This window comes from Sphingomonas faeni (assembly GCF_023195535.1).
Taxonomy (GTDB): domain Bacteria; phylum Pseudomonadota; class Alphaproteobacteria; order Sphingomonadales; family Sphingomonadaceae; genus Sphingomonas; species Sphingomonas faeni_B.
On the sequence record NZ_JALPNF010000012.1, the window covers coordinates 1 to 56,627 of the forward strand.

The following is a 56,627-nucleotide window of genomic DNA, read 5'->3' on the forward strand; positions in this document are numbered from 1 at the left end:
CCTTCGCCGCAGAACTCGAAAAGCAACGGTCGGGTTTAAACCTGACCGTTGCTTCACCCGCGCTCCTGCGCGACAACAACGGTCGGTCTCTGGTCGCAGCTGGATGAAAGGCGGGGGTCACGTCACGGCCGATCAGCTTGCCTCGCACTTCGAAAACGTCGTTAATCTTGACTAGAAACACCTTTCATTTGCAAAACTGCAAAATCCGATGCGCATCACAGTTGCTCGAAGCTATCGCGCTTGTTGGGTCGACCACTTTGACGAAGTCAACAAGCCAAGATGGCTGCATGTCCCCGCAACCAACCCACAACGACAATCGCCGCCCTCACGGGCGGCGTCGTCGTGTCTGGCCCGGGCCAGCAGGTCCGATACCTTCGCGACTACCTCCGCCGCCGGGTTCGTCGTCAGTGCCGGATAAGATCGTTAAGATCTCAATCAGCTTCGACAGGATTTCTGCGGCCTCGTCTCGGACAATCTCGGCACGCGGCGTATCGTGCAACGGTCCGATCTTCTTCCCGAACGATCGGATAAGAGGGATGGGCAGAATAACCATTAAGGCCGCGACCACCGTCAGCGCGATAGTTATGTCGCTAATCGTCTTCAAGCAGCGCCAGTGGCCTACCCACGCGGACTAATGTGTTTTTGGGATTTTCTGTGACGGGCGGACATCGCAGTCGCGCGTGCACCGGACCAACGGCGCCGACGTCCGGAGCCTGTCCGTGCCACAAACGCTGCAAGGATCGGCGTGACATTCTTCTTCATTGCGCCGACAACCACCATCGCGCTTGCTGCGGTGATCGGCCGACGGTCTCGACGACGCGCTATGCCGCTGGCAGTCTTGGTGAAAAGCGAGATCGTCCATACGCTCAACAGCGATGCGTTCGCGGAAGCACCATCAGCGTAACCAGTGCTTAGTTATCGGCGCTGGTCGGCAAGATTAACGGAACCAACGCCGACGAGCAGAAAACCTTGATCTGCGCGGACAGAGCACGGTTTTCGATGTGCTCGATCGATGATCATCTACCCAACAAGGAAAGGGCATGATGCATACACGTCGGATGCGCACGTTATACGCGTTCTGCGAGCGTCAGATTGAACGTATGATCCCACGTGTGGCCCCATTCTGACCGCACGGCGAACGCTAGGGCAAGCAGTTGCGCGATGCGGCCTACGGTTCGATCACGGCCGCGTCCGGGAGAGCGATCCCGTCAAAATAGCGTCGAATATAATCGAGCTTGGGATCGATGCAGCGTCAGCAGAACGGCCGGTTCGGGTTAATCCGATAATAATTCCGATAGCGTTCGTCCGACTCCCTGAAGTCGAGAACTCGGACGACAAACGTTCGCGCCGCCTCGCCCAATTGCTGTGCATGCTGTTCGATGGTTTGTGCGGCCGCGCCCCGCCGGTCCGGCACGAAGATGTAGGTCGCACTCCGGTACCTACCGGCAGGGGAGTGGCCTGCCTTCGCCGAATGTCTTCTCACATCAAAAGGCTGATGGCCATAGGGTGAAAATGCACGATGACGCCTTCCGGACCACGCGTTCGAGGGCTGTATAGACCGGATGAAGCCCTGATCGATGCCCCGCAATGCCGTGAAACTGCCGTGGGCACACCAGTGGGACCTACCATCAAGACTGATCCTTTCCACCGCCGATCTCCCACCGGCAGCCGCCGTCGGATACCGCACCCTTTGTCGTAATCCTTCGGCGCTGTCGCCATTCCTAGCCATGTCGAGACCGGCGCGCCCATGGGGCCGAAATGCATAGGAGGAAGTAACACGGGGAAATCGGTCGCCGGTCCGCCGACGTCGTTGACGATCAACAAGAAGGACGCGTGAACTGTGCTCGGGAGGCGTCAGCCGGTGACGCCCTAATTCGCTTCCTCGTTGGCCGAAGTTCCGATTCCCGTTTACCTCGCGATTCCCGTGCAAGGCCTGACGCTTTCAGCGGAATCCGGCGGTGGCAAGGGCGGCGTAAAGGACGACGGTGGAGGCGGACGGCGGCGGACAAGGCAGCGCAATAGGCGGGTCGCGCTTGGGTGCCGGCATAAGTGGTAACGGCGGCGGCAGTGCGCAGGCGATCCCCATGATCCGCGTCGCGCGCGGCGTGACGCGCGTGGGGACCATGACCGCGTTCGCTAACGTCAGGGTGGTAGCGGTGGGCGCGGCGCCCTGCGACGGCGTCGTGCCTGCAACGACGGCTTCGGCAGGGAGAGGGTCTGGCCGTTTGGGTCGCATCGGGACGCAACCGCGTACCGGGCTTGGATTTACATCGCTGATATACGATCATAAAGCCGTCCGAACATGCGGGCGCCGTCCCGGTTTTTGGGGAGTAAGCAATGGCGCGCGTCGACGTGGTGATGCCCGTGCGAAACGGGGAAGCATTTGTCGAGGATGCCATCCGATCGGTCATTGCGCAGACCGATCGCGATTGGCGACTGATCGTGCTCAACCACGCATCGACCGACGGAACCGGCGATATCATTGATCGCCTTCACCTCGAGGATCGGCGCGTCGAGCGCCATGATTGCGACGCCTCGCTGTCATTGTCGGATGTCCGCAACGCAGGGTTCGACCGCAGCGATGCGCCGTTCATCATGCTTCATGACGCCGACGACCTATCGGTGCCCGAACGGATTGCCGTGCTGGTCGCCGAAATGGAACGACAGCCGCAACTGGCACTGGTTGGCAGCAATTATGTCACGGTGGATGCGGCTCTCAAGCCGTTAGGGACCCGGACCCTGCCGGGCGATCCCGACCGTCTGGCGGTCGCCGCGATTTTCAGCAATCCGATCGCTCAACCGACGGTGATGCTGCGCCGGGCTGCGCTCGATGCGGCGCAGGGGCGTTACGGGAAGACGTTTTTGCAACCGTCCGACGGGCCGCCGCCGATGACAGTGGCGACGCTCGTCGAGGATTATCTGATGTTCGGTCAACTCGCGATCGAGGGGCGGTGCGCGACGGTGCCCGACCAGCTCGTGCTGTATCGCTGGCATGGCGGTAATACGAGTTCGGTCAACTTCCAGCGACAGATGGAGCTTTCACTGGAAATCTCGCGGCACCTGATGGCGCTGGTCGCGGCGAGCCGCGGCGTCGAGTATCGAGATCCGGCACCATTTTGCAACCACGGCGCACGCCTCGAACCCACTCCGGCAGGCGGCTTCCGCGGACAGTGGCTACCGCTGCGCCGGGCGATCCTGGCGGCTTTTGGCGACACGCCGGGGGTCCGCCGCGAACTGGCATTCCGGCAAGTGCTCGGGACACGCAGTCTTCCAGCGATGCTCGTCCGGTTCGCTCGATTCTGTCTGTCGCACCGCCCCGACAGCGACGAGCTTGCGACGATCCGATCGTTCGTCGCCAAGACGGTGCGGCGTCGATGACCGCTGTGACATTCGCCAGCGGCGACCGGCGCGGGACAGCGTGGATCGATTATCTCGAGACGCTGCGAGGGTTCGCCTGCTGCTCGTCGCCATACATTTGAAGGCTGTCGCAATGTGATAGCGGGTCTTGGATATCGATCCCGTATTCACACCGCTACGCTGGCCGCCCGCCGCTATGGGCGCGAGGCTAGGCGTGATACTGGGGAATGCGGATGGTTGCGGGGTTGCCGACCGCGCGTGCGCCGGCCGGCACGTCGCTCAGTACCACCGCATTGGCGCCAATGACGGCATCATCGCCGATCGTGATTGCGCCAAGAAGAATGGCACCGGCGCCGACCTGCACGCGGTTACCCAGCGTCGGCGCGTCGAGCGGACGGCGTTCGCTGCGATTGCCGAGCGTCACATTTTGTCGAAGCAGACAGTCGTCGCCGATCACGCTCGAGCCGTGCACGACGATCCCACCGAAATGCTCGATCCGAAGTCGCCGGCCGATCCGCGCGGTCTCGGGCAGCGAAATCCCGCATCGCACCTCGACCCACTTGCCCGCAAGCTTGGCCCATACGCCCCACAGCGTGCGGACGATGCCGTGCGGTCGTGCGAGGCGGGGTGCCGACAACCGATACACGGCTAGCGCCCAGAAACCCTGTGCAAGCCAACCCTCGCGGTGGTTTCGTCGATCTTCGCGGATCAGTGCGAACGGTCCGGGCATCGTCATTCCTGCGGCGAGATGGGGTCAATGAAGATCGCCCGGTACCGCCGATACGTTCGCGCGGCGAACAGGATTACGAACCCGGCTGCCATGATCGACACGGCCAGAAGGTGGGATAGCCCGGTCTGTGCCAGGATATTGCCAAGCGGGATGACTAACGTGTGGCCCACATAGGCACTCAGCGACAACGTGCCGAAAACACATAGCATCTTGTAGGCTTTACGCATGATCGATGCTTCGCCGAGCGTCTCGTTGGCGCGGGCGGCAAGCGTGATCAGCAAGAAGAACACGCCGACATAGGTGACGAGCATGGGATGGGCGGGATCGTCAGCGCGGTTGGTAAACCACCGCGCGGCTATCCCCGTAGACATGCTCATCGTGATGCCCGCGATGAACAGGCCGGCACCGGCAAATCGCATCATACGCAACGAGTCGTAGAGTTTTGCGCTCTTCTCGAGCCAGATGCCTGTCGCGAACCCGACCAGAACATACGACATCATTTCGAAGAAGCCGTATTTATCCAACGTCAGCGATTGTACCAGATGAAGCCAGCCGGTCGTCGGCGAATGCCACGCAAAGCGCAACAGGGTCGATGTCAACAGCGAGAGCGCCGCGAATATCAGCGACGCACCGATCGCATTCTTGCTGCGCATCAACGCGGGGAATATTTCGGGTCCGACGAGAGCGGCGATGAAATAGAAGGACAGCACGGTGTAGAACGCCCGCTGCGGCCAGTCTCCGGCGGGTACTCCTTCCGCAGATAGAGCGAAATACTGAACGATCGCAAATGCGATGATGCCTTGACCCAGAAGTCGCACTGACCGCTTCATCTGCGATGCGATATAGCCCTTGCTCTTGGCTTCGCGCGAGGTGAGGTTGAAACCGATCCGCAAGCCGAATATCAAAGCAAAACCGGGCGTTCCCAACCGGAATACCGGATTGGTAAGCTGGTTGAGCAGCCCTGCGATTGACCCGCTATGATCGATGAAGAACGGGCCCCAATGCGCGGCGATCACGAGCAGAACCATTAGTCCACGAACCGCCTTGATGGCTTGGCGGGTGTTGCTCGACCAGTCCGCGACCCTCGTTGCTTGCTGGGCGTCGTGGATAGCAGGCGCAGACTCGGCGTGCATCTGGTCAAGGAGGTGCGTCATGCTAATTTCTTTAATACCCAAAGACTTGATAACTGACTACCGGATATCGCCCATGAGCAATTGGGGGCGTCTGTGCTCTACTGAAATCCGCCGAGAATTTTGCTGGAACGATCCCATAAGTGCGCAGACGACGAACATCAGCGTCATGTTGACGACGAGATACCCGAGCATGTTGTCGCTCGCGGATACTGCTGCATAGCAGATCACGATCAACCCGATGAAAAGGCGCTCGCCGGGATACGTCAACCTGAAGAAAGGAATGACGATTAGGGCGATCAAGAGATATAGAAACGAGAAAAGCAGTAAGATTCCGCCCTCGAATATCGTCTGGACATACACGTTGTGGGCGCCGCTGCCCGAGGCACTGGACAGTTCGAAAAACTCTCGGGACAATGGTTTGAAGGACGCCAAGCCATAGCCGAACGCCATCTTGTTCTCGATCCAAGGCCACGCAGCCTGCCACATATAGCGTCGCCAGGTTCCAGAATCTACTTCGACGAATTGAGATCCGTCAACATTGCCATGGGCGACGCTGACCAAATAGGCGTAGCTCATCTCGGGAGCGCCCGCCGCCGCATCCATCACACGCTCTGTCACGCCCGGGACAAGCATGGCCAAGGGCGGCACGAGCAGCATGGGCAGCAAGTAGAGCGGACGTCTGAAGGTGCTGTAGATCACCAGGAAGACCGCGGTCGCGCCGAAGGCAGAGCGCGTTCCGGTCAGCAGCAGTTCGACACCGGCAACCACCAACAACGCCCAGATCACGGATCGCTGCCATCCGCTGCGAACATAGTCACTGATCTGCGCGTGATAGAGAAACGCGATGTAGATCATCAGATAGAATGCGAGGATGTTGGGGTGCGAAAAACTCGCCGTCAATCGTCCATTCGTATCGCCGATTGCGAACTGTATCAGGCCCGTGACGAGTGGAATCACGCCGGACGAGGCGATGCCCAGCGTCAGCGTTCGGCGCCCGATATAGGGCGCATAATACAGGGCTAACAGCGAGACGGACGCGAAGGTCAGATAATTGAACAAGGCCTGCACTGCCTCGGATAGGGCAGGCGTGTGCGCGGCAGCGATGAACCCAGCGAGCAGAAACGGGGTCCAAAGGACCGCCCAGGTTCGAAACACAGCCTGAGAGCGCCGATCTACCAGAAAGGCGTGAAGGATCATCATCCCGGCAAGCGAGACGAAAGCCACATTGAACACAAAGCCGGGAGTCAGACTGATCGGTCCGACCTCGATCCGCCCCATGCCGAATAGCAGGTCAAGCGAAGGGCGTGCGACCAGCATCGGCAGCACGACGGTGACGAACGGCGGGGTTCGTGGTTGCGGCACTGCGATCATGGAATGACATTTCCCCAGATGCGGACCGAGCTCTCACTCCGATACGGTTTTGATATCCCTGGCATCCTTCGGTGCATCCCATGGCCTGCTGGCGACGGCGATACACCTCTCCATTGTGGCGCGTCTTGCATTATCGTCGCGACGTTTCAAGCGTCCTGTAAACCATTCGCCGCCCTGCGCTTTCGGTTGGTGGCTAATCGGGTTTGCTCTTTCCAACGCGCTGAGTCGTCCGCGCCCACGCCGCGGATCGAGAACAGGACGAAAAACAGCGAGAGATTGATCGACAGGTAATACAGGACGTTGTCGCTCGCGAGAGTCAGCGCATAGGCGACGATCAGCAGCACCGCGAAGATCAGTTCGCCACGCCCGAACGGTAGGTTGGCCGCATTCTGCAGCGCCGACGCGAGATACGTCCATAGGAATCCGATCAGCAGCACGCCGCCGCCCTCGAAGACGAGTTGCAGATAGGTGTTGTGCGCGAAGACCTCGCTCTCGCCGTCGGGCAGCAGCGGGAAGAACTGGTTCGAATAATGCGGGAACGAGGCAAGCCCGTTGCCGAGCAGCGGGTGACTCGTCACCGAAGGCCAGGCCGCTTGCCAGAGATATCGCCGCCACGTGCCCGAGTCGACCGCGATATAGCCCGCGTCGATGACGTCGCCGCGGGCGACGCTGACGAGATAGTCGTAGGTGAAGACTGGGCCGCCGCTCGCGACGTCGTTGATGCGATCAAGCACGCCTGGCACCAGCAATGCGAGGGGCGGCAGGATGATCAGCGTCACTAGGTAGATCGGGCGACGCAGCGCTGAATACAGGAACAGAAAGGCGAACATTGCAGCATAGCCGGCCCGCGTGCCGGTCAGCAGCAGCGCCAGCAGTCCCAGCGCGATCGGCAGCCACAAGAGAAGGCGGACCCCGGCATCGCGCATATAAAGGCTGATCTGCGCATGAAACAGGAACGCCACATAGATGAGGATAAAGAAGGCGAGGATGTTCGGATGCGGGAACGTGCCCATCACGCGAGCGCCCGTGCCGCCAGTGGCAGCCTGGAACAGCGCGGTGCAGATCGGCACGATGCCGGATGCGGCGATCAGCATCGTCAGTCGCTCCCGACCGATATGCGGCGCCCAGGTCAGCGCCAGCAGGGAGATGGCGGCATAGGCCATATAATTGAACAGCACCTGTAGCGCCTGCGCGGGAACCGGTGTGCGCACTGCCGCGATCACCGCCGCGGCCAGCATGGGGCCCCAGATGATCAGGATGGTGACGACGGCACGATCAGGCGCACGACTGACCAGCAAGGCGTTGATCGCCAGCACTGCTGCGACTCCGACGAGCATCAGGTTGAACAGGAAGCCGATCGACAGGTTCAGCCCACCCACCGGCATCGTGACGCTGGCAAAGACGACATCCAACGACGGCCGCAACGCAATCAGCACGAGAATCACCCATGCATAGACCGGCAATCCCGCCGCAACGGCAGGAGGGGTAGTGGTGACTGTTTCCGAAGCTGGCCGATCCATATCCATCCTTTGCCGTATCGGCACACTCCCACGGACGCTCTCGCCCGACACCACTTGCGAGCGACCTAAGGGGTTGATAGCGCGTGACAGCGGCCGCGGGCCAGAACTTGGGGGCTGCACATGAACGTCGGGTATTTTACTAATCAATATCCTAAGATTAGCCATACTTTCATTAGGCGCGAGATCGCGGCGGTGGAAAATCGTGGTATTGCCGTGCAGCGCTGGGCGATCCGGGGCTGGGATGCCGAGGTGGCGGATCCGCTCGATGCGACCGAGCAGCAGCGCACCCGGTATCTGTTGCGTGGCGGTGTTTCGGGTCTGCTTGCGGCGGGGCTTTTCGAACTCCTCCGGGCTCCGCGGGCATGGTTCGCCGCGATGCGCCTGACGTTCAAAATGATGAAGCGATCCGATCGCAGCCCGCTGCTTCACCTTGTGACGTTTCTCGAGGGCGCGGTGCTGGCGCGCGAGATGCGGACGTCCGCGATCGATCATCTCCACACGCATTTCGGGACGAATGCCGCAGAAATCGCGATGATCGCATCGCGCCTGACCGATATTCCCTACAGTGTGACGGTGCACGGACCGGGCGAGTTCGACGCGCCGGTCGCATTGAAACTGAACTTGAAAGTCGCGCGTGCGGCGTTCGTCGTGGCGATCACGGATTATTGTGCGAGCCAGCTCTATCGTTGGATCGAAATTGCCGACTGGGCAAAGATTCACGTCGTGCATTGCGGGCTGTCGCAGGCGTTTCTCGAGCAGGTGCCGACTCCCGTTCCCGCGGTGCCGCATTTCGTGAACGTCGGTCGATTCGATCAGCAAAAGGGACATCTGATCCTGATCGAGGCGGTGGCGCGGTTACGGGCTGCGGGAACGCCGGTTCACGTGACGCTGGTCGGTGACGGTGAGTTACGAGGGCAGGTCGAGGCGGCGATCGCGCGTCTCGGGGTCACGCAGGATGTCACGATCGCCGGTTGGGCGAACGAGGCGGAGGTTCGCGCGCACATCGTCGCCGCCCGCGCGATGGTGATGCCGAGTTTCGCCGAAGGTTTGCCGATCGTCGTCATGGAGGCGTTCGCGCTGGGTCGTCCGGTGCTGGCGTCCAACGTCGCCGCAATGGCTGATCTGGTAATCAACGACGAAACCGGCTGGATTTTCTCGCCAGGGTCGGTCGATGCCATCGCGCAGGCGATGGCGGCCTGTATCGCTACCCCGGCCGAAGTGTGCACGCAGATGGGCGAGCGCGGCCGGGCGCTCATTCGCGAGCGTCACGATGCATCGATCGAAGCCCGCAAGATCTACGACCTCATGGTCGCCACCAAGGGCCACAGCGCATGAACCTGCTCGGCGGTCTCATGCTTGGCCTTGCCGTGCTGCCTCTTCCGGCGAGCGTGCTGCTCGCCGCGCAGATGCTCGCGTCGCTGAAGCGGCCCAGGGGCGACGCATCGGCGACGGGCCCAAATCCGCGCCTAATGGCAGGCGGGGCAGGGCGCGAGCCGCCGGCCTTTACCGTGGTCGTCCCGGCGCATGATGAAAGCGCGGTCATCGCGGCGACCCTACGGTCGTTGCGCGCCCAACTGCGGGCCGGCGATACTCTGTTGGTCGTGGCCGACAACTGCACCGACGATACCGCAGCGATCGCGCGGGCCGAGGGCGCGGTGGTGACCGAACGGTTCGATGCGGAACGCCGCGGCAAGGGCTACGCGCTGGAATGGGGTGTGCGGCATCCGCTAGCCCGCGCCACCGCAGTGACGATCATTGTCGACGCAGACTGTGTGGTCAACGCGGGGGGGCTGGTTGCGCTGGCCCATGCCGCCGCCATGAGTGGTCAGCCGGTCCAAGGCGATTACCTGCTCGAGGCGCCGGCGTCCGCGGGGCCGGCGACGCGCTTCAGTGCGTTCGCAATCCGCATCAAGAACCGAGCCAGATTGTTGGGGTCGCAGCGGCTTGGCATTCCTAGCATATTGACCGGCAGCGGCATGGCTTTTCCCCGCGAGGTGCTCGATCACGTGCAGCTGGGATCGGGTGAAATCGTCGAGGATTTGCTGATGTCGGTCGATCTGGCGCTCGCCGGGTCCCCGGCGCGGTTTTGTCCAGAGGCGCGGATCACAAGCCCGTTGCCGCTCGATCGTGCCGCGGCCGAGGGGCAGCGGGCGCGGTGGGAGCGTGGCTATCTGTCCGTCGCACGGCGATTCGCCTGGCGTCTCGTCGCCGCTGGCGTTCGTCGACGGTCCCCCCGGTTGATCGCGATGGGGGTCGATCTCGCTATCCCGCCGCTCAGCCTGTTCGTCGTCGCGCTGACCGCCATTTTTGTGATCGCGCTGGTCGGCACCCTGCTCGGTGCGTCGCCTGCGGGCTTGGTTGTCGCCGCGCTGCAATTGGCGCTGTTTCTGGCGACCGTGTCGATCGGGTGGTTTTTCTACGGGCGCGATCTGTTGGGGCTGGCGGATTTCCTTGCACTTCCGCTGAAGGTCGCGGCGAAGCTTCCTTTTTATATCCGTATCGCCAAGCGTCCGCAGGACGGCTGGGTACGAACAGCGCGAGATTCCGAGGATGGAAAACCTTGAGTAGCGCGGCCGCCTGAGCAGCGCTTCCGTTCGCTGCGAAGCGGACGCGGCCTCAACGCATTTTTTCTCCATTCAGCCGATTTTCATCAACTGTCCCATAACGTTGCATGGAACGGTAAATGCCGGCAGGTGAGTTGTAGACTTGCTCGGCTTGAAATATGACGAGTCGAAGGAACGGTGGTCAATGCATTTTATTCGCTCAATCTTATTTGCGATATTGTTCGCGTCAGGGTCATTGGCGGCCGCGCAGACCGCGTCGCCGATTTCGTCGGTGCCGGTTGACAAGGTTCAGCCTTCGTCCTCGGTTCAAGCAGGGACGGTCGCTTCATCGAACGCGGTGTCGCCGGTCGTGCTCGACGACTACCGCCTCGGTGTCGCCGACAAGGTGCGGATTATCGTGTTCAACGAGGAAACGCTGTCAGGCGAGTTTTCGGTTAGTGACACGGGGACTTTGTCGTTGCCATTGATCGGCGATGTACAGGCGCGTGGTCGGTCACCGCGCGAGATCGTCAAGGATATTACGGCGAAGCTGGCTGATGGATATTTGCGCGAGCCGCGCGTCAGCCTGGACGTGCTGACGTATCGTCCGTTCTATATCATGGGCGAGGTCACGAAGCCGGGTGAATATCCTTACACAAATGGCCTGACGGTGATGAATTCGGTCGCGCGTGCTGAAGGTTTTACGTATCGGGCAAACAAGGGAAAAGTGTTCATCAAGCGTGCGGGGGAGGCCGAGGAGCGCCGCTACCAGCTGAGCGCTGACTTGCGCGTTTATCCCGGAGACACGGTACGAATCGGCGAACGCTTCTTCTGAACGAAGCGAGCTTAGGGGCGGGTAGAGAGAAAGTGATACGATGAAGAAGTTTTCCCTAACCGTCGCCATACTGGCGTTCGGCGCAGCAGCTACGCCTATGTCGGCCAATGCCGTCCGGCCGATCGCTCGTATGGCCGAACCGGACGCGCTCGCAGTCCAGTCGGTGATTACGGCATTGCGTAATGTCATGAGCACGCAGTCGGCAGGCGCGACCTCGCAGGATATCGAGGCGGCGCTTGCGTTTACGCTGGATCAGCAGCAGCAACCGTCGCCCGTATCGCTCGCTGCGTTGAACTTTCTGCTCGGCAACCCCGATTATGCGTACAAGGTGCGGGCCGCGCTGGTTAATGTTCGCCTTTCCGTTCGGCGTGGGCAGCGCGGTACGGCGGCAATCGCCGACGGCGGCGATCCGACGCTGATCGCGGGTCCGATCGTGACCGGTGGCAACGCCGGTGCGACCTATTCGCCACAAAACTGAAGCCAGACGGGCCCGGCCCGCTCTTGATAAGCGCGGGAGCGTATTTATGATTAAACGTTACATGGCCGCTTGCGTCGGCCTGTCCTCATTGTGGACGGGCGCGGCAGAGGCCCAGATCTATATCAGCAGCGATCCGATCGATGCTGTTGTGCCACTGATCTACAATCGCGGACGCAATGAAAGCGTGCTCGATCGACCACGACCAGAGGTGAACCAGGTCGGCATACCGTTGGGAAGTTTCACGGTTTTACCACGGTTTACTAGCCAGTTGGGGTATACGAGTAACGTTCTTCAGACTGAAGACGATCGCAAATCCGATGCGTTCGTGCGGTTCCAGCCGCGGCTGCTTGCGCGGTCGAACTGGTCGTTGCACAGCCTGCAGCTTGAAGGCACGGGCGACTTTGTGCGCTACGCCGACCAGAGCGCGCGCAACGAGAATGGCTGGAGCGTGACGAGCCGCGGCCGCTACGATGTGAGCGGCGATGTCGCGATCAGCGGCCAGATGAGTACGGCACGCCGGTACGAGACGCAGTTCTCGGGCGCGTCGCTGGTCAACGTCCTGACTGTCACGCCGTATCAGCAGTCGCAGGCCAAGCTGCTGGGCGACGCTCGGTTTGGGCGCCTGCGCGCGGTGCTGTCGGGCGACTATACCGACTATGATTTTAAGTCGGTCCGCACGCTCGACAATGTCCAGTTGTCGCAGGACGGCCGCGATCGCAAGGTCGCCCGTGGTGCGGGGCAGTTCGAATATGGGTTGAGCCCGGATGCCGGTGTCTTTGTCCAACTCGGCTACACAGACACGAGCTATCGCCTTCCACTGACCTTCGATTTTCCCAGCCGCAGTTCAAAAGAAGTGCGTGCGTTGGCAGGCGTGACATTCGATCTGACCGCGTTGATGCGCGGGTCATTCGGTGCCGGTTATATCTCGCGCAACTTCGACAGCCCGGCCTATAAGACCGCAAAGGGCCTGACGATCGATGCCAAGCTGGAATATTTTCCGACTCCGCTGACCACCGCGACGCTGGCAGTCAACCGGACGGTTCAGGATGCGACGCTGGCCAGCGGCGGCTTTTTTAACACCACGACCGCATTTCGTCTCGATCACGAGCTGTTGCGCACGCTGTTGCTCAATTATGCCGTGTCGTATGAGGTCGACTCGTATATCGGTATCCCGGGCAAGGCCAAAATCGGTCAAGTCAGCGGCGGTGCGCGCTATCTGGTCAACCGATTGCTGACGGGAAACCTCGACTTGACCTACGCAAACCGCAAAAGCGATTTTGTCGGCGTGAACGGTCCTCGATTGTCCGAATTCCGTGCGCTGGTCGGCGTCGCGATTCACCGCTAATTATCGCAATCACGTACGGAGACGGAAATTCATGGTTTTGGAACGTCCGGGGGACCTGAATGGCCCTGCGATGCCGCCGAGCGGCGTCGGCGTGATCCGCTCTTTGTCGGGCGCGGTGAAAGCCATGTTCCTGCGGCGCTGGCGGACGTTCGTCGCGGTCGCGGTGACTGTGCTCATCGTCGGCATTGCGCTCGTCATGATGATGCCGTGGCGGTACGAAGCCGTTGCTCGTGTCAAGATCGACCCGTCGGCCAATGCCGCGCTGGGCCGAATGGACGGTGAGCGTCCGGATCAGAACATCTTCGATACCGAGGTCAACGTCGTCAAATCGCGTGACGTCGCGATCGGCGTCGTGCGCAAGCTGGGACTCGCCGACAACGCCGAACTGACCAAGGGCCTGCCCGAAATTCCGGGGAAGCCGACCGAAGCGCAGACGCAGAAGCGGATTGATCTGATCGCGTCGCGGCTGCTGTCGAAGATTTCGGCCGAGCGCGACAAGATGACCTATGTCGTCAACATCGGGTACACCGCGGCGGACCGTATGCTAGCGGCCGAAGTCGCCAATGGCTTTGCGGGCGAGTATATCGCGTACAGCCGCGGTCAGCGGACCGGTGCCGCGTCGCGCGAAACCAGTTACCTCGATCAGCGTCTGGCGGCGCTGAACCGGCAAGCGGCGCTGGCCGATGCTCGGCTCGCGCAATATCGTGCACAGGCCGGGATCGTCGGCGGCGGATCGTCGACCGTGACGGATCAGCAGATCAGCCCGCTGGCCGGTCAGCTGGCGACGGCCGAGTCGGAAGCTGCAGCGGCCCAGGCCCGCTTGGCGGTGGCCGGAAGCCAGATCAGGTCCGGTGGCATCGATGCCGTGTCGGCCGTACTCGATTCGAAGGTCATCGCCGATCTGCGGTCGCAGCGCGCGCAAATCGTTCAGCGGCAGGGCGAAGTTCTGTCGCGATACGGATCGCGTCACCCCGAGAGTGTGAAGATCACAGAACAGCTGTCCGCGATCGACAAGCAGATCCAGGACGAAGCGAATCGTAACATCGGCGGGCTGCGCAGCGAAGCCAGTGCGGCGGCGGCACGGGCCGGAAGCCTGCGCAGCGAGATGGGCAAGCTGCGTGGTCAACAGTCCAGCGACACGCGGGCATCGGCGCTGGCAGAAACCTATCAGCGTCAGGCCGATGCGGCGCATGCCGCCTATAATCGCCTTGCCGAACAGGCACAGACGATGAACGGGGTCGCCCGCAGTTCGCTGACGCAGGCGCAGATCATCGAATCGGCTATCCCGCCGACCGCACCGACATCACCTAATCGACCGATGCTCGTGATCCTGACGATCATTGCCGCACTCGCCGCCGGTACCGTCGTGATCGGCGCCCAGGAAGTGCTGGCCAAGGGTCTGTATTCGATCGATGATCTCGAGGAACTCGGCTTGCCGGTCCTTGCAACGATTCCAAAGTTGCGGTCTGCGAAGCTGTCGCCGACGACCTATCTGGTCGATCGTCCGATGAGTGCGTATGCCGAGGCGTTCCGTACACTCCGTCGGTCGATCGGGCCGGCGAAAAGCGTCGCGATCGTGTCGACCCTGCCCAATGAAGGCAAGACGAGCAGTGCGCTTGCGCTGGCGCGGATCTGCGCGATGGCAAAGGAGCGCGTTTTGCTGATCGACGCCGATCTGCGTCGTGCCGGGTTGATCGAGGCAGCCGGGATCAGTCCCGAGCGCGGTCTGGTCGAACTGCTGCGGGGCGAGGCTACTCTCGCCGACGTTCTTCTCGCCGATGCCGTGCCTGGTCTCGACCTCATCCCGGTGGCGCGCAGTTCGTTCATCGCCGAGGATCTGTTCGCTGGCGATGCTCTGGAGAACCTCGTCGCGTCGCAGATGCACCTCTACGACCGAATCATTATCGATACGCCGCCGCTGCTGGGCGTCGCCGATGCGCGGTCTGCCGCCAATGTCGCCGAGCGGACAGTGCTGGTGGTCAAGTGGGGCGCAACACCCGAAAACGCGGTCCGCAGCGCGCTCAACTGGCTTGTTCATGACGGCGTGAACGTCGCAGGTGCGGTCTTCTCGATGGTCGAGATCTCGTCGGAAGCCTATGGCGGTCTGTATTATTCGCGGAAATACGCCAACTATTACAATGCGGACTGACAGCAGGGCTTTTCCACTGACCGGTGGTGATCGGCGGGCACAGATCGGGGCAGTCGCGGTATTGACCGCGTCGCTCGCACTTGCGCTCGTCAACCTGACGACTGAAGTCCGGGTTTCTGCGATGCGGGCAATCCTGTCGGCCCAGCAATCCGAAGTAGAGGTCGCTCAGCCCTGGCTGGTCGACGAACGGCCATCGGCAGCGCTGTCGCCCCGCGCGGCGCTGTTACGCGGCATGGCCCGCATATCTGCAGCCGTCGACGAGCTGCCGCCGCGCCGCGCCCCGTTGCTGGCAAGCGCGGCGGCCGATCTCGATCGCACAAAGGGCGTGCGGCGCTGGTGGGCGGACGCCGATGTGGCGGAATCCTACCGTGCAATGCTGGCAGAGGGGACGCGGTCGCCTGCCGCTCTGGCGGCGCTGTCCCGCAGTTACGAGGCGGCGCCGTTCCTGCGCGGCGCGGCGCCGTGGCGCATTCGGTACGGCGCGACGCTCTGGTCGGATCTGCCGGCATCAACGCATGCGCGAATCGTCGCAGAGACGGTGTGGCTGGCCCATGCGTCGGGCCGTACCTATGGTTATGCCACGGGGCTGGTGGCGGGCACACCCGCCGAAGCGCCGGTCGACGTTCTGCTAGCCGAGACCTCATCCTGAGGCTTGCCGCGGTGGGTGACCGCCGCGGTTTCACGAACCGTCGAGCTCCAGACCAGAGCTATCAGAAACGCCCCAAGCGCGGCGAATGCCGGGATATCGAGCGTGATGTCGACGCTTGCGCACACCAGAATTACCCCGATCGACAGCAACACCGCGGTCGTCATCGGTTGACGATGCGCCAAAGACAAGCGGATCGCCGGCCAGGCGAGCGTCGCCGTGGCGGCTAGCATCAGCAGCAGATACGGCCATCCTCCCGCCAGCAGCAGGGAGAGGACAAGATTATGTGGCGAATGGACGTACCAGATCTGCGACGCGTCCGCGGTCGAACGGAGCGCATGCAAAGTGGCATCGTCCAATCCGCCGGGACCGACGCCCAGGGGGTTCTCCAGCGCCATCTTGCCATAGAACGCCCAGAGACGCGTGCGCTCAAGGCCGTCGACCGCGACGGTCTGGAACCGGTCGGTGATCGCGTCGCCGACCAGGAACAGCGTCGCGGCGACGCCGATCGCCAGCGCGGCCAGCAGCGCTGCGGCGTACCCCATCTTCTTTCGGGCGTGGCGGCGCAATTCGCGGTCGGACGCGGCAACGAGCACGAGCGCGACCAGCGTGGCGCTCAATGCGGTCCGCGATGCGGTGATCGCACATGCGCCGATCCCGGCCAGCAAAGCGACGGGTGCAGCGACCGTGACCGCCAACGGCGTTCGTTCGAGTCGCCGGGGGAGCAGGGTCAGGAACCGTCCCAGTCCGAGCACGGCGAGAATTCCGAATAGGCAGCCCGCGGCATTCGCGTTCAACATGGTCGCGGTGAACCGCCCGGCGAGGAAGCCCTTGTCGTAACCCCAGACTTTGCTCGCATCGAGCTCGTTCATCGCGATTCCGGCCGCGAGCAGGATCAGCACGAGCCTGATCCAGGCGTCGAGCGAGACTCGCGCGGCGTCCCGTCGCCATGCCACGGTTGCCGACGCAACCAGAATCGCGACGCCGCCGATATACCGGACCACCCCGGCGCGGAGGAGATCCGGCGTCACCCACCGGCGGCCGAACGGGTCGCCGCCGATCAGTCCCGATGCGAGCCAGGCACCGGCCAGCGCCAGCAGGATCAGCGCCGGGGCCAGTTTGCGCCAGAACGACGTCGTGGGTGGCACGAGAAGGAGCACGAGGATCGCCGCAAGAATCTCCGCGACGGCAGCGGTTGCCGCCAGCAACGGGCCGTCGGCGGCGAGCGCGAGCATCTCGCCGAATATCACGACCGGGACGATCCAGGCAGCGATACGGGTCCGTAGATCCGGGCCGGCCAGCCTCATGGACTTCATCCTCTCGTTCGTTTGAACATATCGGCGCTTATGCGCACTTGGCTGGGTGTATAAGCGGAAAGGCCGATATCGAAGCATTTCGATTGGTCGCGAAACGCCCGGATCTGTACCAATCCAGGACCGACGTTAACCTTGTAAGATGGGATATTGGCGGCAGGATGGGAGCATGTCGATCCGCTGCATTTTCGGTCACCACGCCTCGATCAGTCGGCGCAACGCAGGGTTGTGCGTCGGGGTCTGCGATCGCTGTGGTGTCACGCTGATCGGCGAGGCTGGAGGGCGGTGGTGGAAATTGTCGCGGCATTACCGGATCGTCTGGGCCGAACGTGGGCGTCATGCCATATCCCCGTACGAGGCGCTTCGGATTGCCCGGCGCGCCGCGTCGCCGCTCCATCATCTGCGCCGCGTGCGTGACAGCTTTGCTGGATATCACCTCAACTGACGCGATCATACGGGCGTGGCCGCTATCCGTGCCGCACCGTGGGCGGGCAGGGTAGAAGCGTAGCCGACAGATGGGGGACAGGTAGAGGCAGGCATCGACGTTCGATCCGGTTCGCGGCCGGGTCGGCGAACCGCGTCAGCGCATCACGCCCCACGCCAGCAAAGCCCAGCCTGCCGCCGAGATCGCCGCGACCACTGCGATGGTCACGCGCGGCGATATCGCCGGATGAACGGCCTGACGATGGAGCGAGGATCGAGGCTGAACCATGGCGCCGGGCGCATCGGTGAAGCCCGAATCGGTCGAATCGGCACTGCCGGGCAATGCCACGACATTGTTTTCGAAGGCTGCGCTGACGGCGCCGGGCGACAGAGCGTGAAGAAAGACGCAGCCATAGCCCGAAGCGCTGCGGCGAACGACTCGCGCCGCGATGCTGCCGATGCCGGCCATGCCGATCACGATGTGCTCGTCGGGTGACAGCACGTCCGGCAGGAGCGCGTCCTCGACTTCGATGCGGCACCCTTCGCGCGTCAGATCCGCGATTCGAATGATCACTTGGTCCTGGCTATCGCGGCGCAGCGTCCCGGGACGCCCGAGCGGCAGGCGCTGTTCGCTCCGGTACTCGGCCTTGATCACCCCGGGCTGGGAACGCATCACACGCATAAAATCCTCCGTCCGCCCGATACATAGATCGGCGCAGTTAACAAAGTGTTCAGCGTGCCAGAAATAGGGAGGTGCCAGGCTGTTGGCGACCTGCCGAATTGCATAACAACTCCGTTGACTACACCGTAAAGCCACCTATCAACGCCTCGGGATTGGGGAGTTTTCCAGTTTTGCGCAGGCAGTTGGAGGTTAATTTGTGAGTCTGACGGCCGAAGATCCAGGATTTGGCATGCAAGCAAAGACGGGTCTGTTGAGGGCTTCCGCACAGATGATGCGCGTTCGTCTGTATGCGTTATTGCTTGCCCTCGATATCGCTGCGATCATTCTGGGCGTCGTGATGGCGATCCCGCTGCGCGTGACCACCGCCAACTGGTTCGGCGTGCTGATCCTGCTGCTGCCGCTGTTCGTAACGATTGCGTTCAACTCCAAGGCCTATTCGGTGATCGCGTTGCGGTCGGCGGAGACCGGGATCTGGGCCAGCCTGCAGTCGCTTTTCCTGGCCTATGCGCTCCTGTTCCTCACGTATTATCTGTTCAAGGTCGATCCGACTGCGTCGCGGCTCATCATGATCTGCTCCGCGGTTGCGGCGGCGGGTTTGATCTATGTGTTCCGCGAGATCGTCGGGCAACGGCTGATTCCGTATCTCCAGCAATCGGTCACCGCCGAGGTGCTGATCATCGATCGCGTTGCGCTGCACGGACCGACCAGTATTGCGATCCTCGATGCGGCGCAGCTGGAACTTCGCCCGGACCTCAAGGATCCGGTCATGCTCAATCGGTTCAGCCAGGTCCTGCGTGGTCTGGATCGCGCGGTCATCCTGTGCCCGCCCGAGGCGCGCCGTGCGTGGGCAATGATGCTGAAAGGGGCAGGCGTACGCGGCGAGATCATCGTCGAGGATGTCGACGAGCTCCGGCCGATCGGGGTCGGGTCGCTCGACGGGCACTTCACGCTGGGTGTATCGACCGGTCCGCTCACGCTGCGCAATCGGGCGCTGAAGCGCGGCTTCGATATCGTGGTTTCGGCCGGCGCGCTGCTGGCGATGTTCCCGGTCTTGCTGCTGATCGCGGTGGTCATCAAGCTCGACAGTCCAGGGCCGATCCTGTTCCGCCAGCGTCGGGTCGGGCGCGGCAACGCCTTTTTCGATATCCTGAAGTTCCGCAGCATGCGCGTCGAGAGCAGCGACGCCGCCGGCGCCCGCTCGACGCAACGCGACGACAACCGGATCACGCGGGTCGGCCGATTGATCCGACGGACCAGCGTCGACGAACTGCCGCAGCTGATGAACGTGTTCCTGGGCCATATGAGCATTGTCGGCCCGCGACCGCATGCGCTGGGGTCGCTTGCCGGCGAAGATCTGTTCTGGGAAGTCGACGAGCGGTATTGGCATCGGCATGCGCTGAAACCCGGGATCACCGGGCTCGCCCAGGTTCGCGGGTTTCGCGGCGCGACGCACACCCGCGACGACCTGGTGCTACGCCTTCAGGCCGATCTGGAATATGCCAATGGCTGGCAACTCAAGCGCGACCTGATCATCATCTTCGCGACGTTCAAGGTGCTGGTCCACAAGAACACCTATTGAGGCGTTGCTAGGATACGGCGGCCGCATCGGGCGTCGTCGCGGCCATCATCTGCGGTTCCGAAAGCGGCTGGCGCCATGACTTTGATCCGCCGAACGACTGGACGGACAGCCAGCTATAGCCGCTCTTCCACCAGGCCCTGAGATACGGCGAACGGCTGTCGAGCACCTGATCGCCGTCCCGCGTCCGCGCGACCAGGATCGTGTGGAGCCCGACAATCGGTGCGTATACGACGGCGAGCGACAATCGGCTCTTCGGGAAGCCCGCCGCAATCAGCTCGGCCTGTTTCTCAAGCGCCATGTCCTCGCAATCCCCGGCTGCGCCCTGATCGGCGCCGCTGCGCTGCCAAACCTCTTCGCGACCATAAATCGACAAATCGGTGGCCTGCCGAACGATCCTGTTCACGCGCAGGTTGATCCGCTGCAACAATTTGCGTTCGTCGTCTGCTGACATCTCGGCCGGGACGGCGGCCGACGATACAGCCGAGGTCACGGGCAATGGGCCAGATCGTACGGGCACGGCGTCGCCATCCCCGACGCTCGACCCCGTCATCAGATCGAGCGTGTAGCGAAACGGAGACAGCGCCAACAGGACGTCACGCGGCTCGGACGCAACGACGAAGCCCCCGAACCGATGGCGCAGAGTCGCGGCCTGCACGGTCACGGTCATCGTCATCGAGGCAGCGGATAGCCGCCCCTGCAGCGAAGTTGGTCCAGACTGTCGAATAAGCGGGAGCGGCGTGGCGATGATGGCGGCAGTCGGGCCGATCGGAGTACCGCTTCCTGAAAGCGTCGTGGCCACTTGATCGTCGTCGCAGCTGACCGGGGTCTGCGCACACATCGCTAGATAGCCTTTCGGCGCGTCTGCCTTGCCGCCAAGTGTAAGGAAAGGCGAAGGTTTCGTTCGAGCGAGAGCCGGTTGGATTACGGCGCACTGTGCAGCCAACACGTACATCAGACGTCGTTTAAGGTCGCCCACGAATACTCTCCGATCGGTACACGGGGTCCAAGCTAGGGGCGTTCTATCAATTTATTGTTCCGGCTCGTGGTTAATGTGTTGTGGAGCATGCCGTCATGGCAGCCGGATCCTTACCTGTGTCGACATTGCGGAGGTTGGGGTGCGCGGATCGGCACAGGGCAGCGCGCACGCCCGGTGTGCCGGCAGTGGCGTAATCGCGGCGTAATGGCGTGACATCGTCACCCAAGACGTTAGGGCGGCGCGCGGGGAGACCGATTGATGGCTGAGGACGGGTACAAGGCACGCGTGATGTCCGGGGCGTTGGGCACCGGTGCCGCGCAGGTTATCCGGATCATTCTGACGTTCGCGAGCACGATCATCGTCGCGCGTCTGTTGTCGCCGAGCGATTACGGAACGTATGCGATGGCGGCACCGGTCATCGGTTTCGCGATGCTGTTCCAGAATATCGGCTTCGATCACGCGATCGTGCAGGCCGACGAGGTCGACGACGTCCAGTTGTCGTCGCTGTTGTGGCTGAACGTCGGGCTGTGCGCGGTCACGTCGATCATTCTGGTCGCGCTGTCGCCGTTCGTCGCGATCTTCTATCACAATTCGGCAAGCGGCGTGCTGGTCGCCGCCTCCGCGCTGCTGCTGCTCTTCACGGCCCCTAACCCATTATACAACGCGATGCTGAACCGTTCGATGCGGTTCCATGCGCAAAGCCTGGTCGAGATCGTGAGCAGCATCGCCGGCTTCGCCGCGACCGTCATCGCCGCGATCATGCTGCGATCCTATTGGGCACTGTGGATCGGATCGCTGCTGTCGACCATCGCCAATACCGCGATGTTCATGATCCTAGAGCGCTGGCGTCCCAAGTTCGTGTTCAGCTGGAGCGCGATCCGGACCATGGTCGGCTTTGGCGGGGGCGTGTCGGCCGCCAACATATCGGTTTTCGTGACGCGCAACCTCGACAACGTCCTGCTCGCGCGTTTCTGGGGCGCCGCGCCGCTCGGTCTGTACGATCGTGCCTACAAGCTGATGCTGTTCCCGTTGCAGAATTTCACCGGGCCGATGTCGCGCAACGTCTTGCCGGTCCTCGCCCGGACGCGGGACGACGGCGAACGGTTTCGCCGCGCATTCATGCTGTTCCTACAGGCGCTCACCGCGGTGGCGGTGCCAGGCATCCTGGTCGCCGCGGTGGCGGCGGAGGACGTGGTTCAGGTGCTGATGGGCCCGCGTTGGAGCAGTGCCGCACCAATATTCCGCTGGCTGGCTGCCGCCGGTGCGCTGCTGATCGTCAACGATGCCGTGCTGTCGCTGTTCATCGCGACCGCCCGGACCAGGGCCCTAGTCCGCTGGAGCGCATTCTCCGCCGTCACTGTGATCATCGGGTTCGTCGCCGGCTTGCCTTGGGGACCGCTGGGCATGGCGATCGCCTATTTCGTGGGCGAGGCGCTGCGCGCGCCCGCGCTGTTCGTCGCTGCCACCCGCGGCACGTCGGTGCGGGTCCGCGAGTTGTTCGCCCTGCACCTGATCACGCTCTTCGCGCTGGCGGCAGACCTGGCGGTGATGGCGGTACTGCCGACGACACTGCCGGCGGTCGTCCGTCCCGGCGTGCTTCTGATCGTCAGCTATGCAGCGACGGGCGCCGCGCAGTTCCTTTCGCCTTATGGGCGAGAGCTGATAACGATCGGTGCGCGGTGGGTGGGCCAGAGCGGCCGGTCGCTGTTCGTTACGCTGCGCCGCCCGCGCTGACGGTTCGACGACGGGCCGGCTGGCGCAGAGCGGCCGGCACCGCCGCCTAGCTTGAAGCTCGCTTGTGCACCGCGATCGCGGTGTAGGCCTCGACCGTCTCGCGGGCGAGCCGCTCGGGGTCCATGCGGCTGAGGTCCGGCGCCGCCGACCGCGGCTTGGCGCGTAGCGCGACCGCGGCCTCCAGGGCCGCATCGGGACCACCGACGAACAGCCCCAGCCACTCGGCGCCGACGATGGCCTGAAGGTCGCGCATGGTGGGGGTATCGCGGGCGACGACCGGCGTGTTCAACGACAAGGCAAGGATCGCCGCGCCCGAGTGGAGGGCGGTGCCGAGATCATAGGGCAGCACCACGACGTCCGCACGCGCATGAAGCCCGGCGACGTCGGCATCGTCGATCCGGCCTTCGACGAAGTCGACGCCCGGCATTTGCGCAAGCGCGTGGATCTCGTCCCGATACGTCGACGTGCCGCGAATCTCGCCGGCAATGACCAGACGCTCGCCGCGCGCACCGTCTTGGACACCGTCCAGGGCACGGGCCTGGGCACGGTCCTGGAATGCGCGCAGCAGGCCATCGACGTTCTTGTATCGGCGCAACTGCCCGAACATCAGGAAGGTGAGGGGGCGCGTCGCGTCCTGTCGGGTCGGCGTGGTGACCGGCTCAGGGGGATAATAGCCGATATAGTGCGAATGCAGGACCACGCGGGCGGGGGTGTCGGCGAGGTCGGGAAAGCGCTTGCGGACCGAATCGAGCGCCGACGGGCTGAGGCTGATGATGAGATCCACCATCCGGTTGAACCGCTTCAGAAACCAGTGATACACCCGGCCGGCATTCGGGCGGTCATGCGCGCCGAGATCATGTGCCGTCCAGACGATGCGCGCGCCGCGTGCCTTGGCCGCCTTGAGCAGCAGATATTCCTTGAGGACGTCGGCGATCATGGTGGCATGTCCGGCGTCCCATCGCACCAGAAACTCCGGCCAGTGGATATGGATGACGTCGGGCGACTGCGTAGCGACCGCGTGACGGGTATAGGGAATGATCCGCACCGGACGTGTCGCCATGCCCTCGTACAACAGCTTGGTATAGGGATTCTCGCCCGATGTAGCGGAGGCGGCCTGGGCAATGATGCGTAAATCGCGCGACGTCGTCATAGTTGGTGTTTCGCCTCAAAATCGATCGGACGATGCTATTGCATCGGCGAATGGAAGGGAATGCAGCGCGTGCGGCGGTTACGAGTGTCTGCAAAAATCGGTAGAGCAGCGCTGAAAACAAAAGGTAATCGTCGTGACAAAGACAGTCGTTCTGCAACTCGGTTCCGTTGTTGCACTGGCCGGGGCAAGCCTGCTCACGACGTCGAGCCCGGCTCAGACGTCGACCAAGCGATTGGCCGCCGACCAGCCGTTCGCCGATACCAGCATATGGAATACACCGCTTGGGCGCGGCGCTGTCTTCCAGTCCGATACCGCGGCCGAGACGGCGATGATCCACAGCGACGATGTCGGCGGGCACAGCGGCTCCTATGCCTGGATCGCAGTCGGCGGCGTCGGTGTCTATCGTGCGAAGAATACCGACCCGCTTGTACGCTGGACGTTCGACCGGCGATCGGCCACCGCGCCCTGGCCGGCGGGCGGGGTGATGTACAACGGGTCGATCGAACTGCGGACGCCGTCCTCGCTGAAGTTTCTGGGCGGCAGCGACGGCCATGCCGTGCTGATCGATCCCACCGGGCAGGTCGCCTACGAGACCTGGATCGGCAAATGGGATGCCGCGAATCGTACGATCCACGCGACCTACCTCGTCCGTGTGGACCTGAAGGGATCTGGCATTGCCAGCGGCGAATCGCGGTCCGAGGGTATTCGCGGGTTCGGCGGTTCGCTGCTCGGCGGGCTGGTGCGGTGCGAGGAACTCAGGCGTGGCGAGATCCCGCACGCCGTTGCGATGGTGTTCAGCACGACGATGTTGCGCAAATCGCCGACGATGGCAGGGCAGAAGGTCTGGCCTGCCAGCATGAGCGACGGCGGCGGCAAGAACAATTATCAGGGTCTGGTGCCCATGGGCGCCCTGATCGGGATCAGGCCCGACGTTGACCTTTCGAAGCTGGGGCTGACGCGTGAGGGCCTTGCCTTGGCAAACGCCTATCGCCGCTTCGGCGGGTATGTGGTCGACGCATCGATCGGGTCCGAAACCCTGGCAGTGACGGAACCCGGGTGTGACAAGCAGGCGACCAGCAACCTGTTTACCGACGTCCGCAAGATCAGAGACAAGCTGGCACGCGTGCTCAACAACAGTGTCGCGACGCCCGGCGGGCCCGGACAACGCGTCGCGGCGACACCGCCGCCGCTAGACACCACGCGCTAGCGGCGGTCGGATAAGGGCGCTTCACAGCAGATAGGTGAGCGCCCCGGTCCATAACGTCACACCGACGAGCATCGCCGCGAGCAGGGACATGGTGCCGCGAGCGGATGGAGCCTCTCGGACCGCGAATTGCTGATGATTCATACCCACTCCCAGATAAGCCGGTGTACCGGTCTCGTTTCCACACTGTCCCAAACGTGGACAGTGTGAGCATAAGTTCACCATCTCGAGCTCGCTGACAAGAGCTTTTTTACAATTCTTTAACCATACCCGATCATAGAAAACCGACGTTGCGGGTCGAGGCATCGTAATTGCTGATATTCGGCAGGACCGTTCCGAGGTCTCCCGCCGGTACGCCGAACCAGGTCGCCATGGTTGCGGCATATTGGTCGACGGACATGGTCGGCAGCAAACGCCCCTGACCGACATCGTTCGATGTGCCGTCGCCGATCTCCGGCGGCGAGCCATAATAGCGCCCGCCCTTGACCGCACCGCCCATCGTGAAGTGCATCGATCCCCAGCCATGATCGGCGCCATCGTCGTTCGAGGTCAGCGTGCGGCCGAAATCGGATGCGGTAAACGACGTGACCTTGTCGGCAACGCCCAGCGCGACCGTGGTATCGTAGAAAGCCCGCATCGCGCTGGCGACGTTGCCGATCAACGTCGGATGCGTCGTGGCCAGATGGTCGTGCAGATCGAAGCCGCCGGCCGAGACGAAGAACACCTGTCGTTTCAGCCCGAGTTGCGACGAGACCGAAATCATCCGTGCCACCATCTTCAGTTGGTTGGCGAGATTGTTGTTCGACGGAAACAGCGAGAAATTGCCTGCCGGCGCACCCTGCAAGGCACTTGTGACCTGCGCATAGGCGTCGAGCGAACGGCGCGAGATCGTCGCATGTTCGCTGACCGCCAGATTGCCCGATCCTGCCGTCATGACCTGGCGCAGGGCCTGATTCGCGGCGCTCGATCCGTATAGCGTCGTCGAATTGTTGAGCAGAGGTACCGGCCCACCCGTCCCGATCGCATATTGGATGGCGTTGGCGCCGGTCAGGAAGATCGCGTTGTTGCTGGCATTTATGCATGTCAGCGTCGCCGCCCCATTCCCTGCCTGGATGACGTCGCCCATCCGACCGCCCCAACCCGACGTCGCGGACGGCATGGATGTCTGGAAATAGGTCTGCTGGTCGTTGTGGCTGAACAGCTTTGGGGGAAGCTTGGCCGTATTTTGCAGATATTGCTGCTTGGTGGTCGGCATGACCAGCGTACCCAGGTTGAGCATCACGGCCATCTTGCCCTGATCGAACACCGGCTTCAGCGGTGCCATGGTCGGTGCAAGCGCATATTGCCGACCGCCGCCGACCTTGGGAGCGAGTGCCGTGGCCGCCAGCGCCTCGCGTTGCAGCGCGAGGTTGGGACGCGCGGCGAGATAGGCGGCGTAGCTCGCATCGTCATAGGGAACGAGCGTGTTGGCGTAATCCATGCCGCCATGGAGAAACACGCAAACCAGCGCCTTATAGTCGGTGGCGGTCGCCGCCGCCGCCTCGCCGATGATGCCAAGGCTGTTGGCGAATGGGGCCGCGACGCCGGCAAGCCCCAGCGCACCCGCCCGGCCAAGAAAGGCTCGGCGGGACTGATCATGCTGAAAACAGGACATTATCGGATCACCATGAATTCGGGGGAGGCAAGGGTCAGCACGATGGCGATCCCGACTCGGTTGATCGGGCCATCCGAGGCGGACGTGCTGACGCTGTCGACAGCGCCGCGGATCGTCTGCAGCGTCGTTGCGGACAATTGGCCCGCCGCCAGCAGCAGATTGACCTGGTTGACGAGCGCGGTGGAATCGGCGGCCAGCGCGAGGATCGCGGTGTAATTCGCCTTCGTATCGTCGGCGCCCTCGGCGACCAGCCGATACATGTAGTTGACATAGCCGACCACCGACTGCTCGTTGGTCAGCTGAAACTCGGGCGCGACCAGTCCGGCCTTCGCGATCTGCGACCCGGCAGGCGTGTAGCCGGGCTGGAAGAAGTTGAACACGGTCGGGCTCCGTCCGATGCCCTGGCCGAGCTTCGTGGCGACATCGCTGGTCTCGCCGATGCCCCACTTGCCGCTCGGCGAAGTGACGCCGAACGCGCGCGCCCAAGCTGTCAGCCGCTCGACCGGGGTCCGCAGGCGGCCGCCCGATACGCTGGTCAATGCGGTATCCGAGCGCGCCTCGCTATCCGTCAGTATCGCGCGCAGCACCGCCTTCAAGTCGCCGCGCACGCCCTCACTGTTGTTGGCGAATACGGTCGCCACGCGCAGGACGTAGCCGGGAGAAGGGTTGGACGACACCAGTCGCTGGATGAGTTGCTTGCAGACGAACGGTGGAACGTTGGGATGCGCGAATATCGTGTCGAGCGCCGTTTTGACGGCAGCATCCCCGTCGCCGGACACCGTCGTTCCCAGGAACGACGACGGACCCGTCTCGTGATAGGGCGGATGGATCTTCATCGGCGACGAAAAGCGCGGCGTCGACAGGATATAGGCGGTCGACGTCATGAAGCCCGTGAACACGCGGGCAAGGCCGCTGACGTCGGCATTGGTGTAGGTTTCGATCGGCGCGCCGTTGGCCATCTTGAGCGAGCCGTCCATGTTCAGCTGGTACAAGCCGATGGTGAACAGCTGGATCAGCTCGCGGGCATAGTTTTCATCCGGCTGTCCGCCCCCGTTGGGGGCTGCCTTCCTGCTGTTGAGGAACGTCAGGAAGCTGCCCATCGCGGCGTTGTAGGTGATCTTCTGCAGGATATCGCGAAAGTTGCCAAAAGCATTGTCGAGCAAGATGTCGATATAGGTGCCGTGCGCGAAGGCCTTGAAACTGCAATTGGTCGGGCCGATGCCGAGTACGAGAATGTCCAGCAAAGCGACGCCCATCCGTTGACGCAACTGGTCGGGCTCGGAGATGAGCTGGCGCCAAACGGTGTTGTCGAAGCCGGCTTCGGTCCACGCATTGGCTTCGACGTCGTAACCTCGGCTGACCAGCCAGTCATAGTGCGATATCGCGCGTGGCATCGCGAATTGTTCGTCGAGCCACTTGCTGTAGCCGAGCGACACGACGCGCTCGATCTGTTCCTGGGTCGCGCCCATCGTGGCCTGCGCTAGGAACCGGCTGGCCTGCACCGCGGTGGGTGGCGGTGTGACGACGACGACCGGCGCAGACGGCTGCGTCGTAGCAGGCGCCGTGGCACTGGGAGTCGGTGTCGGCGTCGTCGCAACCGGCGCGGCGCTCGGCGTTCCCTCTCCGCTGGCGCCGCCGCCGCATGCGCTGAGGAATAGCGCACCGGCGGCCGCAGTGGCTGGCGTGAAGGGTAGCGTGCGCGCGACCGGTTGTGGGACCGTATCGGCAACAGCTCCGATTTCGGCAATGGGTCCGGTTTCTAAGAGTGGGACGCTGGACATGATCGAGGTGCTCGCTGACGGGGGCGCCCTCCTCGCTAACCCGGCATGCTTAAAATTAAATTGAAGGCTCTCATATGTTTTGGCGTCAAGAGTGATTTTGTTGCGGCGCATCAAGACTTTAATCTGTACTAACACCGCAATCCGCCGATGCCGTCGAACCCGTCGATTTCTACGCTGGTGTCGACCAGCCAAATGGGCCTCGATTCTGGAGGGCCTTGGCGGTGCGATCGCTCTATACCCGCGGACGCCGCTGGCTTAAGTCGCTTGCCCAGCCTGGGCGGGGACCGGTTGGCGGGATCTCGGGCTTTGGGCGGTGGCGCTCGCACGGGTTGGACGGCAGCGACAGGAGCGCAATTTCGATGACGTCGACGGATAAGGACGCACCACGGATCGACGAACGCCCGATCGGGCCGGTCATGGTCACCGGGGGCATGCCGGACGATGCGGTAGCCGAGATCCTGGCCGCGCTGGAGCGGGGGCGTCCAACGATGTTCGCCTTCTGCAATGCGCACAGTGTGAACGTTGCACGACGAGACCCTGTGTTCGCGGCTGCGTTGCGCCGAATGACAGTGTTCAACGACGGCATCGGTTTGCAGATCGCCAGTCGCGCAGTGTACGGACGGCGCTTTCCGGCCAATCTGAACGGCACCGATCTGACTCCGCGGCTGCTCGCTGCGGTGCCTGACCGGACGCGCGTCTTCCTGCTCGGCAGTCCGCCGGGAATAGCTGAGCGCGCCGGTCAGATCATTGCCGAACGCTATCCGCAGGTAATCGTGGTGGGCGCCGCCAACGGCTTTTTCACTGCCGGCGAAGCGCCCGCGCTCGCTCAGCGTATCCGAAACAGTGACGCGCACCTCGTTCTCGTCGGCATGGGACAACCGCGGCAGGAGCTGTGGGCGGCCGAATGGACCGAGACGATAGGAGCGGTGACGTGCTGCATCGGCGCGTTCCTTGATTTTACGGCCGGTGTAGTGACTCGCGCGCCGGAATGGGCGCAGCGTTCGGGCATGGAATGGGCGTATCGTCTGGCGCAGGAGCCGCGCCGGCTGGTGCGACGCTACGTGTTGGGCAATCCCAGTTTCCTACTTGCAATGACCGGCGTCGCGATGCGCCATCGCCTCGCTGGCAAGCGGGATCGTACGTGACGGGACGACCACTGCCGAGCGGTGCCGCTATCGACTGACCATCGATGGCGACCCGATCGCTGGTCGGCTCGCAGCGTCACCCTCCGTTTTTGGCGTGCGCTTCCCCCGGCAGACGCCGGCATAGGTTCAAGCGCGCGGACACGAAACCTGGGGTAGGCGAAGATGCGAGAGCCTGAGCTCAGCGCTTGCGGACGAATTCCGCGCGCAGCACCAGTCCCTTGATCCCCTCGTAGCGGCAGTCGATCTCCTGCGCGTCGCCGGTCAACCGGATCGACTTGATCAGCGTGCCGCGCTTCAGGGTCTGGCCTGCGCCCTTCACGGTCAGGTCCTTGATCAACGTCACCTGATCGCCGTCCGCGAGCACGTTGCCGACCGAATCCCGCACCACGACCGCGCCGTCCTCAGCCGCTTCGGTCGTCGCTTCACCGTCTGCAATCCACTCGCCGGTGGCCTCGTCATACACGTATTCGCCGTCGGTCATCGGTCGGTCTCCGGCAGCGCCCAGTCGATCGGGGCGCGCCCATGGGTTTTGAGAAAGGCATTGGCCCGGCTGAACGGCCGCGATCCGAAAAACCCGGTCCGTGCCGCCAGCGGCGACGGGTGCGCCGACTGGATCACCAGATGTCGCCCGCCCTTGCTGACGTCATCGACGAACGCCGCCTTCTTCTGCGCATACGCCCCCCACAGCAGGAACACGACCGGTTTCGGTTGCGCGTTCACCGCCGCGATCACGGCATCGGTAAACCGTTCCCACCCGCGCTTGCTGTGCGACGCCGCCTCGCCCATCCGCACGCTCAGCACCGCGTTGAGCAGCAGCACGCCCTGTGCGGCCCAATGATCGAGCATGCCGTGAGACGCGCGCGGAATGCCGAGATCGGCCTCCAGCTCCTTGTAGATGTTCAGCAGGCTCGGCGGGGTGCGCACTCCCCGGCGCACAGAGAAGCTGAGGCCATGCGCCTGCCCCTCGCCGTGATACGGATCCTGCCCCAGGATCACGACCCGCACCTGATCGAGCGAGGTCAGTTCCAGCGCGCGAAACCGGTCCGTATCCTCGGGAAAGATGCGAGCGCCGGCGACCCGCTCGGCCTCCAGAAACGCGTCGAGGGTGCGCATGTACGGCGCCTCGAACTCGGCCCGCAACGCCTGCCAGCTCGGGGGAAGCTTGTGATCGATCATCCCCGGCGCATGTCGGACGGGGCAGGGGCGTGTCAATCGCACAACCGTCATCCTGCGCTTGACCCAGGATCCAGAGCCTCAAGCGCAACCTGCCTGGCTCTGGATCCCAGCTTTCGCCGGGGTGACGGAACGCGCAGCCCATCCACCAAAGGCTCGCACAACTTACCCGGCCCCCTTATATGCGCCGCCATGACAGAGATCACCGTCGCCGCGCTGCAACTCGGCTTCACCCCGAACATCGACCGCAACATCGCGAACGTCTCGCGGCTTGTCCACGAGGCCGCAGCGAAGGGCGCGCAGGTCATCCTGCCGCCCGAGCTGTTCGAGGGCGAGTATTTCTGCCGCGTCGAGGACGAGGGGCTGTTCGCCAACGCCGCGCCCGTAGGCGAACACAAGGCGGTGCTCGCGATGCAGGCGCTCGCCGAAGCGCTCAAGGTCACGATCCCGACCAGTTTCTTCGAGGCGGATGGCCCGCACCATTACAACAGCCTCGCGATGATCGGCCCCGACGGCAACGTCCAGGGCGTCTATCGGAAAAGCCACATCCCCGACGGCCCCGGCTACGAGGAGAAATTCTACTTCCGCCCCGGCAACACCGGCTTCAAGGTCTGGCCGCATCCCGCCGGCAAGCTCGGCGTCGGCGTCTGCTGGGACCAATGGTACCCCGAGACCGCCCGCGCGATGATGCTGATGGGCGCCGAAATCCTGTTCTACCCGACCGCGATCGGCAGCGAGCCGCATGATACCAGCCTCGACACCGCCCGGCTCTGGCGCCGCGCGATGGTCGGCCATGCGGTGTCGAACGTCGTCCCCATAGTCGCCGCCAACCGCGTCGGCGTCGAGCACGGCCAGACCTTCTACGGCACCAGTTTCATCGCCGACGAGCGCGGCGACATCCTGGCGGAACTCGGCCGCGAGGACGAAGGGGTGATCACCGCGACGATCGACCTCGACATCGTCAAGCGCCACCGCGCCGCCTTCGGCTTCTTCCGCGATCGCCGCCCGGATCTGTACGGGCGCCTCGTTCAGGACATCTGACGTTCAGACCCAAGCCGACGAGCACGGCGCCGGTTGACGCCGCTACGCCCCCCGTCATCCTGACTTTCGTCAGGATGACGGGGCGGAGAGTTCAAACCGTCTCGCGCAACTCCAGCGCCCGCTTGAACACCGCGTCGAACATTTCTGCGGTCAGCACGCCGGTGTTCACGTTGTAGCGCGAGCAGTGGAAGCTATCGATCAGGATGCGACCGTCGGGCATGACATGCTCCGCGCCGTGCGCGAACCGTGCCTTAGGCAATCGCCCGCCGAGCATCTTCACCGCCGACTGATGCGCGATATGGCCGAGCGCGACGAACACGCGGGCGGTCGGCACGGCATCCGCCTGCGTCTCGAGGAATGGCCGGCAAGTGCGGATTTCCTCCGGCGTTGGCTTGTTCTCGGGCGGCAGGCATTTCACCGCGTTGAGGATGATCGCACCGTCGAGCGCGACGCCGTCCTCCGCCTTCGCGCCATAGGTGCCGGTCGCCAGCCCGAACCGGCCGAGCGTCTCGAACAGGAACTGTCCGGAATAATCGCCGGTGAACGCGCGGCCGGTGCGGTTCGCGCCGTGCTTGCCGGGCGCGAGGCCGATGACGCCGAGCCACGCGGCGGGATCGCCGAATGCGGGGACGGGCGCGTTCCACCATGTCGGGAACTCGGTCCGCAACTGTTCGCGCACCCCGACGAGGCGGGGGCAGAGCGGGCAATCGTGCGGCGGCTCTGTATCGGGCAGCGCGGAAACCGGCGCGAAGACGGTCGTGACGTCGACCTCGCCGGTCTCGTCGACGTTTTCGGGAAGCTCGGTGGGGTAAGGTGTGGAATCCATGGGATTGCGCTAGGCGGACCAAATGTCGCCTGCAACCCCGCTCCCGCCGATCGTGCAGGTCGCAACCGTCTACGCGGTCGCACTGGGCTCCAATCGACGCGGTCGCCACGGGAGCCCCGAATGCGAGATCGCGGCCGCTTTGGAGGCGCTCGGCGATATCATCGCCCGATCGCCGACCATCGCCAGCGTGCCGTTAGGGCCCTCGAACCGCCGCTATGCCAATGCCGTCGCGCTGATCGAAACCGCGGAGGACCCGGCGACCCTGCTGGTCCGCCTCAAACGGATCGAACGCGCGTTCGGTCGTCGGCCCGGCCGCCGCTGGGGAAGCCGCGTGATCGATCTCGACATCGTCCTCTGGTCGGGCGGCGCCTGGTTCTCGCCGGGACTCATCGTGCCGCACGCCGCCTTCCGCACCCGCGGCTTCGTACTCGGGCCCCTCGCAGGCCTCGTCCCGAAATGGCGCGATCCGCTGACCGGGAGAACGATACGGCAATTGGCGCAATCGGTTGACCGAAAGCGGCCACGCGATTAGGTGCGCGGTCCACGATGGCGGGGGTCCGTAGCTCAGTTGGTAGAGCAAGCGACTTTTAATCGAGAGGTCCCGGGTTCGAGCCCCGGCGGACCCACCATCGATGGCACGCCGCCTGAGGGCGCGCGACGACGTTTGCCCGCGGTTCTCGCCGGCGCGTCGGTCGCTGCGGTCGGCATCGTTCTCATCCTGCTCGTCGGTCTCGCGGTCGACCATTGGCCGTTCGCATTCGATCGGTCGATCATCCTCGGCCTGCGTGCCTGGGGTGGCCCGTCCTGGCTGCCCAAGGTCGCCGCCGACGTCACCGCGCTCGGCGGCGGCATCGTCCTGACGATCGTCGTCGTCGCCGTCGCGGGTTTGCTGATCGTGCAACGGCTCTGGCTGACCGCATTTGCGATCGTCGCGGCGAGCGTCAGCGGCAACATCATCGTCGAGCTGGTCAAACTGCACGTCGCGCGCCCGCGTCCCGACATCGTCGAGCACCTCGTCACGGTGTCGCACATGAGCTTCCCCAGCGGGCATTCGGCGAACAGCGCGATCGTCTATCTGACGCTCGCCGGCCTCGCCTCTCAAGTGACGAGGGATCGCGCGACGCGGCGCTACATGCTCGTCGTCGCGATTTTGCTGGTCGGCGCGATCGGCTGCAGCCGGGTGTATCTCGGCGTGCACTGGCCGAGCGACGTGCTGGCCGGCTGGAGCTTCGGCACGCTCTGGGCGCTGGCCTGGTGGCTCGCGACCGCCCGGGCTCGCCAGGCGATCGGCGGCGAGCGCCATGCTTTCGGCGCGTCGCCGGCCGACACAGTGTCGTCCTGACCGATCCTCCCCCGCAAGGGGGAGGTGGCGCGAATCGACGGAGGGGGAGGACACGAAACGGCTGCGTCGCCTCCCTCCCCCTCCGTCAGGCTAACGCCTGCCACCTCCCCCTTGCGGGGGAGGATCGGAGATAGTTCTAGCGGCCCTTTTCGGCGAGCGCGCGCTCCCATGCCAGCGCATCGCGGACGATGCCGTCGAGATCGGCGTGGCGCGGCGTCCAGTCGAGCCGTTCCAGGATAGCGCTGTTGTCGGAGATCAGCATCGCCGGATCGCCTGCGCGCCGCCCTTCGAGACGTCGTTCGATCGTCCGGTTGGTGATCTTGTCGACCGCATCGAGCACGTCGAGCACCGAGAAGCCCTTGCCGTAGCCCGCGTTGAGCGTGTGGCTCTTTGCGGGTTCGGCGATCAGCACCTCCAGCGCGGCGACATGCGCGGCGGCGAGGTCGGTGACGTGGATGTAATCGCGTACGCCCGTGCCGTCGGGCGTGTCGAAGTCGGTCCCGTACACGCCGACATGGCCGCGCTTGCCGGTCGCCGCCTCGACCGCGATCTTGATCAGATGCGTCGCGCCGACCGTCGACTGGCCGCTGCGCCCTTGCGGATCGGCGCCGGCGACGTTGAAGTAGCGCAGAGCGGCGTAGTTCATCGGATGCGCCGCGGCGACGTCGCGCAGCATCGCCTCGGTCATCAGCTTCGACATGCCGTACGGGTTGATCGGCACGGTCGGATCGCCCTCCGCGACGGGCACTTTCTCGGGCGTGCCATAGGTCGCGGCGGTCGACGAGAAGATGAAGTGCGGCACGCCCTCGACGACCGCACTCTCGATCAGCGCACGGCTGGCCGCGGTGTTGTTGCGGTAATATTTGAGCGGGTCGCTGACCGATTCGGGGACCACGACGGAGCCGGCGAAATGCATGATCGCGCGGACGTTATGCTCGCGGATCGCGGCGCGGACCTTCGCATCGTCGGCGACGTTCGCCTCGACGAGCGCGGCGCGGCGGTCGACCGCCCAGTCGAATCCGGTGACGAGATTGTCGAGCACCACGACGTCGTAGCCTGCGTCGAGCAGCGCCAATACCGCGTGGCTGCCGATGTAACCGGCGCCGCCGGTGACCATAACCTTACCGTCGATCATACGTGTCTCCTCTTTGTTGCGCGGTAGCGGCTTCCTATCTTGGCGGAAAGGAGATCGTGATGACGGATTATGTAACGCTGGCCGGCGGCTGCTTCTGGTGCACCGAGGCTGTGTTCAAGGATGTGATCGGCGTCGAAAGCGCCGAGAGCGGCTATATCGGCGGGCACGTGCCCAACCCGACCTACAAGCAGGTGTGCGGTGGCGACACCGGGCACGCCGAGGCGATCCGGATCGGCTTCGACCCGGAGCAGCTGAAGCTCGGCGACCTGCTCGACATCTTTTTCGCGACGCATGACGCGACGACTCTGAACCGGCAGGGCAACGACGTCGGCACGCAATATCGCTCGGCGATGTTCCCGGCGGACGATGCGCAGAAGGCGGAGATGGAAGCAGCGCTGGCACGCGCGCAGGCGGATTCGCCCAAGCCGATCGTTACGACGATCGAGCCGATGGATACGTGGTACGAGGCCGAGGGCTATCACCAGGATTACTGGGAGACGTCGGGCCGCTCGAACCCGTATTGCATGGCGGTGATCCCGCCGAAGTTGCAGAAGCTCCGCAAGAGCTTCGCCGCACGGTCGAAGGCGGCGGTGAGCGCGTAAGGCAGAATGGGTTCACGCGAAGGCGCGAAGGCGCAAAGATGTCGGCCTTAGGTATGTCCGTTCCGGCATATCGAGAGACTTTAACCTCTTCGCGCCTTTGCGCCTTCGCGTGAACTAAATCTTGCCTAACGATGCGCAGCACGGCGAAGACGGTCGTTAATCGCCTCGCCAATACTGTCGAGCGGGATCGGTGCGATCGCTATGCAGCGGCGCACGTTAGCATCGGCGGCATGGAGCAGGTCGAAAAGCTTCGCCGCAGCTTCGACGAGGTTTCCCGAAGCCGACAATGAAACGTCGCCCGCCACATCGCCAAAACCAATCAGCCACTCGTCCGAACCTGCTTCGGTTGCATTTAACCGAAGCAGCTTCTTGGGAGCATAATGGCTCGCAAGCTGCCCCGGCGCAGTGACCAACCCCTCACTCCCCCCCGGCGAAGGCCGGGGCCCAATTGGGGGACGGTCATGATGCGCGTCGCGGTCCGTTACATCCGACGTTCCAATTGGACCCCGGCCTTCGCCGGGGGGGGGCTGTTCGCCGGGGAGGTGTTGGAGGTGGGTTAGGATAGCCTCCGCCGTAACCGGCCCCGGCCGCAGCACCGTCCGCCCCGCAACGATCGTTGACTCCAGCCCAGCCTCGGTAGCCCCGTCGTCGATAATCAACGGCACATTCCCCCCCAAGCTCCCCGCCACATGCGCAGCCGTCGTCGGACTGATCCCCCCGCTCGCATTGGCCGACGGCGCCGCCAATGGCCGGCCAGACGCAGCGATCAACCCCTGCATGGCCCGGTGCCGGGGCACCCGGATCGCGATCGTCGCCAACCCCGCGGTCACCAGCGAAGCGATCCCCGCATCCTCCCGCACCGGCAGCACCAACGTCAGCGGCCCCGGCCAGAACGCCGCCGCCAGCGCGCGCGCCTCCGCATCGAACACCGCAATCCGCTCCGCCGCCGCCAGATCCGCTACATGCACGATCAGCGGGTTGAAACTCGGGCGGCCCTTGGCGGCATAGATCCGCGCCACCGCCTCCGCATTGGTGGCGTCGGCGGCGAGCCCGTACACCGTCTCGGTCGGCACCGCGACGAGTCCCCCGGCGCGAATCAGCGCGGCCGCCTCGGCGATCGCGGCCGTGCCGTAGGGTAAAATTCGAGGGTGTGGACGGGTCATTTTCAAGGCGTATAGCGGGTCCAAACCGTAGCGATAAGAGGATGCGATGGCCTTCACTCCAGCAACCACCGAACAGCGTTTCGTGCTCGATCATGTCGTCCGGATCGGCGAGCTCGCCGCCACCGAACGCTATGCCGCCGCCAGCGACGACGTCGTCGACGCGGTGCTCGAAGGCGTCGGGCAGCTCGCGGCCGGCGAATGGGCACCGCTCAACCGCGCCGGCGACACGGTCGGTGCGAAATGGACCCCGGACGGCGTGGTCATGCCCGACGGCTTCGCGCAGGCTTACAAGGATTATGTCGAGGGCGGCTGGGGCACGATCGGCGTCGAGGAGGAATGGGGCGGGCAGGGCCTCCCCTTCGCGATCCAGACCGCGGTGCTCGACACGCTCGGCTCGGCGAACATGGGCTTCGCGCTCTGCCCGACGCTGACCGTCGGCGCGATCGAGGCATTGCAGCATCATGGCTCCCCCGAGCAGCAGGCGCTATATCTGCCCCATCTCGCGACGGGCGAATGGACCGGGACGATGAACCTCACCGAGCCACAGGCCGGCTCCGACGTCGGCGCCCTCCGTGCGACCGCCACCCCGCTCGGCGACGGCAAGTGGAGCATCAAGGGCACCAAGATCTACATCTCGTTCGGCGATCACGACATGGCGCCGAACATAGTCCACCTCGTCCTCGCGCGGACGCCGGGCGCGCCAGCCGGGACCAAGGGCATCTCGCTGTTCCTCGTCCCAAAATACCGCCTCGAGGAAGACGGCACGCCGGGCAAGTTCAACGACGTCCGCGTCGTCTCGATCGAGCACAAGATGGGGCTCCACGCCTCGCCGACCTGCGTGCTGAGCTTCGGCGACAACGACGACTGCATCGGCGAACTGATCGGCGCGGAGCTCGGCGGTATCCGGGCGATGTTCACGATGATGAACAACGCGCGGTTGAACGTCGGCCTGCAGGGCGTCCAGGTCGCCGAGGGCGCCACTCAGGGCGCGGTCGCCTATGCGCTCGACCGCGTCCAGTCGGCCCGCGCCGGTTCGCCCAACAAGGACTCGGTCAAGATCGTCGAGCATCCCGACGTCCGCCGCATGCTCATGCGGATGAAGGCACAGACCCAGGCGGCGCGCGCACTCGTCTATTACGCGGCGGGGCAGGTCGACCGCGCCAATCTCGGCGACCACGCCGCGCGCAACCGCCTCGAACTCGTCACGCCGCTGGCCAAGGCGCACGGCACCGACATCGGTAACGAAGTCGCGTCGCTCGGCATCCAGGTATACGGCGGCATGGGCTATGTCGAGGAAACCGGCGCCGCGCAGTATTTCCGCGATGCCCGCATCACCCCGATCTACGAGGGGACGAACGGCATCCAGGCGGCGGATCTGGTCGGGCGGAAACTCGGCCTCGACAATGGCGGTGCGTTCGCGGCTTTGATCGCCGACATCCGCGCGGAGGCGAAGGACGAACGGCTCTTGGCGCTGGTCGACGCGTGCGAAGCGATCGGGCGTAAGCTCGCCACCGCGGACGCCGACGACAAGCTCGCCGCCAGCTATCCGTTCCTCACCATGTTGTCGGTCGCAACCTGCGGCTGGCTGATGGAGCGGCAGGGCGGGGTCGCCGGCAGCGACGATTTCGGCCGGATGAAGACCGCGGCGGTGCGCTTCTACCTCGACCAGATCGTCCCCGAAGCGATGGGCCTCGACGCGGCCGCCAATGCGAGCGCGGCGGTGCTCTACTCGATCGAGCCGGAACTCTTCGCGGCCTGAGCTCTTCCCCCACTTGCCCGTCATCCTGACGAAAGTCAGGATCCAGAGCCAAGCATGGCAACGTTTTTGGCTCTGGATCCTGGGTCGAGCCCAGGATGACGGCATCGGAATTCCGGCCTCCTGCCCGATCATGCAAACGCGCCACCCCTCTCGATCCTCCCCCGCAAGGGGGAGGTGGCTGGCGCTTGCCAGACGGAGGGGGAGGTAAGCGAAACCGCTGTTCCGTGTCCTCCCCCTCCGTCGCCTTCGGCGCCACCTCCCCCTGACGGGGGAGGATCAGGTGTGCGCTGTCTCGCCGGCTCCACACCAGCTACTCGACGGCCCCGCGCAACGAACGGTAAAGGGGGAGCCGAAATCCGTGAAAGCCCGACCGATGTTCGATCTCGACGCCTATCTCACCCGTGTCGCCATGCCCGCGCGACCGACGCTCGATTCGATCGGCCTCGGCCGGCTGCAACATGCGCACCGACTCGCGATTCCGTTCGAGGATCTCGACGTCGTCCTCGGTCGCGGCCTCGCGATCGACGGCGCGTCGGTCTTCGCGAAACTCGTGACCGCGCGCCGCGGCGGCTATTGTTTCGAGCATAACCGCCTGTTCCTCGACGCGCTGGCCGCACTCGGCTTCACCGCGCGCCCGCTCCTCGCGCGTGTCTGGTATGCCGCGACCGACCTGCCGCCGCCGCTCACCCACACCTTTGCGCTGGTGACGATCGACGGGCAGGACTGGATCGCCGACACCGGCTTCGGCGGCAGCTACACGCCCGTCCTCCCGCTCGCGGACGGTGCCGAGGCGACCGCGCCCGACGGCGCACGCTTCCGCCTCGACGCCACCGAAAACGGCTGGATGCTGCTTCGCGACGGCGATCCGATGACGACCGACGGGCGCGGGGCAGGCGAGGGGTTCCAGCCGCAATACAGCTTCACGCTCGCGCAAGCCTTCGACGCCGATCTCGCAATGTCGAACCACTGGACCTCGACCGCGCCCGCCAGTCGCTTCACCCACACCCCGATCGCCAGCATCGTCCTGCCAAACGGGTTCGCGTCGCTGATCGGGCGAAATTACCGGCGGCGCTCGGGGACCGACACCAGCGTCGGCGAGATCACCGATCCACGTGTGTACCGCATCCGCATGAGCCTGTTGTTCGGGATCGACCTGAGCGTCGAGGATGTCGCCGCGCTGGGAATTTTTTAAGGCCTGGGTAAGGCTCTGGGGTCCCGAGCCCCAAGCCCCGAGCCCTAAGCCCTAAGCCCTAAGCCCCAAGCATGAAGTCCCCCACTCCCGTTCGTGCTGAGTAGCGACCGAGTAGCTGCGTCAGCAGCGTATCGAGGGCGCGTATCGAAGCATGGGTTCCGCGCGCCAACCTGTCCTTCGATACGTCCTCTCGATACGCCGCTTCGCGCCTACTCGATGACTACTCAGGACGAACGGAAGGGGGCAGGACGTAGGACGGAACGAGGGAATGCAGAACGAATGACGGGAGGGGTTTCAGGCCCGCTCACGCTCCAGCAGATCATGCGCATCCAACCCCAACAGATCGATATGCCCCAAAATCCTAGGCCACTGCGTCGTCACGAAATTCTCGCGCTCGGCCACCCGCAACGCTTCCGCAGCGCCAGGCATCACGAACATCCCGACGCCGCGGCGGACCTCGACATAGCCGTCGTCCTGGAAGCTCTGATACGCCTTGGCGACCGTCAGCGGATTGGCGCCCTGCTCGGCCGCGAACGCGCGCACCGACGGTAACTGGTCGCCCGCACGATAGTCGCCTCGAAGAATCCCCGCCGCGATCGTGCTGCGAAGTCGGATATATACGGGGCTGTCGTCGCTGCTGAGCGCTGTCATGCTGTTCTAATACAGCAATTAGGCGATTAGTCGAGTCTCACGATCCCCAGTGCGAGACGAGGCGTGCCATATCGGGGCGAGGGCGTTCGTCGAGCGCGCGCGACGGCGTGCCGATGAACATGAACCCGGCGATCCGCTCCGCCGCCGTGCCGAACGCATCGCGAACCGCGTCGGAATAAGCCGCCCAGCCGGTCAGCCAGCCGCCCGCAAAGCCCTCCGCATGGACCGCATGGAGCAGGTTCATGCACGCCGCACCCGCCGACAATTCCTGCTCCCACACCGGGATCTTGCTCTCCTTGGGCGATGACAGGACCACCACCAGGGTCGGCGCCTGATGCGCGAACTGGTCGAGCGATTCGCGTTCCAGCCGCGACGCATCCGGCCGCTCGGCAAGATAGGCGTCGGTAATCAGCCTCGACAGCGCCGCGCGCCGCTCGTCACCGACCACCACGAAGCGCCATGGCGTCAGCTTGCCGTGATCGGGCGTCCGCGCCGCGATCTCCAGAATCGTCGCGAGTTGATAGGAATCCGGGCCGGGGGCGATCAGGTCGCGCGGCTTGCCCGAGCGACGGGTGGCGAGCAGCGAGAGTGGCGTCGAGCGATCATTGAGCATGGTCCGGCAGATAGGCTTTGGCGTCTGATATTTACAGTCCGGGCTTTGTCGTTAAGTTGCGCGCGCATAACGGCTCCGCGTTCGACGGCGGCCAGGACGAGTTTCAGGGAGCGTAAGAATGGTGGACACCCCGACCGCGGATACCCCGCGAGAGCCGGATATCACCCATATCAACCCGGCGGCCGGCGAAACCTGGTTCGGGCACCCCCGCCAGCTCGCCCGCATGTTCACCACCGAGATGTGGGAGCGGTTCGGCTATTACGGCATGCGCGCGCTGCTCACGCTGTATCTCACCAAGCATTTCGTGTTCGGCGACCGCGAGGCGACCGGGCTTTACGGCGGCTATACCGCTCTGGTGTACCTGACGCCGCTGATCGGCGGGTATCTGGCGGACCAGTATCTCGGCTCGAAGCGCGCGGTGAAGTTCGGCGCGATCATCATGGCGCTCGGCTATCTGCTGCTCTGCTTCGGTGGCGAGACCGCCAAGCCGTACGCGACGATCGCCAACCAGCGGTACGCGATCGAAGTCGTGGAACAGGCGGACAGCGAAGTCCGCTATCTGGTCGACGGCGCGAACAAGCTGAAGATCAAGGGCAATGACGACGGCACCGTCTCGCTGCTCGCACCCGACGGCTCGACCGCGCGCACGGTCGAAAAGGGCGGCTTCGAATCGGGTGCCGAGCGCAACAGCTTCTACGTCACGATCATGCTGCTCGCGCTCTGCATGATCTCGGTCGGCAACGGCTTCTTCAAGCCCAACATCTCGACGATGGTCGGCGAGCTCTACGCGCAGGGCGACAAACGCCGCGATGCCGGGTTCACGATCTTCTACATGGGGATCAACCTGGGCTCGCTGTTCTCGCAGCTTCTCTGCCCGTTCCTCGCGGTCGCGTTCGGCTGGTGGGCGGGCTTCGGGCTCGCCGCGATCGGTATGCTGTTCTCGTGGACGCTGATCCAGTTCGATGGCGGCAAGCTCGACGGCTATGGCGAGCCGCCGGTCCGCACCGGTCCCGATCGCGCGCTCGGCATCTATGCGCTCGCGCTGCTCGGTATCCCGATCTTCTACCTGCTGTTCGTCAACCTGATGAACGCCGAGCCGCCGGTGCCGGGGTCGGGGATCATCGGCTACATCGTCTCGCTGTCGCTGATGGGCAAATTGCTGTTCGGCACGTTCCTGATCGCGGTGCCCGGCATCCTGATCTGGTCGTTCGTCAACGGCGAGCGTCGCGAATTCCAGATGATGCTCGCGGCGATGGTGCTGATCGTGTTCAACGTCGTCTTCTGGACGCTGTTCGAGCAGGCCGGCTCGTCGCTGACGCTGTTCGCGGATCGCAACACCGATCTCAGCATCTTCGGACTGTTCAGCATCTCGGCCGGCCAGACGCAGTTCTTCAACGCATTCTTCATCGTCGCGCTGGCGCCGGTGATGTCGATCCTGTGGACCAAGCTCGCCGCCAAGGGCATCGAGCCGTCGATCCCGGTCAAGTTCGGCATCGCGCTGATCGGCGTCGGCGTGGGCTTCCTGTTCCTGGTCTGGGGCGCAAGCATGGTCGGGCCGACGTTCAAGGTCGCCATCTGGTGGCTGGCAGGCCTGTATTTCATCCACTCGTTCGCCGAACTCTGCATCTCGCCGGTCGGCCTCAGCATGATCACCAAGCTGTCGATCGCGCGTGTCGTCGGGCTGATGATGGGCGTCTGGTTCCTGTCGATCTCGGTCGCACAGTACGTCGCGGGCGTCGTGGCGCAGGTGGCGAGCGTCGAGACGGTCGGCGGGCAGGTGACCAATTTGAAGGTCAGCCTGGATACCTATGCCGGCGTGTTCTGGACCATCGGGCTGGTCTCGGCCGGGATCGGCGTGCTGCTCCTGCTGATCTCGCCGCTGATCAGGAAGTGGATGCACGGGGTTCAGTGAGACTTCGTAGATCCTCCCCCGTCAGGGGGAGGTGGCTGGCGCTTGCCAGACGGAGGGGGAGGAAAGGGAAACCTTACGTTCCGTGTCCTCCCCCTCCGTCACCTTCGGCGACACCTCCCCCTGGCGGGGGAGGATCGATGCATCGATTTAGAGCCGCGTCATCGACAGGGCCTTCTCGCCGTAGCGCGGTCCGGCCGTCCCACCCCGCGGCGCCGCCGCATCCAGCTTCGCCAGATCGTCCGCCGACAGCGTCACGTCCGCCGCCTTCATGCTGTCTTCCAGCGTAACCCGACGCTTCGACCCCGGAATCGGCACGATGTCGTCGCCCTGCGCCAGCAGCCACGCGAGCGCGACCTGCGCAGGCGACGCCCCATGCATGTCGGCGATAGACTTCACCACCGCGACCATCTCCATGTTCTTGGCGAAGTTCTGCTCCGAATAGCGAGGGTCGTTGCGGCGGTAATCACCCTCGGGCAGGTCCGACCGCGCAGTGATCTGCCCCGTCAGGAACCCGCGACCCAGTGGCGAATACGGCACGAAGCCGATCCCGAGTTCGCGACACAGCGGCAGGATCTCGTCCTCCACATCGCGCTCCCACAACGAATATTCGCTCTGCAACGCCGCGATCGGATGCGTCGCCGCCGCGCGACGAATGGTGTCGAGCCCGGCTTCCGACAGCCCCAGATGTCGCACCTTGCCCTCGCGAACGAGGTCCGCCATCGCGCCGACGGTATCCTCGATCGGCACGCCCGGGTCGACGCGGTGCTGGTACAGCAGGTCGATCGTCTCGACGCCGAGCCGCTTCAACGATCCCTCGCACGCACGCCGCACATTGGCGGGCGTCGAGTCCACCCCGGTCATGCCGTTCTCGTCGTAGCGAAAGCCGAACTTGGTCGCGATCACGACGCCGTCGCGCTTGCCCCGGATCGCCTTGCCGAGCAGCTCCTCGTTGACCAGCGGGCCATAGATCTCGGCGGTATCGAACAGCGTCACGCCCAGCTCGATCGCGCGGTGGATCGTGGCGATGCTCTCTTGCGGCTCCGCTTCGCCGTACATGCCCTTGCCGATCCCGGCCATCGGCATGCAGCCGAGACCCAGCGCGGAAACCTCGAAATCAGGGCCGAGCGTGCGATATTTCATGGGGTATCTCCTGCGAGCCGTCCGGGCTGACCCCCGTTCTGGCAGACACGGAGATGGTGACGGCGGTGTCCATAGTCACGTTGCCGACGGTGCGAAACAGGTCGGGCACAGTCTCCACCGCGATGAGCAGCCCCAAAGCCTCGATCGGCACCCCCATCGCCAGCGAAACCGGCGCGACCGAGGCGACGAAACTGATCGTTCCCGGCAGCGACACCGAACTCATCGTCGTGATCGCCGCGGTCGCAACACCCGCGGCGAGTTGCGCCGGACCGATCGGCACGCCCAGCCAGTGCGCGACGTACAGCGCGACCGCGAGGTTCATCGCCGGGCTGGTCGCACGGAAGATCGCGACCGCCAGCGGGAGCACGATGCCCGCCGTCGCAGGGGATGCGCCGAGATCGACCGACCCCTTCAGCATCGCCGGCAGCGACGCGAGCGACGATTGCGTGCTGATCGCCACCGCCTGCGCCGGGGCGACCGCGCGCGCGAACCGTCCGAACGACACGCGCCCGCCGATCATCCCGACCGGATAGGCGGCGAGCAGCACGAGGAACCCGATCGCCGAAACGCAGACGATATAATGGAGCAACGCCCCGAACGCCGCCGTCCCGGTCCGCGCACCGACACCGTACGCGAGTGCGAAGATCCCGATTGGTGCGAGCTTCAGCACCCAGCCGATCAGCACCAGCAGCGCATCGACCACCGCCTGGAAGAACCCCGTCAGGATCGCGCGCTGCGCCGCTGGCAGCCGCGTGATCGCGAACGCGAACGCCAGCGCGAACACCGTCAGCGACAGGAACGAATCGCTCGCTGCCGCCGCGACGATGTTGGTCGGCACGATCCCATCGAAGAATGCGCCGATCCCCGGCACCGTGCCGATCGGCGCCGCCGTCGTCAGCGCCGCGCGCAACGCGGTGCTGAGAGTCTCTGGCAGCGGGAACAGGTCGAGTAGCACCGGCATGACGAACGCCGACATGATCGTCGTGCTCCACAGGATGACGACGATCATCAGGATCGCACGGCCGGTGATCCGTCCGGCCCGCGCCGCCTCTGCCGTCGCGCCGATGCCGGTCACGAGCAGCCCGACGATCAACGGCACGATCACCATCTGCAACCCGTGCAGCCATGCCGAACCGATCGGCTGCGTCACCGCCGTCACCGCCAGCGCGTTCGCCGGCGACCAGGCCGCTGCGGCGATGCCGATCGCGATACCGCCGACCAAGGCTGTAAGAATCCGTGTAGCCTGCGACATGCTCGCCCTTCGCGTTCCACCGCGCTATCAACGGCTTCAGGACTGGATACCGGACGGAAAGCGGAACGAATGGCAAGGAAATATTTCGGCACCGATGGCATTCGTGGTGCCACCAACACGTCGCCGATGACCGCGGCGATGGCGATGAAGGTCGGCATGGCGGCGGGCGCCTATTTCCTGCGCGGCGATCACCGCCACCGCGTCGTCATCGGCAAGGACACGCGATTGTCGGGCTATATGCTTGAATCGGCGTTGGTCGCGGGCTTCACCAGTGTCGGCATGGACGTGGTGATGGTCGGGCCGATGCCGACGCCTGCGGTGGCGATGCTCACCCAGTCGATGCGCGCCGATATCGGCGTGATGATCTCCGCCAGCCATAATCCATACGCGGACAACGGCATCAAGCTGTTCGGCCCCGACGGCTACAAGCTGTCCGACGAAGCCGAGGCGGCGATCGAGGCGTTGATCGACGGCGACATCCCGCTCGTCCCCTCCGACCAGATCGGCCGCGCGCGTCGGATCGACGACGCACAAGGTCGATACATCCATTTCGCGAAGTCTACCTTCCCCGAGAATCTGCGCCTCGACGGCATGAGGATCGTGCTCGATTGCGCGAACGGTGCCGCCTACAAGGTTGCACCCTCGGCGCTGTGGGAACTCGGCGCGGATGTGGTCGCGATCGGCGTGACGCCCAACGGCACCAACATCAACGACGGCGTCGGCTCGACCGCTCCGCAGGCGCTCGCGCAGGCCGTGATCGCCAACGGCGCCGATATCGGCATCGCGCTCGACGGCGATGCGGACCGGCTGATCGTGGTCGACGAGACCGGCACCATCGTCGATGGCGACCAGCTCATGGCGACGATCGCGGCCAGCTGGGCGCGGCAAGGGCGCCTAGCGGGGGGCGGGCTGGTCGCGACGGTAATGTCCAACCTCGGCCTCGAACGCCATCTCGCCGCGCAGGGCCTGGGCCTCGTCCGCACCGCGGTCGGCGATCGCCACGTGCTCGAGAAGATGCGGTCGAGCGGCTATAATGTCGGCGGCGAGCAATCGGGTCACATCATCCTCAGTGACTATGCGACGACCGGCGACGGGCTCGTTGCAGGATTGCAGATTCTCGCCGAGGTGAAGCGCTCGGGGGCACCGGCGAGCGAAGTGCTCCACCGGTTCGAGCCGCTGCCGCAGTTGTTGAAAAACGTGCGGTTCGCGGGAGGCAAGCCGCTCGACCACGACGCGGTCAAGGCGGTGATCGCCGAGGCCGAGGCCGAACTCGCCGGCAAGGGGCGGCTCGTCATCCGTCCGTCGGGCACCGAACCGGTGATCCGCGTGATGGCTGAAGGCGACGATCTCGGCCAGGTCGAGCGCGTCGTCGACCGGATCTGCGACGTGGTGCGCAAGGTAGCCGCCTGATGCTAGAGATGCGCGCCATTTGCGAACGCTGCGCCACCGAGCTTCCCGCGGCTGCACCGGGCGCGTTCATCTGCTCGTTCGAATGCACGTTTTGCGCGGAATGCGCGGATGCGCTCGACGAGCGTTGCCCGAACTGTGGTGGCGAACTGCTCGACCGTCCGACGCGGCTTGGCGAAGCGCCGCCACAAAAGCCGGCAGCGGGCAGGCGGCACTAGCGGAGATCGACGCGGTGTCTTCGATCCTGCCCCGCCAGGGGGAGGTGGCAGGCGTAGCCTGACGGAGGGGGAGGACACGGAACAGAGGTTTTCCTTTCCTCCCCCCTCCGTCTGGCAAGCGCCAGCCACCTCCCCCTGGCGGGGGAGGATCAGTGAGTGTCGATCGGCTTGGTTCGAACACTGTCCCACACACCAGCGATTATGCCATAGCGATTGCGATGACTGCCAGAATTCTCATCATCGCCGGTTCGGACTCAGGCGGCGGCGCCGGCATCCAGGCGGATATCAAGACCGTGACGATGCTCGGCGGCCACGCGATGACCGCCGTCACCGCGATCACCGCGCAGAACACGCTCGGCGTGCAGGCGGTCCACCAGATCCCGACCGACATGGTCCTCGCGCAGATCGACTCCGTCGTATCGGACATCGGCGTGGACGCAGTAAAGATCGGCATGATCGGCTCGGCGGACACCGCCACTGCCGTAGCCGACCGGCTCGAAACGTTCGATGTACCCATCGTCTTCGATCCCGTGATGATCGCAACAAGCGGTGCGGTTCTCGCCGATGCCGACACGATCGAGGCGTTCGAGCGGTTGATGGCCGTAGCGTCGCTCGTCACGCCGAATTTACCGGAGCTAGCAGCGCTGGGCGGTGCGGACGTGATCCTGAAATTCGGTTGTCATCTGTTGGTCAAAGGCGGTCACGGTGAAGGTCGATATATTACCGACAGGCTGTTCTCGCCGAGGGGATTGGTCCGAGAATTGACCGGCAAGCGGATCGATACGACCAGCACGCACGGCACGGGTTGTACGCTCGCCAGCGCATTGGCCTGCGGATTAGGGGCAGGGTTGCCGATCGAAAAGGCATTCGAACGCGCTGCATCGTTCGTCCGCATTGCCTTGATCGAAGCGCCGGGTCTCGGGCAAGGGCACGGTCCGATGGGTCAGCAGTTCGTGACCGATTTTCAAACTCAAGACGATGAAGACCGCTGATGCCCGGCATGAAACACGAAAAGCTCTGCGTCGGCCCCGTCGCCGGCGTCGATGAAGCCGGCCGCGGTCCGCTCGCCGGGCCGGTCGTGGCCGCCGCCGTGATTCTCCCGCCCAAAGGCGTCCCCCGTGGCATCGACGACTCCAAAAAGCTCTCCGCCTCGACACGCGAACGGCTCTGCGCGCGCCTCAAGGGCTGCGCGATCGTCGGCATCGGTATCATCGAACCCGAAGAGATCGACACGCTCAATATCTACTGGGCGACGATGAAGGCGATGACCCTCGCGGTCGATGCGCTCGCCACCGAACTCGGCCACGCGCCCGGCCATGTCCTGGTCGACGGCAACCGCCTGCCGCGCTGGACCTACCCCGCCACGCCCCTCGTCGGCGGCGACGCGAAATCTCTGTCGATCGCCGCCGCATCGATCGTCGCAAAGCATACCCGCGACCTGATCATGATCGCCGCCGCCGACCGGCATCCCGAATATAACTGGCATTCGAACAAGGGTTACGGCTGCGCGCACCACATGAAGGCGCTCCGCGATCACGGCCCCACGCCGATTCACCGCCGCAGTTTCGCGCCGGTCGCCGCCGCCTATCTCGCCCGCGAGGGACTTTTCGCAAAGGAAACGACGAGCTGAGTCTTTCGCGCCACACCCCAAGGGCTTGAGCCGCGAGTCTCCCACGACTCAACATCTGGACGAAGCCGACTCCTTTGGTCGCAACGGCGGAATCGCACCGAAACGCCGTTAACGAATGTTTGCTTGACGGAGTCGGACAATTCCGCCGCTATGGGTCCGATAAGGGGCGGAAATCATGGGTTTGATCGACACGATCGCACGGCCGCGTGCGAAGAAGACAGTGGAGCCGGCGGTTCAGCCGGTCCTCCCGCTCGACCAGATTTTACGCGGCGACTGCATCGAACGGATGAAGGCGCTCCCGTCGAACTCGATCGACATGATCTTCGCCGACCCCCCGTATAACCTCCAGCTCGGCGGCGAACTCTACCGTCCCGACGGGTCGCACGTGGACGCGGTCACCGACGACTGGGACAAGTTCGACACCTTCGCCGCGTACGACCGCTTCACCCGCGCCTGGCTCAAGGAAGCACGCCGCATCCTCAAGGACGACGGCTCGCTCTGGGTCATCGGCAGCTATCACAATATCTTCCGCGTCGGTGCGGCGGTGCAGGATCTCGGCTACTGGATCCTCAACGACATCGTCTGGCGCAAGACCAACCCGATGCCGAACTTCCGCGGCACCCGCTTCACCAACGCGCACGAGACTCTGATCTGGGCGTCGAAGGGCGAGAAGGCGAAGTATCACTTCAACTACCGCGCGATGAAGACGCTCAACGACGAGCTCCAGATGCGCAGCGACTGGGAGTTCCCGACCTGCGGCGGCGCCGAGCGGCTGAAGAAGAACGGCACAAAGGTGCATCCGACGCAGAAGCCCGAGGCGCTGCTGTACCGGATCCTGCTCGCCTGCACCGAGCCCGGCGACGTCGTGCTCGACCCGTTCTTCGGCACCGGCACGACCGGCGCAGTGGCCAAGCGGCTCGGTCGCAGCTGGATCGGCATCGATCGCGAGGGCGACTATATCGAAGCCGCACAGGAGCGGATCGAGGCCGCGTTGCCGCTCGACGAATCGGCGATCCGCACGATGATGAGCCCGCGCACGCAGCCCAAGGTCGCGTTCGGGGTGCTCGTCGAGAACGCGTATCTGACACCCGGCGCGGTGCTGACCGATTCGAAGCGCCGCTGGCGCGCGACGATCCGCGCCGACGGCTCGCTGCTGAGCGACTGCGGCACGATCGGCTCGATCCACAAGCTCGGCTCGACGCTCCAGAACGCGCCCGCGTGCAACGGCTGGAGCTTCTGGCATTACGAGAGCGACAAGGGCCTGAAGCCGATCGACGACCTCCGGCAGACGTACCTGCTGGCAACCACGGTCTGAGCCACGCGGACGCGTCCATCTCGTCCTAACCAAGACCGTCACCCCAGCGAAAGCTGGGCTCTCCCGCGACGACGCGCCACGGATGCGGCGGGAGATCCCAGCTTTCGCTGGGATGACGGGTATTGGCAGACGTGCCGGTTTGGCTACGGGCCGGTTCAGCGAACGTGCCGGTTCAGCGAACATGACGGCTAGCGAGCGCAACGTCTTTCGCGGAGCGGACGGACTGGAGTAGATCACGCCGATGACCCGCCTTCACCTCCGCCCCGTCCAGTTCGTCGACACCCCGATCGGTTACGAAGACGGCAGGGTCGCGCGCATCGCGGGTGGCCTGCAGTGGTTCGCCGCGTACGAGGTGATCGAAGGCCGCGCCCGCCGCACCATCCCCGTCGCCGACATCGCGACGCTGGGCGAGCGCGCCGCGTACCTCCACGCTGCCATCACCGCCCCCCGCGCCGCCCTCCAGCTCGGCGAACGCACGCTCCGCTTCGAGCAGCCGATCGTCGCCGGCATCCTCAACGTCACCCCCGACAGCTTCTCCGACGGCGGCAAGCATGTCGACGATCCTGCCGCCGCCGCTGCCGCCGGGATCGACATGGCCGCCGCCGGCGCGACGATGATCGACGTCGGCGGGGAATCGACTCGCCCCGGTGCCTCCGCCGTATGGGAGGGCGACGAGATCGCGCGCCTGGTCCCCGTCGTCGAACGCCTCGCGCGCGCCGGCGCGATCGTCTCGGTCGATACCCGCAAGGCCGCGGTCATGGAGGCAACGCTCGCCGCCGGCGCGCATATCGTCAACGACGTCGCCGCGCTTCTGTGGGACGACCGCGCGCTGGATGTCGTCGCGAAGAGCGGCTGCCCGGTCGTCCTGATGCACTCGCCCGACCCCAAGAAGGGCGGGCACGGCGACGGCGGCTACGCCAACGTTCTGACCGACGTGTTCGACTGGCTCGAAACCCGCATCGCCGCGGTCGTCGCGGGCGGCGTCGAGCGGTCGCGAATCATGGTCGATCCCGGCATCGGCTTCGGCAAGACGCTCAGCCAGAACCTCGCGTTGCTCAACGGCCTCGCGATCTTCCACGGACTGGGTTGCCCGATCATGCTGGGCGCAAGCCGCAAGCGCCTGATCGGCGCGCTCTCGAACGAAGCGCCCGTCGACCAGCGACTCGCCGGCTCGCTCGCGCTGGCCCTCAAAGGCGCAGAGTCCGGCGTCCAGATCCTCCGCGTCCACGACGTCGCGGAGACCGTACAGGCGGTAAGGATCTGGCGCGGGCTGCGCGATCAGTCGCTCGTTGGCGGCTAAGCGGGGGCGGCTAAGCGGGGGCGGCTAAGCGGGAGCGGTTAAGCAGGGGTGGCTAAGCAGGGGTGGCTACGCAGGGGTGGCTACGCGGGGTGGCGGATGATCGCTGCATTGCAGCGAAACGCCTTTTCGCGCATTAAAAGCCTTGTAAACAAGGGAGCTTTCGTTTGATCGTCACTGCTACACCGCGCATGAGCCAGATCCTCAGCGAAGTCTGGCGCCCGCTGCTCGGCCTCTTCGTCTGGGACGTGGTCGTCACGATCACCTATTACGTGCTGCCGTTCCACGCGCCCGCGCTGCCCCTGACGCTGTTCGGTACTGCCCTCGCGCTGTTCCTCGGCTTTCGTGATAACTCGGCGTATCAGCGCTGGTGGGAAAGCCGCGGGCTTTGGGGCCTGATGATCAACGCCTCGCGCAGCCTGGCACGTATGGCGCGCAACATGTTGCCCGAGCCCGAGGGCCACGACATGAAGCGGACGATCGTCCTCCGCCAGATCGCGTATGTGAACGCGCTGCGCTGTCAGTTGCGCAAGCAGCCTGCGGCACCCGAAGTGCTGCGCTTCCTGTCGCAGGACGAGGCCTCGTTTGCGCTCGAACGGACCAACATCGCCAACGGCCTGCTCGACGGAACCGGCCGCCGGATCGACATCGCGCGCCGCAACGGCTGGATCGATACGATCCAGCAGACGCAGTTCGAGGCGATCCTGGTCGACATCGCCAACGCGCAGGGCGGCATGGAGCGCATCAAGAACACGCCGTTGCCCAACCAGTACCGGTTCTTCCCGAGCCTGTTCACGCGCTTGTTCTGCGTTTTGCTGCCGATCGGCTTGGTCGAGACGCTGGGTTATGCGACCCCGGTCGGCTCGACGATCGCCGGCCTGATGTTCCTTGCCGTGCTGCAGATCGGCGATGATCTGGTCGATCCGTTCGCGGACACGATCCACGACGTCCCGCTCAGCGCGATGTGCCGCACGATCGAGATCGACCTGCTCCAGGCGATCGGCGATCCGGCGCCCGAGCCGTTGCAGCCCGAGAAGGGTGTGCTCTGGTAGGCTGATCGGTCGGCGGTGCGGCGTGGGACGTCGGAACCCTTCGGTTCAGACCTGCCGCCCGCCGCCCCGGTCGAGCAGTCGATCGATCGACCAGCGGCCGCTGCCGACGATCAGCAGATACAGGCATCCGAGCAGCATGGTGAGATCCGCACGGCTCTCATGCTGAGCGCTCCAGAAGCCGTAGCGCTTGAAGTCGGGAAGGCTGAACGGTCCAAGCTCATGTCCCAACAGGATCGGAAGTTTGGTCGTGATCAGCGCCACGATCATCGTCACGATCAGCGGAATGGCGGCAAGCCGGATGAACAGCCCGACGATGATGAGCGCCCCGCAGACTAGCTCCACAATGCCGACGAACGGTCCCGTCACCTCAGGATAGGGGATGCCGATCTTCGCGAAGCGGCCTGCGCCCAGGATGTCGGGAAACAGCAGCTTCTGGATGCCTTCGGGCAAAAACACGACCAGGCCGACCGCCAACCGGATCAGGATCGTTGACGGACTCGCGGTACTGCGGATGATGCTCGTGAACATGCGGAGGCTATACTGCGTTCGATGACGAACGAGCAAAGCATCCTTACGCACCGTGGCAGAGTCGGCGAGGTATTTGCCGCGTTCCTGAAGCTCGGGCTCACCTCGTTCGGAGGACCGATCGCCCATCTCGGCTATTTCCGCGAGGCCTTCGTGGTGCGGCGTCGCTGGATCGACGAAGCGGGCTACGCCGATCTGGTCGCGCTCTGCCAGTTTCTGCCCGGCCCCGCCTCTAGCCAGGTCGGGTTCGCGCTGGGACTGTTGCGCGCCGGGCCGCTGGGCGCGGTCGCCGCCTGGGTCGGGTTCACGTTTCCCTCCGCCTGCCTGATGCTGCTGTTCGCGTATGGCGCGTCGCGTTTTGACGGTCCGTTGGGTATCGCCGTCATTCACGGCCTCAATCTCGTCGCGGTTGCGGTCGTCGCGCAAGCGGTGTGGGGTATGGCGCGCACGCTCACGCCGGATCGGTCGCGCACGGCACTGGCGCTTGCGGCGCTTGTCACGGTGACGCTGCTGGGCGGGGCATGGGGGCAGGTTGCCGCGATCGGTGTGGGCGCGATGGGCGGCATCTGGCTGTGCCGAACCACGGTAACCGCCACCCGTCGGCCGATCCGGTTCAAGGTTTCCCGGACGGTCGGTGTCGCCTGTCTTGCCCTGTTCGCGCTTTTGCTCGTCGGTCTGCCGTTGTTCGCTTCGACGTCGGGCTTGCAGGGATTGGCCCTGTTCGATGCGTTTTATCGATCCGGCGCCTTGGTGTTCGGCGGCGGACATGTCGTGCTGCCCTTACTGCAAGCTGCCGTGGTCGAGCCCGGCTGGACCGACGACGCTACGTTCCTGGCCGGCTATGGCGTGGCGCAAGCCGTGCCCGGGCCGCTGTTCACCTTCGCCGCCTATCTGGGCGCGGTGATCGCCCCTGTTCCGCGCGGCATATTGGGCGCAGCGGTGGCACTCGTTGCGATCTTCCTTCCCGGACTGCTGATCTTGATAGGTGCGCTGCCCTTCTGGGACGCGTTGCGCGCCCGTCCGGCGGCACAAGCGGCGTTACGCGGTGTCAACGCCGCGGTCGTGGGTATCCTCGCCGCGGCACTCTACAATCCGGTTTGGGTCAGTGCGGTCGTTGGCCCCTATGATTTCGCGATCGCCGCTGCCGGTTTCGGTCTCCTGACCGTCTGGAGACTGCCGCCAATCGCCGTGGTTGCGCTGATGACGTCGCTCGCGGTTGCCTGGTCGATATAGCGTATCCCGGCGCCTGGAAAAGGCACCGGGACCGGCGTGTCCCTCACCTCAGGCGGCGTTGTCGATCCCTAGGTCGCTGAGCTTGCGGTACAGCGTCGAGCGGCCGATGCCGAGGCGGCGGGCGACTTCGGTCATGCGGCCGCGGTAATGGCCGATCGCAAGGCGGATCACGTCGGCCTCGATCTCCTCGAGCGCGCGCAGATTGCCGTCGGGGCGGAACAGCGTGACCCCGCCACCGCCTGCAGCCACCGTGGCCGGGCCGCGCTGGCGATTGCCCAGCGCGGCGATCTGCGGGAAATCCTCTTCCGTCAGCGCGGCGCCTTCGCACAGCACGGCCGCGCGAAAGAGCGCGTTCTGCAACTGGCGGACGTTGCCGGGCCAGTCGTAGTGCACCAGCAGCTTCAGTGCGGCGTCGGTGATCCCGAGCGGTCTCAGCCCCGGTTGCTCGGCGATCCGCGCGAGCAGGTGACGGGCGAGCGCCGGGATGTCGCCCGTCCGTTCGCGTAACGGCGGGATCGTCACCTGCACCGCGTTCAGCCGGTAATAGAGATCCTCGCGGAACCGCCCCGCCTCGACCTCGTCGAGCAGCCGCTGGTTGGTCGCGGCGATCACCCGGACGTCGACGTCACGCGAATGGCGCGCGCCGATCGGCTGGACCTCGCCGGTGTGGAGCAAGTGGAGCAGCTTGGCCTGTGCCTCCAGCGGCATCTCGCCGATCTCGTCGAGGAACAGCGTGCCGCCATCGGCATCGTGGAACCGGCCGATCTTGCGTTCGAACGCGCCGGTGAACGCACCTTCCTCGTGGCCGAACAATTCCGATTCGATCAGGTTGGCGGGCATCGCCGCGCAATTGACGGTAATCATCGGCTTCTTGGCGCGCGGCGAGGCGGCGTGGATCGCCTCGGCGACGACCGCCTTGCCGACCCCGCTCTCGCCCTCGACCAGCACCGCGACGCGCGCACGGGCCGCCTTGGCCGCGATCGCCAATGCGGCACGGAAATCGGGGGAGGAGCCGACGATCTCGTCGAACGCGAGCAGTGCGGGAATCTTTTCGGTGAGGGGGCGCAGTTCGCCCGCGGCGGTGCCGGCGATCGCCGCCTCCAGTGCGGCGAGCACGCGGTCGGGGGCGAGCGGCTTGACGAGGAAGTCGGTGGCGCCGGCGCGCATCGCCGAGACCGCGTGCGCGACCGAGCCGTTGGCGGTGAGCATCAGGATCGGCAGCGCGGGGCGACGTTCGCGGAGTTCGGCGATCAGCGCGGTCGCGTCGCCATCGGGGGCGGAGTGATCGAGCAGGATCGCGTCGAGCTGCATCCCGTCCTGCGTGCCGAGCGTGGCGATCGCCATCTCGGCGTCGGTCGCGAACACCGCGCGCCAGCCGCCGCGGGCGGCGAGCGTCGCCACCAGCCGGCGCTGTGCGGGCTCGTCGTCGATCAATAATACTAGGCGCTGGCCGTTGCGCGTCATGGCGAATCCTGTCCCGTTCCGGCACGTGCAATAACTACGTTAAGTAAAGAGCGACTTAAATGTCTTGCTTGGCGTTCGGGGATACGCGCGATAAGGTCTTGGTCATAGAGGATGAAACTCACAGGATTGGGGCACGAACCATGGCCGGCAACGGAGACATGAAGGCGCACGTCGCGACCTATTCGAGCGTGACGGGGATGATGAAATGGGGCTCGGTCGGGTGCGCGCTGGTCGTCGCGCTCGTCATCTGGCTGATCTCGTAACATCATGAAGATCGCCGTCCTGAAAGAGCAAGCGGATGGCGAGCGGCGGGTTTCCGCGACGCCGGAAACGGTGAAGAAGTTCATCGCGCTGGGCGCGACGCTGGCAGTGGAGACGGGGGCGGGCGAGACGGCCTCGATCGCCGATGCTGCTTATGCCGATGCGGGCGCGTCGGTTGGCGATCGTGCGGCGACGCTCGCGGGGGCGGATATCGTGCTCGGCGTGCAGGGGCCTGATCCTGCGTCGCTCGCCGGCGTCGCGCCGGGGGCGTGGATCGTGGCCAGCCTCAATCCTTTTGCAGAGCGCGCGCGGATCGAGGCCTATGCCGCGGCCGGGTACGAAGCGCTGGCGATGGAGTTCATGCCGCGGATCACGCGCGCGCAGTCGATGGATATCCTGTCGTCGCAGTCGAACCTGTCGGGCTACAAGGCGGTGCTCGACGCAGCGGCCGAATATGGTCGCGCGTTTCCGATGATGATGACCGCGGCAGGGACGATCTCCGCGGCGAAGGCATTCGTGATGGGCGTCGGCGTCGCCGGGCTCCAGGCGATCGCGACCGCGCGGCGGCTCGGCGCGCAGGTGTCGGCGACCGATGTCCGTGCCGCGACCCGCGAGCAGATCCAGTCGCTTGGTGCGAAACCGATCTTCGTCGAGACCATCGCGGGGATCGAAGGCG

Annotated in this window: 53 protein-coding genes and 1 tRNA gene (1 of these 54 running past the window's edge); 32 read left to right on the forward strand and 22 right to left on the reverse strand. The window is 64.6% G+C overall.

The genetic code is table 11. The features are described 5' to 3' along the window. Positions 1 to 325: 325 nt before the first annotated feature. Positions 326 to 604 carry a hypothetical protein gene (locus tag SPHN_RS16605; protein WP_248524872.1) on the reverse strand — a complete coding sequence of 93 codons (279 nt, stop codon included), beginning with the start codon at positions 602 to 604 and terminating at the stop codon, positions 326 to 328. A gap of 141 nt (positions 605 to 745) precedes the next feature. Here SPHN_RS16605 and SPHN_RS16610 point away from each other — a divergent pair, with 141 nt between their 5' ends. Then, entirely contained in the window at positions 746 to 904 is a 159-nt protein-coding gene (locus SPHN_RS16610; RefSeq protein WP_248524873.1) for a hypothetical protein, read from the forward strand. A 1,433-nt stretch (positions 905 to 2,337) separates the two neighbouring features. Further along, entirely contained in the window at positions 2,338 to 3,378 is a 1,041-nt protein-coding gene (locus tag SPHN_RS16615; RefSeq protein ID WP_248524874.1) for a glycosyltransferase, read from the forward strand. Between the two features lie 187 nt (positions 3,379 to 3,565). Here SPHN_RS16615 and SPHN_RS16620 read toward each other — a convergent pair whose 3' ends face one another. The 4 genes from SPHN_RS16620 to SPHN_RS16635 form a co-directional block, all read right to left on the reverse strand. After that, on the reverse strand, positions 3,566 to 4,087 hold the full coding sequence (locus tag SPHN_RS16620; protein ID WP_248524875.1) for a serine O-acetyltransferase: 522 nt from the start codon (positions 4,085 to 4,087) through the stop codon (positions 3,566 to 3,568). Positions 4,088 to 4,089: 2 nt separating this feature from the next. Next, positions 4,090 to 5,241 (reverse strand): acyltransferase, encoded by a 1,152-nt coding sequence (locus SPHN_RS16625; protein WP_248524876.1) that lies wholly within the window; start codon positions 5,239 to 5,241, stop codon positions 4,090 to 4,092. A 36-nt stretch (positions 5,242 to 5,277) separates the two neighbouring features. Further along, on the reverse strand, positions 5,278 to 6,591 hold the full coding sequence (locus SPHN_RS16630; RefSeq protein WP_248524877.1) for an O-antigen ligase family protein: 1,314 nt from the start codon (positions 6,589 to 6,591) through the stop codon (positions 5,278 to 5,280). A gap of 146 nt (positions 6,592 to 6,737) precedes the next feature. Further along, entirely contained in the window at positions 6,738 to 8,111 is a 1,374-nt protein-coding gene (locus SPHN_RS16635) for an O-antigen ligase family protein (protein WP_248524878.1), read from the reverse strand. Between the two features lie 192 nt (positions 8,112 to 8,303). On the opposite strand from SPHN_RS16635, the gene SPHN_RS16640 reads away from it, so the two are divergent. From SPHN_RS16640 to SPHN_RS16670, 7 genes are all read left to right on the forward strand, one after another. After that, a complete protein-coding gene (locus SPHN_RS16640) occupies positions 8,304 to 9,446 on the forward strand; it encodes a glycosyltransferase (RefSeq protein ID WP_248524880.1) in 1,143 nt (380 codons plus the stop codon). Continuing rightward, the gene (locus SPHN_RS16645) at positions 9,443 to 10,675 is read left to right on the forward strand and encodes a glycosyltransferase family 2 protein (protein WP_248524881.1); all 1,233 of its coding nucleotides are present in this window, start codon (positions 9,443 to 9,445) and stop codon (positions 10,673 to 10,675) included. Before SPHN_RS16640 ends, SPHN_RS16645 begins: the two co-directional genes overlap by 4 nt. Positions 10,676 to 10,859: 184 nt before the next feature. Then, positions 10,860 to 11,489 (forward strand): polysaccharide biosynthesis/export family protein, encoded by a 630-nt coding sequence (locus SPHN_RS16650; RefSeq protein WP_248524882.1) that lies wholly within the window; start codon positions 10,860 to 10,862, stop codon positions 11,487 to 11,489. A 40-nt stretch (positions 11,490 to 11,529) separates the two neighbouring features. Then, a complete protein-coding gene (locus SPHN_RS16655; RefSeq protein WP_248524883.1) occupies positions 11,530 to 11,967 on the forward strand; it encodes a hypothetical protein in 438 nt (145 codons plus the stop codon). Beyond that, complete coding sequence (locus SPHN_RS16660; protein ID WP_248524884.1) at positions 11,930 to 13,312, forward strand: outer membrane beta-barrel protein; 1,383 nt, start codon at positions 11,930 to 11,932, stop codon at positions 13,310 to 13,312. Before SPHN_RS16655 ends, SPHN_RS16660 begins: the two co-directional genes overlap by 38 nt. Before the next feature lie 31 nt (positions 13,313 to 13,343). Further along, positions 13,344 to 15,461, forward strand: coding sequence for a GumC family protein (locus SPHN_RS16665; protein ID WP_248524885.1), 2,118 nt, complete (start codon positions 13,344 to 13,346; stop codon positions 15,459 to 15,461). Then, the gene (locus tag SPHN_RS16670; RefSeq protein WP_248524886.1) at positions 15,451 to 16,110 is read left to right on the forward strand and encodes a hypothetical protein; all 660 of its coding nucleotides are present in this window, start codon (positions 15,451 to 15,453) and stop codon (positions 16,108 to 16,110) included. The genes SPHN_RS16665 and SPHN_RS16670 overlap by 11 nt, the downstream gene beginning before the upstream one ends. Here the strand turns inward: SPHN_RS16670 and SPHN_RS16675 are convergent. Beyond that, complete coding sequence (locus SPHN_RS16675) at positions 16,035 to 17,414, reverse strand: O-antigen ligase family protein (protein WP_248524887.1); 1,380 nt, start codon at positions 17,412 to 17,414, stop codon at positions 16,035 to 16,037. The genes SPHN_RS16670 and SPHN_RS16675 overlap by 76 nt on opposite strands. Positions 17,415 to 17,589: 175 nt before the next feature. Here SPHN_RS16675 and SPHN_RS16680 point away from each other — a divergent pair, with 175 nt between their 5' ends. Continuing rightward, positions 17,590 to 17,865: a hypothetical protein gene (locus SPHN_RS16680; protein WP_248524888.1), complete on the forward strand. Its 276-nt coding sequence runs from the start codon at positions 17,590 to 17,592 to the stop codon at positions 17,863 to 17,865. A gap of 135 nt (positions 17,866 to 18,000) precedes the next feature. Here the strand turns inward: SPHN_RS16680 and SPHN_RS16685 are convergent, their stop codons facing one another. Next, positions 18,001 to 18,525 (reverse strand): PilZ domain-containing protein, encoded by a 525-nt coding sequence (locus SPHN_RS16685; protein ID WP_248524890.1) that lies wholly within the window; start codon positions 18,523 to 18,525, stop codon positions 18,001 to 18,003. A gap of 229 nt (positions 18,526 to 18,754) precedes the next feature. Here SPHN_RS16685 and SPHN_RS16690 point away from each other — a divergent pair, with 229 nt between their 5' ends. Further along, complete coding sequence (locus SPHN_RS16690) at positions 18,755 to 20,104, forward strand: sugar transferase (protein ID WP_248524892.1); 1,350 nt, start codon at positions 18,755 to 18,757, stop codon at positions 20,102 to 20,104. Between the two features lie 7 nt (positions 20,105 to 20,111). On the opposite strand, the gene SPHN_RS18540 is transcribed toward SPHN_RS16690, so the two are convergent. Next, positions 20,112 to 21,080: a transglutaminase-like cysteine peptidase gene (locus SPHN_RS18540; RefSeq protein WP_248524894.1), complete on the reverse strand. Its 969-nt coding sequence runs from the start codon at positions 21,078 to 21,080 to the stop codon at positions 20,112 to 20,114. Between the two features lie 258 nt (positions 21,081 to 21,338). On the opposite strand from SPHN_RS18540, the gene SPHN_RS16700 reads away from it, so the two are divergent. Next, a complete protein-coding gene (locus tag SPHN_RS16700) occupies positions 21,339 to 22,814 on the forward strand; it encodes a lipopolysaccharide biosynthesis protein (protein ID WP_248524896.1) in 1,476 nt (491 codons plus the stop codon). Positions 22,815 to 22,860: 46 nt separating this feature from the next. Here the strand turns inward: SPHN_RS16700 and SPHN_RS16705 are convergent, their stop codons facing one another. Next, positions 22,861 to 23,964 (reverse strand): glycosyltransferase family 4 protein, encoded by a 1,104-nt coding sequence (locus SPHN_RS16705; protein WP_248524897.1) that lies wholly within the window; start codon positions 23,962 to 23,964, stop codon positions 22,861 to 22,863. Between the two features lie 133 nt (positions 23,965 to 24,097). On the opposite strand from SPHN_RS16705, the gene SPHN_RS16710 reads away from it, so the two are divergent. Next, positions 24,098 to 25,171 carry a hypothetical protein gene (locus tag SPHN_RS16710; RefSeq protein WP_248524898.1) on the forward strand — a complete coding sequence of 358 codons (1,074 nt, stop codon included), beginning with the start codon at positions 24,098 to 24,100 and terminating at the stop codon, positions 25,169 to 25,171. Positions 25,172 to 25,442: 271 nt separating this feature from the next. Here SPHN_RS16710 and SPHN_RS16715 read toward each other — a convergent pair whose 3' ends face one another. Together SPHN_RS16715 and SPHN_RS16720 are read right to left on the reverse strand one after the other, a co-directional pair. After that, positions 25,443 to 26,822: a DUF1501 domain-containing protein gene (locus SPHN_RS16715; protein ID WP_248524899.1), complete on the reverse strand. Its 1,380-nt coding sequence runs from the start codon at positions 26,820 to 26,822 to the stop codon at positions 25,443 to 25,445. Then, positions 26,822 to 28,603, reverse strand: coding sequence for a DUF1800 domain-containing protein (locus tag SPHN_RS16720; protein WP_248524900.1), 1,782 nt, complete (start codon positions 28,601 to 28,603; stop codon positions 26,822 to 26,824). Before SPHN_RS16720 ends, SPHN_RS16715 begins: the two co-directional genes overlap by 1 nt. Positions 28,604 to 28,962: 359 nt before the next feature. On the opposite strand from SPHN_RS16720, the gene SPHN_RS16725 reads away from it, so the two are divergent. After that, positions 28,963 to 29,748, forward strand: coding sequence for a WecB/TagA/CpsF family glycosyltransferase (locus tag SPHN_RS16725; protein WP_248524901.1), 786 nt, complete (start codon positions 28,963 to 28,965; stop codon positions 29,746 to 29,748). A 178-nt stretch (positions 29,749 to 29,926) separates the two neighbouring features. Here SPHN_RS16725 and SPHN_RS16730 read toward each other — a convergent pair whose 3' ends face one another. Then, entirely contained in the window at positions 29,927 to 30,229 is a 303-nt protein-coding gene (locus tag SPHN_RS16730; RefSeq protein WP_248524902.1) for an alkylphosphonate utilization protein, read from the reverse strand. Then, a complete protein-coding gene (ung, locus tag SPHN_RS16735; RefSeq protein ID WP_248524903.1) occupies positions 30,226 to 30,924 on the reverse strand; it encodes a uracil-DNA glycosylase in 699 nt (232 codons plus the stop codon). Before ung ends, SPHN_RS16730 begins: the two co-directional genes overlap by 4 nt. Before the next feature lie 189 nt (positions 30,925 to 31,113). On the opposite strand from ung, the gene aguB reads away from it, so the two are divergent. Beyond that, on the forward strand, positions 31,114 to 31,962 hold the full coding sequence (aguB, locus tag SPHN_RS16740) for an N-carbamoylputrescine amidase (RefSeq protein ID WP_248524904.1): 849 nt from the start codon (positions 31,114 to 31,116) through the stop codon (positions 31,960 to 31,962). A gap of 91 nt (positions 31,963 to 32,053) precedes the next feature. On the opposite strand, the gene SPHN_RS16745 is transcribed toward aguB, so the two are convergent. After that, complete coding sequence (locus SPHN_RS16745; protein ID WP_248524906.1) at positions 32,054 to 32,788, reverse strand: uracil-DNA glycosylase; 735 nt, start codon at positions 32,786 to 32,788, stop codon at positions 32,054 to 32,056. Positions 32,789 to 32,810: 22 nt separating this feature from the next. Here SPHN_RS16745 and folK point away from each other — a divergent pair, with 22 nt between their 5' ends. From folK to SPHN_RS16760, 3 genes are all read left to right on the forward strand, one after another. Then, positions 32,811 to 33,320, forward strand: a complete 510-nt coding sequence (gene folK / locus SPHN_RS16750; RefSeq protein WP_248524908.1) for a 2-amino-4-hydroxy-6-hydroxymethyldihydropteridine diphosphokinase — start codon at positions 32,811 to 32,813, stop codon at positions 33,318 to 33,320. Between the two features lie 21 nt (positions 33,321 to 33,341). Continuing rightward, a tRNA-Lys gene (locus SPHN_RS16755) sits at positions 33,342 to 33,417 on the forward strand. A 35-nt stretch (positions 33,418 to 33,452) separates the two neighbouring features. Beyond that, complete coding sequence (locus SPHN_RS16760) at positions 33,453 to 34,130, forward strand: phosphatase PAP2 family protein (RefSeq protein WP_248524909.1); 678 nt, start codon at positions 33,453 to 33,455, stop codon at positions 34,128 to 34,130. A gap of 136 nt (positions 34,131 to 34,266) precedes the next feature. Here the strand turns inward: SPHN_RS16760 and galE are convergent, their stop codons facing one another. Beyond that, positions 34,267 to 35,265, reverse strand: a complete 999-nt coding sequence (galE, locus tag SPHN_RS16765) for a UDP-glucose 4-epimerase GalE (RefSeq protein WP_248524911.1) — start codon at positions 35,263 to 35,265, stop codon at positions 34,267 to 34,269. A 59-nt stretch (positions 35,266 to 35,324) separates the two neighbouring features. On the opposite strand from galE, the gene msrA reads away from it, so the two are divergent. Next, positions 35,325 to 35,867, forward strand: coding sequence for a peptide-methionine (S)-S-oxide reductase MsrA (msrA, locus tag SPHN_RS16770; RefSeq protein WP_248524913.1), 543 nt, complete (start codon positions 35,325 to 35,327; stop codon positions 35,865 to 35,867). A gap of 125 nt (positions 35,868 to 35,992) precedes the next feature. Here the strand turns inward: msrA and SPHN_RS16775 are convergent, their stop codons facing one another. After that, positions 35,993 to 37,030, reverse strand: coding sequence for an L-threonylcarbamoyladenylate synthase (locus tag SPHN_RS16775; RefSeq protein WP_248524915.1), 1,038 nt, complete (start codon positions 37,028 to 37,030; stop codon positions 35,993 to 35,995). 46 nt (positions 37,031 to 37,076) lie between these two features. Between SPHN_RS16775 and SPHN_RS16780 the strand changes: the two genes are divergently transcribed. Then, entirely contained in the window at positions 37,077 to 38,789 is a 1,713-nt protein-coding gene (locus SPHN_RS16780; RefSeq protein ID WP_248524917.1) for an acyl-CoA dehydrogenase, read from the forward strand. A 373-nt stretch (positions 38,790 to 39,162) separates the two neighbouring features. Next, positions 39,163 to 39,981: an arylamine N-acetyltransferase family protein gene (locus tag SPHN_RS16785; RefSeq protein WP_248524918.1), complete on the forward strand. Its 819-nt coding sequence runs from the start codon at positions 39,163 to 39,165 to the stop codon at positions 39,979 to 39,981. 294 nt (positions 39,982 to 40,275) lie between these two features. Here SPHN_RS16785 and SPHN_RS16790 read toward each other — a convergent pair whose 3' ends face one another. Beyond that, a complete protein-coding gene (locus SPHN_RS16790) occupies positions 40,276 to 40,632 on the reverse strand; it encodes a GntR family transcriptional regulator (protein WP_056053547.1) in 357 nt (118 codons plus the stop codon). A gap of 37 nt (positions 40,633 to 40,669) precedes the next feature. Further along, positions 40,670 to 41,245 carry a nitroreductase family protein gene (locus SPHN_RS16795; protein ID WP_248524919.1) on the reverse strand — a complete coding sequence of 192 codons (576 nt, stop codon included), beginning with the start codon at positions 41,243 to 41,245 and terminating at the stop codon, positions 40,670 to 40,672. Between the two features lie 118 nt (positions 41,246 to 41,363). On the opposite strand from SPHN_RS16795, the gene SPHN_RS16800 reads away from it, so the two are divergent. After that, positions 41,364 to 43,157: a peptide MFS transporter gene (locus SPHN_RS16800; RefSeq protein ID WP_248524920.1), complete on the forward strand. Its 1,794-nt coding sequence runs from the start codon at positions 41,364 to 41,366 to the stop codon at positions 43,155 to 43,157. Positions 43,158 to 43,304: 147 nt separating this feature from the next. Here SPHN_RS16800 and SPHN_RS16805 read toward each other — a convergent pair whose 3' ends face one another. Together SPHN_RS16805 and SPHN_RS16810 are read right to left on the reverse strand one after the other, a co-directional pair. Continuing rightward, positions 43,305 to 44,297, reverse strand: coding sequence for an aldo/keto reductase (locus tag SPHN_RS16805; protein WP_248524921.1), 993 nt, complete (start codon positions 44,295 to 44,297; stop codon positions 43,305 to 43,307). Next, a complete protein-coding gene (locus SPHN_RS16810) occupies positions 44,272 to 45,549 on the reverse strand; it encodes a dicarboxylate/amino acid:cation symporter (protein ID WP_248524922.1) in 1,278 nt (425 codons plus the stop codon). The genes SPHN_RS16805 and SPHN_RS16810 overlap by 26 nt, the downstream gene beginning before the upstream one ends. A 69-nt stretch (positions 45,550 to 45,618) precedes the next feature. On the opposite strand from SPHN_RS16810, the gene glmM reads away from it, so the two are divergent. The 7 genes from glmM (at position 45,619) to SPHN_RS16845 (ending at position 52,468) form a co-directional block, all read left to right on the forward strand. Further along, positions 45,619 to 46,959 (forward strand): phosphoglucosamine mutase, encoded by a 1,341-nt coding sequence (gene glmM / locus SPHN_RS16815; RefSeq protein ID WP_248524923.1) that lies wholly within the window; start codon positions 45,619 to 45,621, stop codon positions 46,957 to 46,959. Further along, entirely contained in the window at positions 46,959 to 47,174 is a 216-nt protein-coding gene (locus SPHN_RS16820; RefSeq protein WP_248524924.1) for a DUF1272 domain-containing protein, read from the forward strand. Before glmM ends, SPHN_RS16820 begins: the two co-directional genes overlap by 1 nt. Positions 47,175 to 47,392: 218 nt before the next feature. Then, on the forward strand, positions 47,393 to 48,166 hold the full coding sequence (thiD, locus tag SPHN_RS16825) for a bifunctional hydroxymethylpyrimidine kinase/phosphomethylpyrimidine kinase (RefSeq protein WP_248524925.1): 774 nt from the start codon (positions 47,393 to 47,395) through the stop codon (positions 48,164 to 48,166). Then, complete coding sequence (locus tag SPHN_RS16830) at positions 48,166 to 48,804, forward strand: ribonuclease HII (protein ID WP_248524927.1); 639 nt, start codon at positions 48,166 to 48,168, stop codon at positions 48,802 to 48,804. The genes thiD and SPHN_RS16830 overlap by 1 nt, the downstream gene beginning before the upstream one ends. Positions 48,805 to 48,979: 175 nt before the next feature. Beyond that, positions 48,980 to 50,119: a site-specific DNA-methyltransferase gene (locus SPHN_RS16835; protein ID WP_282580622.1), complete on the forward strand. Its 1,140-nt coding sequence runs from the start codon at positions 48,980 to 48,982 to the stop codon at positions 50,117 to 50,119. Between the two features lie 241 nt (positions 50,120 to 50,360). After that, positions 50,361 to 51,419 (forward strand): dihydropteroate synthase, encoded by a 1,059-nt coding sequence (gene folP / locus SPHN_RS16840; protein WP_248524929.1) that lies wholly within the window; start codon positions 50,361 to 50,363, stop codon positions 51,417 to 51,419. Positions 51,420 to 51,583: 164 nt separating this feature from the next. Then, the gene (locus SPHN_RS16845) at positions 51,584 to 52,468 is read left to right on the forward strand and encodes a bestrophin family protein (protein ID WP_248524931.1); all 885 of its coding nucleotides are present in this window, start codon (positions 51,584 to 51,586) and stop codon (positions 52,466 to 52,468) included. A 45-nt stretch (positions 52,469 to 52,513) separates the two neighbouring features. Here the strand turns inward: SPHN_RS16845 and SPHN_RS16850 are convergent, their stop codons facing one another. Then, positions 52,514 to 52,996, reverse strand: coding sequence for a DoxX family protein (locus tag SPHN_RS16850; RefSeq protein ID WP_248524933.1), 483 nt, complete (start codon positions 52,994 to 52,996; stop codon positions 52,514 to 52,516). 21 nt (positions 52,997 to 53,017) lie between these two features. On the opposite strand from SPHN_RS16850, the gene chrA reads away from it, so the two are divergent. Continuing rightward, positions 53,018 to 54,226, forward strand: coding sequence for a chromate efflux transporter (chrA, locus tag SPHN_RS16855; RefSeq protein WP_248524935.1), 1,209 nt, complete (start codon positions 53,018 to 53,020; stop codon positions 54,224 to 54,226). Between the two features lie 48 nt (positions 54,227 to 54,274). On the opposite strand, the gene SPHN_RS16860 is transcribed toward chrA, so the two are convergent. Next, positions 54,275 to 55,690, reverse strand: coding sequence for a sigma-54-dependent transcriptional regulator (locus SPHN_RS16860; protein WP_248524937.1), 1,416 nt, complete (start codon positions 55,688 to 55,690; stop codon positions 54,275 to 54,277). Between the two features lie 59 nt (positions 55,691 to 55,749). On the opposite strand from SPHN_RS16860, the gene SPHN_RS18545 reads away from it, so the two are divergent. Further along, a complete protein-coding gene (locus SPHN_RS18545) occupies positions 55,750 to 55,953 on the forward strand; it encodes an aa3-type cytochrome c oxidase subunit IV (RefSeq protein WP_332798045.1) in 204 nt (67 codons plus the stop codon). Between the two features lie 4 nt (positions 55,954 to 55,957). Next, a protein-coding gene (locus SPHN_RS16870; RefSeq protein WP_248524939.1) for an NAD(P) transhydrogenase subunit alpha crosses the window boundary here: on the forward strand, positions 55,958 to 56,627 show its 5' portion. 452 nt of this gene lie beyond the right edge of the window; 670 of the gene's 1,122 nt are visible here — the first part of the coding sequence; its start codon is at positions 55,958 to 55,960; its stop codon lies off the right edge, out of view.

Excerpts from the sequence above, each read along its gene's own strand:
- SPHN_RS16725 (WP_248524901.1), top strand. The coding sequence starts at position 28,963 with ATGACGTCGACGGATAAGGACGCACCACGGATCGACGAACGCCCGATC.
- SPHN_RS18545 (WP_332798045.1), top strand. The coding sequence starts at position 55,750 with ATGTCTTGCTTGGCGTTCGGGGATACGCGCGATAAGGTCTTGGTCATA.
- SPHN_RS16700 (WP_248524896.1), top strand. The coding sequence starts at position 21,339 with ATGGCTGAGGACGGGTACAAGGCACGCGTGATGTCCGGGGCGTTGGGC.
- folK (WP_248524908.1), top strand. The coding sequence starts at position 32,811 with ATGTCGCCTGCAACCCCGCTCCCGCCGATCGTGCAGGTCGCAACCGTC.
- SPHN_RS16635 (WP_248524878.1), bottom strand. The coding sequence starts at position 8,111 with ATGGATCGGCCAGCTTCGGAAACAGTCACCACTACCCCTCCTGCCGTT.
- SPHN_RS16705 (WP_248524897.1), bottom strand. The coding sequence starts at position 23,964 with ATGACGACGTCGCGCGATTTACGCATCATTGCCCAGGCCGCCTCCGCT.
- SPHN_RS16620 (WP_248524875.1), bottom strand. The coding sequence starts at position 4,087 with ATGCCCGGACCGTTCGCACTGATCCGCGAAGATCGACGAAACCACCGC.
- SPHN_RS16780 (WP_248524917.1), top strand. The coding sequence starts at position 37,077 with ATGGCCTTCACTCCAGCAACCACCGAACAGCGTTTCGTGCTCGATCAT.
- SPHN_RS16625 (WP_248524876.1), bottom strand. The coding sequence starts at position 5,241 with ATGACGCACCTCCTTGACCAGATGCACGCCGAGTCTGCGCCTGCTATC.
- glmM (WP_248524923.1), top strand. The coding sequence starts at position 45,619 with ATGGCAAGGAAATATTTCGGCACCGATGGCATTCGTGGTGCCACCAAC.
- SPHN_RS16775 (WP_248524915.1), bottom strand. The coding sequence starts at position 37,030 with ATGACCCGTCCACACCCTCGAATTTTACCCTACGGCACGGCCGCGATC.
- SPHN_RS16810 (WP_248524922.1), bottom strand. The coding sequence starts at position 45,549 with ATGTCGCAGGCTACACGGATTCTTACAGCCTTGGTCGGCGGTATCGCG.
- SPHN_RS16720 (WP_248524900.1), bottom strand. The coding sequence starts at position 28,603 with ATGTCCAGCGTCCCACTCTTAGAAACCGGACCCATTGCCGAAATCGGA.
- SPHN_RS16820 (WP_248524924.1), top strand. The coding sequence starts at position 46,959 with ATGCTAGAGATGCGCGCCATTTGCGAACGCTGCGCCACCGAGCTTCCC.
- SPHN_RS16630 (WP_248524877.1), bottom strand. The coding sequence starts at position 6,591 with ATGATCGCAGTGCCGCAACCACGAACCCCGCCGTTCGTCACCGTCGTG.
- SPHN_RS16850 (WP_248524933.1), bottom strand. The coding sequence starts at position 52,996 with ATGTTCACGAGCATCATCCGCAGTACCGCGAGTCCGTCAACGATCCTG.
- ung (WP_248524903.1), bottom strand. The coding sequence starts at position 30,924 with ATGATCGATCACAAGCTTCCCCCGAGCTGGCAGGCGTTGCGGGCCGAG.
- thiD (WP_248524925.1), top strand. The coding sequence starts at position 47,393 with ATGACTGCCAGAATTCTCATCATCGCCGGTTCGGACTCAGGCGGCGGC.
- SPHN_RS16690 (WP_248524892.1), top strand. The coding sequence starts at position 18,755 with ATGCAAGCAAAGACGGGTCTGTTGAGGGCTTCCGCACAGATGATGCGC.
- SPHN_RS16650 (WP_248524882.1), top strand. The coding sequence starts at position 10,860 with ATGCATTTTATTCGCTCAATCTTATTTGCGATATTGTTCGCGTCAGGG.
- SPHN_RS16745 (WP_248524906.1), bottom strand. The coding sequence starts at position 32,788 with ATGGATTCCACACCTTACCCCACCGAGCTTCCCGAAAACGTCGACGAG.
- SPHN_RS16615 (WP_248524874.1), top strand. The coding sequence starts at position 2,338 with ATGGCGCGCGTCGACGTGGTGATGCCCGTGCGAAACGGGGAAGCATTT.
- msrA (WP_248524913.1), top strand. The coding sequence starts at position 35,325 with ATGACGGATTATGTAACGCTGGCCGGCGGCTGCTTCTGGTGCACCGAG.
- aguB (WP_248524904.1), top strand. The coding sequence starts at position 31,114 with ATGACAGAGATCACCGTCGCCGCGCTGCAACTCGGCTTCACCCCGAAC.
- SPHN_RS16655 (WP_248524883.1), top strand. The coding sequence starts at position 11,530 with ATGAAGAAGTTTTCCCTAACCGTCGCCATACTGGCGTTCGGCGCAGCA.
- chrA (WP_248524935.1), top strand. The coding sequence starts at position 53,018 with ATGACGAACGAGCAAAGCATCCTTACGCACCGTGGCAGAGTCGGCGAG.
- SPHN_RS16800 (WP_248524920.1), top strand. The coding sequence starts at position 41,364 with ATGGTGGACACCCCGACCGCGGATACCCCGCGAGAGCCGGATATCACC.
- SPHN_RS16730 (WP_248524902.1), bottom strand. The coding sequence starts at position 30,229 with ATGACCGACGGCGAATACGTGTATGACGAGGCCACCGGCGAGTGGATT.
- SPHN_RS16795 (WP_248524919.1), bottom strand. The coding sequence starts at position 41,245 with ATGCTCAATGATCGCTCGACGCCACTCTCGCTGCTCGCCACCCGTCGC.
- SPHN_RS16680 (WP_248524888.1), top strand. The coding sequence starts at position 17,590 with ATGTCGATCCGCTGCATTTTCGGTCACCACGCCTCGATCAGTCGGCGC.
- SPHN_RS16670 (WP_248524886.1), top strand. The coding sequence starts at position 15,451 with ATGCGGACTGACAGCAGGGCTTTTCCACTGACCGGTGGTGATCGGCGG.
- SPHN_RS16685 (WP_248524890.1), bottom strand. The coding sequence starts at position 18,525 with ATGCGTGTGATGCGTTCCCAGCCCGGGGTGATCAAGGCCGAGTACCGG.
- galE (WP_248524911.1), bottom strand. The coding sequence starts at position 35,265 with ATGATCGACGGTAAGGTTATGGTCACCGGCGGCGCCGGTTACATCGGC.
- SPHN_RS16790 (WP_056053547.1), bottom strand. The coding sequence starts at position 40,632 with ATGACAGCGCTCAGCAGCGACGACAGCCCCGTATATATCCGACTTCGC.
- SPHN_RS16785 (WP_248524918.1), top strand. The coding sequence starts at position 39,163 with ATGTTCGATCTCGACGCCTATCTCACCCGTGTCGCCATGCCCGCGCGA.
- folP (WP_248524929.1), top strand. The coding sequence starts at position 50,361 with ATGACCCGCCTTCACCTCCGCCCCGTCCAGTTCGTCGACACCCCGATC.
- SPHN_RS16665 (WP_248524885.1), top strand. The coding sequence starts at position 13,344 with ATGGTTTTGGAACGTCCGGGGGACCTGAATGGCCCTGCGATGCCGCCG.
- SPHN_RS16860 (WP_248524937.1), bottom strand. The coding sequence starts at position 55,690 with ATGACGCGCAACGGCCAGCGCCTAGTATTATTGATCGACGACGAGCCC.
- SPHN_RS16805 (WP_248524921.1), bottom strand. The coding sequence starts at position 44,297 with ATGAAATATCGCACGCTCGGCCCTGATTTCGAGGTTTCCGCGCTGGGT.
- SPHN_RS16835 (WP_282580622.1), top strand. The coding sequence starts at position 48,980 with ATGGGTTTGATCGACACGATCGCACGGCCGCGTGCGAAGAAGACAGTG.
- SPHN_RS16830 (WP_248524927.1), top strand. The coding sequence starts at position 48,166 with ATGCCCGGCATGAAACACGAAAAGCTCTGCGTCGGCCCCGTCGCCGGC.
- SPHN_RS16645 (WP_248524881.1), top strand. The coding sequence starts at position 9,443 with ATGAACCTGCTCGGCGGTCTCATGCTTGGCCTTGCCGTGCTGCCTCTT.
- SPHN_RS16715 (WP_248524899.1), bottom strand. The coding sequence starts at position 26,822 with ATGTCCTGTTTTCAGCATGATCAGTCCCGCCGAGCCTTTCTTGGCCGG.
- SPHN_RS16675 (WP_248524887.1), bottom strand. The coding sequence starts at position 17,414 with ATGAGGCTGGCCGGCCCGGATCTACGGACCCGTATCGCTGCCTGGATC.